Below are 57671 nucleotides of genomic sequence, written 5' to 3'. Positions count from 1 at the left end.
CATTCAGCGCAACACAACACCTCGCTGCGGCGCACTGTCGCAGGGACAGAAAAAAATACGGAAAATAAAAAAGCGCCGCTACCGCGGCGCGTCATGCTGGATTCTGGACGCCAGTGAATGGCAGCCCATGCCATTTATCCCTGAGGAATCTGACGGGCCTGAGCGTCGCCGTCACCGACCGGGCTATCCGTTGGGGCAGCGGATTCGACGGCCGCAGCCTTCGATGCAGTGGCTTTCTGCGCAGGACTACAGGACGTCATCGGACTAGCGGAACACTCTGTCTTGGCGCCCGGATTGCCGGGAAGCGCCGCGGCAGCAATGCCTTCCAGTATCGGGCAATCGGGGCGGTCATCGCCGTGGCAATGCATAGCGAGATGCGAAAGTGTGTCTCGCATGGCCACCAGTTCGCCAATGCGCTGATTGAGTTCGTCGACATGAGATTGGGCAAGCGCTTTCACCTGCGCGCTGGAACGGCCGCGATCCTGCCAAAGTGCCAGCAACTGGCGGATCTGGTCGATCCCGAAACCCAATCGTCTCGACTGGCGAATGAACCGAAGCAGATGAAGATCCTGCTCGCCGTATCGCCGGTAACCTGCCTCGGAGCGAGGGCTCGGAGGCATCAGGCCGATACTCTCGTAGTACCGGATCATCTTGGCCGTCACGCCGCTGGCCTGTGCCGCTTGTCCGATGTTCATGACTGCCTCACTGGGGGGAACGAGGGTTGAACGACGGGGTGGAGGAACCGTTCATCGCCTTGTCGTCACCTGACAGCACAAGCCGGGCGCTGATAGGCGCGTGATCGGAAATCCGTGACCAGGGACGCCCGCGCAAGACCTGCGCCCCTTCGATATGAAAGCCGCGTGCATAAATGCGGTCAAGTCGCAAAAGCGGCAATCCACTCGGGAAACTACGTGCAGGACGCCCCACACTGTTCTGAAACACCTCGGTCAGCGCCAGCTTTTCCGCCAGCAACCGATCCGCCTGATTGCTCCAATCGTTGAAGTCGCCCGCGATAATCAACGGCGCATCGGCGGGAATGGCATCGGCAACGCGCTCCGCGAGCATCTCGAACTGGCGTCGGCGGCCGCGACCTGCCAGCGACAAATGCACACACAGGCAATGCAGCGGCTGCTTCAGCCCCGGCACGGCAATCTCGCAATGAAGCATGCCGCGCTTCTCAAAACTATAGGTCGTGATGTCGTGGTTGTCCGATCGGACGATCGGATAACGACTCAGAATCGCGTTGCCATGATGCCCGTGCTCGTAGACGACATTGCGTCCATAAGCGTGATCGAGCCACATACCTTGCGCCAGAAACTCGTGTTGCGGCTGTACCGGCCAATTACTGTGGCGCACGGCATGCCGCTGGTGCATACCCTGCACCTCCTGAAGAAAAACAAGATCCGGTGCAAGCCCCTCCAACCCTGCGCGCAATTCGTGAACACGCAAACGGTTGAATACGGAAAACCCCTTGTGGATGTTGTAACTCGCGATATGCAGACTATTCATATTCGGCAGCATTAACCCCGCGCCAAAAGACAGACGATATCAGCTAGATGATGTCGCTTTCGACGATTTTCAAGCCAGATGGAAATCCGGGCGAAACGCCGGCAGAACCTTCTCCGCGCCTCACCCATGATCGTTTCATTATGCGCCGTTCACCTTGTGCCGGGGCAAACCACCCTCAGGCGCCAGCGCGACGGGCCTCGCCAATACCCCTGACAGCGCTCGCATTGACCTCTTGCACCACTGGGCGCCACCGGCGCAGCAGCAGCGCATTGCTCACCACACTGAAACTGCTGAGCGCCATCGCCGCACCGGCGATCACCGGATTCAACAGACCGAAGGCCGCCAGCGGAATGCCGATCACGTTGTACGCGAAGGCCCAGAACAGGTTCTGACGGATCTTCGACCACGTACGACGGGAGACATCGATAGCATCGGCAACTCGCAGCGGATCGCCGCGCATCAGCGTGATGCCCGCCGTCTGCATCGCGACATCGGTACCAGACCCCATCGCGATTCCAACATCGGCTGCGGCGAGTGCCGGGGCGTCGTTGATGCCGTCGCCAACCATGGCTACGACCACACCGTTGCGCTTGAGTTGCGCAATCACCTCCGCTTTGCGCTCCGGCAGCACGTCTGCATGAACCTCATCGAGTCCCAACGCCTCGGCCACGGCCTTGGCACTCCCCGCGTTGTCTCCCGTGATCATCACGCAGCGCACCCCCAGGGCGTGCAATCGGTCGATGGCCGGGCGCGCCGTAGCTTTGATCGTATCGCCAAACGCGAGCAGCCCGAGCAACCGCGCCGCACCGGCGTTAGTGCTCTCGCCGCCGGTCTCCACCAGCCACGAGACGGTACGCCCCTCTGCCGCCAGACGCTTGGCCTCCCCGGCCAGCGCTGCCTGCGAGATGCCCAGTTCGTCGAGCAACCGGGCATTGCCCAATTGCAGCCGATGGACACCGCGCAGTTCGCCCACCCCACTCACGTCGCCCGCGTCCTCGACACGCGCGCGCATCCCTCTGCCAGGCAACGCGGCAATCTCGGAAGCCACTGGTATTGCCGAGGTCAGCCCGGCCTCCTCTGCCGCCGTCATCACCGCCTTCGCCAGCGGATGCGAACTCCCCGACTGCACCGCAGCGGCCCAGCGCAACAACGTCTCGGCGCTCGTGCCCGGCGCAGGCAGATGGGCCACCAGTCGCGGTTTGCCTTCGGTCAGCGTCCCTGTCTTGTCGAAAGCAACGACACCGATACGGTGTGCCAGTTCGAGCGCTTCGGCATCCTTGATGAGAATGCCATGCCGCGCTGCCGCGCCCGTGCCCACCATGATCGCGGCAGGCGTTGCCAGCCCCAGCGCGCACGGGCAAGCGATGACCAGCACCGCCACCGCATTGAGTAGCGCTGCCTCGAGGCCGATACCCAGCATCCAGCCAACGACGACCGTGGCAATCGCAATAAGCACGACCACCGGTACAAAGACCGCAGCCACCCGGTCGACGGCACGTTGAATCGGTGCCTTGCCGGCCTGCGCATCTTCGACCATGCGAATGATCCGGGCCAGTGCCGTATCGGCGCCGACAGCCGTCGTCTCCACCCGCAGCGTCCCGGCCCCATTGATCGAGCCACCGACAACTTTGTCACCGGCCGCTTTGTCGATGGGCAACGGCTCGCCGGTCAGCAACGATTCGTCGAGTTGGCTGGCGCCGTCACGAATCTCGCCGTCCACCGGCACACGCTCACCGGCACGCACCACGACCCAGTCACCCACTTTCACTTGCCCCAACGGCACCGTGACCTCATTCGCCGCACCGTGCGGGTCTCGCAGCACCTGCGCCGTCTCCGGACGCAACGCCGCAAGCGCGCGAATCGCTTCCACGGTACGGCGCTTTGCCCGCGCTTCGAGCCACTTGCCGAGCAGCACCAGCGTAATGACAACAGCCGCTGCTTCGAAATACAGATGCGGCATGCCGCCCGCAGGCGCGCGCCACCATTCGTACAAGCTCAGACCGTAGGCCGCAGACGTGCCCAAGGCCACCAGCAAATCCATATTGCCGCTACCCGCGCGCACCGCCTTGTAACCTGCCCGATAGAACCGCGCACCGAGCCAGAACTGCACCGGGGTGGCGAGCAGCCACTGCAGCCACGCCGGTGGCATCAGATGAATGCCGAACGGCTCGAGCAACATCGGCAACAGCAACGGCAGCGATAGCACCGCCGCCACGGCCACCGGCCACCACGCTGGGCCTTCCTTCGACGTCGCAGCCTGCGCCGGGTCCGTCACCTGCGATGCTTCGTATCCTGCCTTCTCGACGGCCGCAGTGAGCGCAGCTACGTCGACAACCCCGCGAACGCCGCGCACAGCAGCGCGTTCCGTCGCCAGATTGACGTTGGCTTCGACTACGCCCGGCACGTTCCGAAGCGCTTTTTCCACACGCCCCGCGCACGACGCACAGGTCATGCCGCCAATCGCAAACTCGAAGGATTGCTCTGCAATTTGATACCCCGCGTCGCTCACGGCCGTCTCGACCGCACCGAGCAACGCCGCCGGGGTTACGTCGGGCGCGGCCTCCACGGCCGCCGTCTCGGTCGCAAGATTCACGTTGGCACGGGCCACGCCCGGCGCACGCCGCAACGCCTTCTCGACCCGGGTCACACACGAAGCACAGGTCATGCCCTCAATACCGACCAACCAGTTCTGATTCATCTCAGGATCTCCAGGAAGACTGTCATCATGTGTCACACCATAATCCTTGCCATGACAGGAAGGTCAAGTGGCTCGCGTCAACATGTCGCAGCCTTCACCATGACAGCCTCGCTAACCCTCACGATAGCGCGCCCGGAGCCGCCCAGGTTTGGGCAGCGTCTGAGCGATCGCCCGAATCCCCTGAAAAAAGCGCTTGAGCTTCCCGCTGTAGGAAGGTCTATCATCGATTTGTCTGATCAGTGCCACCCAAACCTCTTTCAAGGAGTCGAACATGCAAGTGCAAGTCGAAGGTATGAGCTGCGGTCATTGCGTCAAAACCGTCACGCGGGCAATCACCGAGCGCGACGCTGCGGCCAAGGTCAACGTAGATCTGAGCGCGGGTCGCGTGGACGTCGAAAGCCGCCTCTCGCCGGCTGAAGTCAGCGCCGCCATCACCGACGCAGGTTACACGGTGAAAGGCACCGCGGCCTGAGCGTCGTCCGGCAGGTCAGATGCCGCAAACCTCACTCGACGTTGCGGCATCTGGCGCCCCTACTGCCAGCGAATCGTCCGGTCCTGCCCCGTTCCACAATCCCACGCGCGCCGCGTAGTCTTCCCTGCAAACCCGCGACACCTTGTGCTACGCTCTTTCTCGCCGAATACGCTCGGACGCCACGCGATAAGTCACCGCGCGGCACTGCGCGTGCGGCATACACGTCTTCAGGGCGGGGTGAAAATCCCCACCGGCGGTATGTGACACCGCGCAGCGGAAGCTGCGTTCGTCATGAGCCCGCGAGCGCTTGCCACCGTCGCTTTCGTGACACCGGCAGGGTCAGCAGATCTGGTGCGAAGCCAGAGCCGACGGTCATAGTCCGGATGAGAGAAGATGCGTCGATACCCGCGTGCCATGGGATGCGATTCCATGGCGACGTCCGTTCGCATGCCCCGAAAACGTTTTTCGCCCGATTGACTTACGCGAGGAGCGTTTCATGTCCGTTACCACCAGTACGACCCAAGCTGCACCGCAAGACACCGTATCGGCCCCTACGCCAGGCACAGCCGACGATCTGCATGCCTACCCGGCATTCACCCACCTGCCGCCCGTCGAAGTCCGTCTGGCCGCCTCGCTCCAGGCGATGCGCGAAGGCCGCCCAGTCATTCTGATGGACGATCTCGACCGCGAGAACGAGGCCGACCTGATCGTCGCCGCCGAGAAAATCACCCCGGCCACCATGGCCATGCTGATTCGCGAGTGCAGCGGCATCGTCTGTCTGTGTCTGCCTGACGAGACCCTGCGCCGTCTTGATCTGCCGCCAATGGTCGAGCAAAACCAGAGCCGTTACGGCACGGCGTTCACTGTGACCATCGAGGCTCGCCAAGGCGTGAGCACAGGCGTGTCCGCCGCCGACCGCGTGACCACGATTCGTGCCGCGATTGCCAATGACGCCCAGCCCTCCGACCTGTCTCGCCCAGGCCACGTCTTCCCGCTGCGTGCGCAGCCGGGCGGTGTGCTCACACGCCGGGGCCATACGGAAGGCTCAGTCGATCTGGCGATTCTCGCCGGTCTGAAACCCGCCGCCGTGCTGTGCGAGTTGATGAATCCGGACGGGACGATGACGCGTGGTGCAGACATCGAACGCTTCGCCGAGCAACACGGTCTGCCGATCCTGACCATCGACGAGTTGGCCAACTATCGCCTCAGCCACGCGCAAGCGGCCTGAGCCTGTCTGAGCCAGCGTGGAGGGCGCTCCGGCGCCCTCGCCTCGACGCTTCCCTCTAACGCGGAATGCCCCAACGCCCCCCGCGACTTCTATAATCGGGCATATCGCTAGCATTATAAAAGTAACGAGGAAGACACCATGAATACCCGAGCGGATGCTGCCACCGTACTGGCGCAGTGGGAAGCCGACGAAGCCGCCGTGCGTGAACGGATCGCCCGCAATGGCCCCTTGCGTTACGGCGTGGCAACGCCGTCCGACGTGATCGGTCTGACCGGTCAGGAAATGTTTCAGGCGATGTTCGACGGCAAGCTGCCGATGCCGCCGATCAGCGAGACGCTCGGCTTCATCGCCATTGAGGTCGCGAGCGGCCGCGCCGTCTTTCAAGGCCGCCCGGCGTTGCCGTATTACAACCCGCTCGGCTCCGTCCACGGCGGCTGGTACGCCACCCTGCTGGATTCCGCCGTCGCTTGCGCAGTGCATTCGACGCTACCCGCCGGACGCAGCTACACCACGCTCGAACTCAAAACCAACATGGTTCGCGCGCTCACGCACGACGTCCCCTGCGTGCGTGCCGAAGGCAACATCGTTCAGGTCGGACGCCAGGTCGGTATCGCCGAAGGCCGCATCGTCGGCCCGGACGGCACGCTCTACGCACACGCCACGACCACCTGTCTGATCTTCGATTTTCCGCCCCGCAAGGCCTAGGCAAGCGCAGCGCGGTCAAATAAAAAAAGCCCGCCGGGGGTAATCCCGGCGGGCTTTTCATTGCACTTGCCCCGCGCTTGCCCCACACCCGACACGCTATCGCGGCGAGCGTGGGCCCCAATCAATGCGACGACGGACCGCCACCTTGCTGCTCACTGTCGGGCTGATGTTCGAGCGTCTCTTTGAGGGCGATCTGGAGCTTGGCGTGCATGCGCACGAACCAACTGCGCATCACGATGGCCAGCACCACCGTGCCCGCGACGATCAACGCGATCATTTCCGTCGACGGCAAAATGCTTGCCGACAAAGCCGCTACCAGCAGGATCACCCCAACCATGGCGGCAATCGGCAGGATCTCGGCCACCACGCGGCGCACCTGAAGCGTATACCGGCCGGTCAGGCTCGGCGGCACCGACAACTCGACGAGCAACAGCGAGAGCGACTTGAGCTTGCGGTACACCGCAATCAGGAACGGCAGCGACAGCACCAGCGCCGCCCCCCACACCACGGCACTTTGCAGGCTCGGGTCGCGCACCCAGGGCGACATCAGGTCGGCCAGCCGACGGTAGAAGAACGCGCCACCGAGGAAGATCGTGACGACCAGCGCCAGATTGATGGCAACGCTCACCACGATACGCCGCACGATCGTGACGAGCGCAGCACTGTCACCGGTCAGTTGAATGCTCTGCAGCCACTGCGTGTACTGCCCCAACACGTAGGACAGACGTCCCGGCATCGCCCGGCCAAGCCATCCCGTCACCGGATCGGCGCTCTTGATCAGATACGGCGTGAGCAGCGTCGTGATGACCGACACGGCCACGGCAATCGGATAAAGGAAGTCGCTCGTCACCTTGAGCGAAAGTCCGAGCGACGCGATGATGAACGAGAACTCTCCGATTTGCGACAGGCCCATGCCCACACGCATCGACGTACGCCCATCCTGCCCGGAGAGGTACGCTCCCAGACCGCACGACACGATCTTGCCGATCACCACCGCCAGGGTGATGACCAGAATCGGCCAAATGTATGTGACGAGGACATGCGGGTCGAGCAACAGGCCGATGGTGACGAAGAACACGGCGCTGAACATGTCGCGCAGCGGTGCAACCAGCCGCTCGATCGTATGCAGCTCACGCGCCTCGGCCATGATGGCGCCGATCAGGAACGCACCGAGCGCCACGCTGTAACCCATCTGGATGACCAGCAGGCAGAAGCCGAAGCACAGACCCAGCACGACGATCAACAGCATTTCGTCGCTCTTGAACTTCGCCACGTACGCGAGAATGCGCGGCACGAGCAGAATGCCCACGACGAGCGACACCACCATGAACAGCAGCAGCTTGCCCAGCGTAAAGGTGGCTTCACCGGCATCGACCGAGCCGCTGATGGCAATGCCCGAGAGCAGCGCGATCATGCCGATGGCGAGCACGTCTTCCACGATGAGCACGCCGAAGATGAGCTGGGCGAAACGCTCGCGCTTCATGCCGAGTTCGTCGAGCGCCTTCACGATGATGGTGGTCGACGAGACGGCGAGCATCGCGCCGAGGAAGATCGAGTCCATCGCCTTCCAGCCGAAGAATCGTCCGATCTCGTAGCCCAGCCAGAGCATCAGTACGATCTCGGTGATCGCGGCCACGAATGCCGTCACGCCAACCCGCGCGAGCTTGCGCAAGCTGAACTCCAGCCCCAGCGAGAACATCAGGAACACAACACCGAGTTCGGCCAGGATGCCGATGGTCTTCTCATCATGTATCAATGCGAACGGCGGCGTATACGGGCCGATGATCACACCCGCCACGATATAGCCGAGCACGACCGGCTGCCGGAACCGGTTGAAGATGACTGTCACGATGCCCGCCAGCAGCATGATGACGGCCAGATCCTGAATGAAGTCGATGGCGTGATGCATCCGATACGTTCTCCCCGCGGCGTTTTACGCCGATATTGCTGTTCTTGACTCCACGCCGGTCGCACGCCGCGCCCCTGCCGGGCCGCAGCGATTAACACAAGACGTGATGCTTGATGAAGGTGGGAAGCCGGCCGCTTGCAGCCGGCTTGATAGACGTTGCGTTCGTTCGCCCGGTCGCCCATGGCGAACCCGCCGCCGGGGGCGCTGGCCTGCGCATCCCCGAAAGGGCTCCGGCACGACGGCCGAATTGGCAATACCAGACGAAATACCGGCCGAAAACTGGCGCCAAATCAATATACGCGATGGGCGAACACGCGCGCAACCCAAGATTGACGGGGCTTTTCATAAAAAATTCCCGTTTTTTGCCACTTGCGACGAAATTTTTCTTCTTGCTTTTTGTCTCGTCGACATGTGAAATATCACAACAATATCAATCGAGTTTCACGGAGATTGCCGGCTATGCGTTTTTATCCGTCCTTCAGAGGGAACCGTGACGGCATCGATACGACCGTCGATGCGGCCATCGCCACGCAGCCCATCACCGGCTGACGCCTCCCCAACAGATGCCCAACGACACGCCCTTCGAACCCGGCCACGCCACAACGGCAACGACCAGCCTCGCCGATTCGCCGGCGATCGCTGACGGGCGCAGCCTGACGCAGCGCGCTTACGAAGCCATCAAGCACGACATCATCACGTTGCGTCTGCGCCCCGGCGAAACGCTCAACGAAGCACAGTTGATGCAGTCGACGGGACTGGGGCGCACCCCTGTGCATCAGGCGATGCACCGGCTCGCGCTTGAGGGGCTACTGGTCATCCTGCCGCGCAAGGGCGCGATGGTCGCGCCCGTCTCGCTCAACGACGCACTCGAGATCATCGACGTTCGCATGATCAACGAAACGTACTGCGTGGAATTGGCTGCGCGCGCCGCCACGCCCGACGACCTGGCGACCATCGAAGCGGTGCTGGCTCGCTCGCGCGAGGCGATTGCCATGCGCGATGTCGCGGCGACGATGTGTATCGACCGCGACTTCCATCTGGCGATCTCGCGCGCTTCGCGTAATCAGACGCTCGCTGAGCTGTTACGCGGACTGCACGAGCGCTCGCTGCGCTTCTGGTTTCTCGCACTGTCGACGCCGAGCCATCTGGAAGGCGTGTACGAGGAACATCTCGAACTGTTCGAAGCACTCGCCGCGCACGACGCCGAACGCGCCCGCCGCGCGATCACCCGTCATATCGAAGAATTCCGTACCCACATCCTGAAAGCGATCTGACCATGAGCACCGACGCCATCGATCTGCAACGCCCCCTGTCCGAACTCGCCGCCGCGCTCGACGCCGGGCGCACCACCAGCCGTGCATTGACCGAGCAAGCGCTCGCCCGTATCGCCGATCCCGCCGGTCAGGGCAACGTCGTCTTCACGCAATTCGACGCCCAGGCCGCGCGTCACGCCGCCGACGGCCTCGACGCCCTGCGCCGTGCAGGCGCGCGCCTGTCGCCGTTGATGGGCATTCCCGTGTCGGTGAAGGATTTGTTCGACGTGGCCGGGCAAATCACGCGCGCGGGCTCCAAAGTCCTGTCCGGCGCCGCCCCGGCCAAGCACGACGCCCTCGCCGTGGCACGGCTGCGCCAAGCGGGTGCAGTGATCGTCGGCCGCACCAACATGACCGAATTCGCTTTCTCGGGTCTGGGCCTGAATCCGCACTACGGCACGCCGCGCTCGCCGTGGCAGCGCGAGGCGGGTCATATTGCGGGAGGTTCGTCGTCGGGGGCGGCCGCATCGGTGGCCGACGGCATGGCTGCTGTCGGACTCGGCACCGATACGGGCGGCTCGATTCGCATTCCGTCGGCGTTCTGCGGTCTGACGGGATTCAAGCCGACGGCCGCGCGCACGCCACGCGACGGCGCGCTGCCTCTCTCGACGTCGCTGGACTCGGTCGGCCCCATCGGCCGCTCGGTCGACTGCTGCGCCTGGGTTGACGCCATCCTCAGCGGCAACACCATCGACGAGACCCCGGCCGCACCGCGTGACGTGCGCGGCATGCGCTTCGGCATCTTGACGAACTTCGTGCTGGATGGCGCAGAGCCCGCTGCCATCGCGATCTACCAGCGGGCACTCGCCGCGCTCGCCAAGGCAGGCGCCACGCTCGTGGAATTCAGGTTCTCGCCGTTCGACGGCCTGCCCGCAATGAACCGCTTCGGCTTTTCTCCCATCGAGGCTTATGCATGGCACCGCACGCTACTCGCCGAACGCGCGCAGGATTACGATCCGCGCGTGCTGGTGCGTATTCGCAAAGGTGAGCCGGCCAGCGCCGCCGATTACATCGACCTGCTGAACGCGCGCGCCGCGCTCATCGCAGCCGCAACCCCCGTTTGGCAAAGCTTCGACGCCGTGCTGTGCCCGACGGTGCCGCTCACGCCGCCGGCCATCGCGCCGCTCGAAGCGAGCGACGACACGTTCACGGCGACCAACGCCTTGGTTCTGCGTAACCCCACGGCCATCAACATGATCGACGGCTGCGCGTTTTCGCTGCCGTGTCAGGGCGCAGGCGAAGCCCCCATCGGCCTGATGGTCAGTGCAGCGGCGGGCGACGACGCGCGCCTGTTCCCGGTCGGACGCGCCATCGAGCACGCCCTGCGCTCGGCACATCTTGGCGGTTGATGCCACGCGTACCACGCGTTTAGGCACCGGCCACACGCGCGCGGGCGGCTGCACCGCCTGCGCGCTCGCGCAGCATGGTGGTTTGTGCTTCGCCGCACCGCACGAAAGCGTCTGATTTTCGAGCAAAAAGTTCCGTAATTTTTCGACTCACGCACGAATCGGGCAGGGGTTACAATGCCAGCCCAAGTGCCTGCCGCCCAGCGTCATGCGGGTTTTGCGGGATTCGTGATCGCCCACCGCCCGAAGTGAAATGAACGCTCAAATCGACCCGGCCCTGCGCCGCGAACGCCGGCTGTACCTCCTGCTCACCGTGGTCAGCCTCGCCCTGCTGGGCGGCGCGCTGTATTTCCAGTACGTACGTCACGAAGACCCATGCCCGCTGTGCATTCTGGCGCGTTACGCACTCGTGCTGATCGCGATCTTCGGTCTGGTCGGCGCAGCCTCGCGCAGTTGGGCTGGCATTCAGTTCGCACGCGTGCTTGCTGCTTTGTCGGCCATCGGCGGCATGGCCGCTTCAGGCTACCTGATCTACGTGCAAGCCAATCCGCTGGTGAGCTGCGGATATGACGTGGTCGAAGCCTTCGTCGATGCCTTACCGACATCGCGCATGCTGCCGCAGTTATTCCAGGTGCAGGGAATGTGTCAGACGGTGTACCCGCCGATCCTCGGCCTCACGCTGCCGATGTGGTCGCTTGCCGCGTTTGTCGTGATTTTCCTGTCGCTGGCGCTGCGTCGTCCGCGCCGCGTGATTTCGTTGCGCTAAGTCGTTGCGCTAAGACTTCGCCGAGCATGACTCGTGTCACCGGCCGTCTGCCTCCGGGCGACGGTCGCGTCCCTCCCGCCTGCGTTCCCTCAGGGCCGCGCCAGTGCAGGCGCTTCCGCCCCGCCACCGTTCGCAACGTCCAGCTCCGTCGCCACATCCGCCACTCGCCTGCGCAACCACGTCACCTCCGGCGCGGCATGCGTGCGCTCGTGCCATAGCTGATAGAAGCGCATCGGCGGAAAGGCAAAAGGGGACGGCAACACACGAATCGGCAAATACCGTGCGTAGTGCTGCGCGAACTGCCGCCCCGTCGTAAACACCAGATCGGTGCGCATCAGTACATACGGCACGAGTCCGAAGTACGGCATCGTCATCTGGATATTGCGACGCAGCCCCTGCTCCGCCAGACATCCGTCGATAAAGCTCTGACGCTCGGCCACGTAAGGCGTGGGCGCCAGATGCGGCAATTCCAGATAATGCTTAAGCGAAATGCCCTTGCTCGCGAGGGGATGCTGCGCGCCGAGCATGCAGACCACTTCATCGTCGAACAGACGCGACATGTGCAGTTGCGGCGGCGGCTCCAGCCAGTTACCGATGACCACGTCGAGCGAGCCGTTCTCCAGTGCGCCGGCATAGTCGAAGCCCGCATTGATCGGCTGCACGTGCAGCCGTGCCGAGGGCGCGTCGCGACGCAGCACTTCAGCGATGTTGGGCAGGAAGACGGCGTCGAGATAGTCGGGCGCGCCAAGGCGAAACGCCCGCGTGGTGGTCTGTGGCGCGAATTCCGTGGTGGGATGCGTAATGCGTTCGATGGCGGCCAGCGCATCGGTCGCGTAGCCCAGCAGCTCCCGGCCGCGCTCGGTGGCCACCATACCGCTCTTGCCACGCACCAGAATGGCGTCGCCGGTGATCTCGCGCAGGCGGCGCAGCGAATTGCTGATGGCCGGCTGCGACTGGCCGAGCTTGAGCGCCGCACGTGAAACGCTTTGTTCGGTCAGCAGCGTATGAAGTACCCGCAGCAAGTAGGCGTCGATCTGTTCGCGGGGTCTTTGCATGGGTTGGGACGCTCTGGAGGCATGTTGAACGCCAGATGACGGCGGATTGAGCCGTAGTTTATGACAATGCCGGGTCATCGGGGCGCCCGAATAGGCATCATCATGGCCCCGAAATATTTACCTCCCCGGCCGGTGCTATCTTCGGCTCATCCCCACGCCGGCCAAGACCCGGCGCGCCTGCAATCCCACTGCACTACACTGAGAACCATGGAGACACAAGCCATCCGCTTCTATTACCGCGGCAAGGTGCACGAGGTCACTGGCGAGGCCACGACCCGCACCGTGCTTCAGTACACGCGCGAAGACCTGCATTGCACCGGTACCAAGGAAGGGTGCGCCGAAGGCGATTGCGGCGCCTGTACGGTCGTGATCGGCGAGTTGGCCGACGATGGCAACGTGGCCCTGCGGGCAGTCAACGCCTGCATCCAGTTCCTTCCCACGCTCGACGGTAAAGCCCTTTTCACCGTCGAAGACCTGCGTGCGCAGGATGGCACCCTGCATCCGGTGCAACAGGCGCTCGTGGACTGTCACGCCTCGCAATGCGGCTTCTGCACGCCGGGTTTCGTGATGTCGCTGTGGGCCATGTATCTGAATCGTCCGGCAAATACCGGCTGCCCGAGCCGCCGTGAGATCGACGACGTACTGTCCGGCAACCTGTGCCGCTGCACGGGCTATCGGCCTATCGTCGACGCTGCCCAGAAAATGTTCGACCTGCCGCGCCAGGCATTCGACCGCGCGTCGCTGGCGAAGCAGCTTCAGGCGTTGCAGCGCGGCGACACCCTGACGTACGAGCACGACGGTCACGTTTTCCATGCCCCGCGCACGCTGGCCGAAATGGGCCGCCTGCGCGCCGCCTACCCAGACGCGCGCATCCTTGCCGGCAGCACCGACGTCGGCCTGTGGGTCACCAAGCAGTTCCGCGAACTGAAGCACCTGATCTATCTCGGACAGGTGGCGGAACTACGCGAGATTTCCGAAGGTCCGAACGGCATCGATATCGGTGCGGGCGCCCTGCTGGGCGATGCTTTCGATGCGCTCGTCAAACACTATCCGGAACTGGCGGAGATGCGTCAGCGCTTTGCCTCGTTCCCGATCCGCAACGCCGGAACGCTTGGCGGCAACGTTGCGAACGGCTCGCCCATCGGCGACTCGATGCCGGGGCTGATCGTGCTCGGCGCCCGCATCGTGCTGCATCGCGAAGGCGTTGTCCGCGACATGCCACTGGAGGACTTCTACCTGGCGTATCAGAAGACAGCGCTCCAGGCAGGCGAATTCGTTCAAGGCATCCGCGTGCCGCTGCCGGGGGCAGCACAGCGTTTTCGCACATATAAACTGGCCAAGCGCTTCGATCAGGACATCTCGGCAGTGTGCGCCGCGTTCGCGGTCGAACTCGACGGCGATACCGTGCGTTCGGCCCGCGTGGCCTTCGGCGGTATGGCCGCCACGCCGAAGCGCGGTAGCGCCGTCGAAGCGGCGCTAGTCGGACAGCCCTGGACCGAAGCCACCGTGCGTGCAGCGATGGCAGCGTTGCCCGCCGACTATCAACCGCTCTCGGACATGCGCGCGACCAGCGCCTACCGGCTCGCGGGCGCGCAGAATCTGCTGTGTCGTTTTTTCCTGGAAACGCGCACCGATGCGCCGCTGGCGGCACACGAAGTCAACGCGTTCGCCAACGTCTAACCGGAGTTGCCCATGAACAAGCAAGTTGAAGACTTCATGACGCAGACCGGTGCCGCGAGCACGGCCGGTGCTCAGGTTGGCCGCTCGCGTCCGCACGAGTCGGCCGAACTCCACGTGGCCGGCGAAGCCACCTACACCGACGACATCCCCGAACTGCAAGGCACGCTGCACTGCGCCCTCGGGGCTTCGCCCAAGGCGCACGCCCGCATCCTCTCACTCGATCTCGACGCCGTGCGTCGCGCACCGGGCGTGGTCGCCGTGCTGACTGCGGCCGACATTCCCGGTGTCAACGATTGCGGTCCGGTCGTTCACGACGACCCGATTCTCGCCGATGGCGTTGTCCAGTACATCGGTCAACCGATGTTCGCCGTGGTGGCCGAGTCGCATGACGCAGCGCGGCGCGCGGCGCGTCTGGCCAAGGGCGAGTACGAGGACCTGCCCGCGATCCTCACGCCGCAAGCGGCCAAGGCCGCAGGGGCCGGCGTGCTGCCGCCGTATCACCTGCACCGCGGCGACGCCGATGCCGCACTGCAAGCCTCACCGCACCGGTTGACCGGCACGTTCGAATGCAACGGGCAGGAGCAGTTCTATCTCGAGGGGCAGATCTCATACGCGATTCCGAAGGAAAACGACGGCATCCACGTCTATTGCTCGACGCAGCACCCAACCGAAATGCAGGCATTGGTCTCGCACGCACTCGGCTGGCACAGCCATCAGGTGCTGGTCGAATGCCGTCGCATGGGCGGTGGCTTCGGTGGCAAAGAATCGCAATCGGGCTTGTTCGCCTGCGTTGCGGCGCTGTGCGCGACACGTCTGAAGCGTCCGGTGAAGCTGCGTCTCGATCGCGACGACGACTTCATGATGACCGGCAAGCGTCACGGTTTTTACTTCGAGTACGACATCGGCTTCGACGACGATGGCCGAATTCAGGGCGCGAAGGTCGACATGACGCTGCGCGCAGGTTTCTCGGCCGACCTGTCGGGGCCGGTCGCCACGCGTGCCATCTGCCACTTCGATAACGCCTACTTCGTGCCCGACGTCGACCTGCGTGCGCTGTGCGGCAAGACGAACACACAGTCGAACACGGCGTTTCGCGGCTTTGGCGGCCCGCAGGGCGCCCTCATCATGGAAGTCGTGCAAGACGCCATTGCCCGTCATCTGGGCAAGGACGCCCTCGATGTACGCCGCGCGAACTTCTACGGCAAAACCGAGCGCAACGTCACGCCGTACGGGCAAGTGGTCAAGGACAACGTTATCCACGAACTCGTTGCAGAGCTGGAACAGTCGAGCGACTACCGTGCCCGGCGCGAGGCCGTAAAGGCGTTCAACCGCATGAGTCCGGTGTTGCGCCGCGGCCTGGCGCTCACGCCGCTCAAGTTCGGCATTTCGTTCAACGTGCAGGCCTTCAATCAGGCGGGTGCGCTGGTACACATCTATCGCGACGGTTCGATGCTCGTGAATCACGGCGGCACGGAGATGGGTCAGGGTCTGAACACGAAGGTCGCGCAGGTGGTGGCGCACGAGTTGGGCGTCGATCTCTCGCATGTGCGCGTGACGGCGACCGACACCAGCAAGGTGGCGAACACATCGGCCACGGCGGCATCGACCGGTGCCGACCTGAACGGCAAAGCGGCGCAGAACGCCGCCTGGCAGATTCGCCAGCGTTTGGCCGCGTTCGCCGCGCAGAAGTACGGTGGCTCGGCCGACGATGTGCGCTTCGCCAACGACATCGTCAGTGCGAACGGCCATGACATCGCCTTCCCCGATCTGGTGGAAGCGGCCTACTGGGCGCGCGTGCAACTATGGTCTGACGGCTTCTACGCCACGCCGGGCCTGTCGTGGGATGCCGCGACGATGAAAGGCAATCCGTTCTACTACTTCGCTTATGGCGCTGCCGTCTCGGAAGTGGTGCTCGACACGCTCACCGGCGAATGGCGCCTGCTGCGCGCCGACGTGCTTCACGACGCCGGCAAGTCGATCAACCCCGCACTGGACATCGGGCAGGTCGAAGGCGCCTTCATCCAGGGGATGGGCTGGCTGACGACGGAAGAGTTGTGGTGGAACAAGGACGGCAAGCTCATGACGCACGCCCCTTCCACGTACAAGATCCCTGCCATCAGCGATTGTCCGGCGGATTTCCGCGTGGCGCTGTTCGAGAATGCGAACGTCTCGGACTCGATCCATCGCTCGAAGGCCGTGGGCGAGCCGCCGTTGCTGCTGCCGTTCTCGGTGTTCAATGCCTTGCGCGACGCGGTGGCGAGCGTGAACGACTATCGCGACGAGCCGGTGCTCAATGCACCGGCAACCTCCGAAGCGCTGCTCATGGCGATCACCGAACTGCGCACACGGAGCGCCACCTGATGCATCGCTGGGTCGACGCCGCCCACAAGCTGCTGGTCCGCGGCGAGGCCGCGGTATTGGTGACGATCGCACGCGTGGAAGGCTCTGCGCCGCGCGAAGCTGGCACGCATTTGCTCGTGACGCGTGAGCATGTGTGGGAGACCATCGGCGGCGGGCATCTCGAATGGCGGGCGATGGACGTCGCCCGCCAGTTGCTGCGCCAGTATGGGCAGCAAGGCGCACGGCACGTCGAGCGTTTCGCGCTGGGCCCGAGTCTCGGCCAGTGCTGCGGCGGCGTGGTGACCCTCGCCTTCGAAGTGCTCACGCTGACCGATCTCGCGTGGGTGAGCGCACTGCACAAGCGGCTCGCGGCAGGCGAAGCGAGTCTGCGCAGCGTGGCATTCGGGGCGCCGGGAGCCGACGCGGCAGCCAGTCAGCACCAGGGCGGCCCCGTCCTGCTGACCGAACTCGGCCCGAACGAAGCGCTGGCGCACCCGCACACCCTGACCCGCGATGCCGACGACGCCGCCTGCTCGTTCTGGCAAGGCAGCGATGGCTGGCTCTGGCTCAGTGAACGCCTGGCACCCAGCGACTTCCATATCGTGTTGTTCGGCGCCGGACACGTCGGGCAAGCCCTCATACAAGTGCTGGCCACGCTGCCGTGCCGTGTGACGTGGGCTGACGAGCGCACCGAGACCTTCCCGGAAACCGTGCCGCCGAACACGATGGTGGAATCGACGGACACGCCCGAGGCCATCGTCGCCGAAGCACCGCCGAGTACGTATTTCCTTGTCATGACGCATAACCACGCGCTGGATCAGCGGCTATGCGAAGCCATCTTCAAACGCGACGACTTCGCATACTTCGGCCTGATCGGGTCGATGACGAAACGCCGTCAGTTCGAGCACCGCTTACGTGATCGCGGGGTGCCGCCCGAACGTTTCGAACAGATGATCTGCCCCATCGGGGTCGCAGGTATCACCGGCAAGGCACCTGCCACGATCGCCATTGCGGTCGCGGCGCAACTGCTGCGCGTGCGCGAGCAGCAGGTGCGCCAAAGCGCACCGGTATCGCCGCAGGCCACCGGTCTGCCCGTCTGAAAACGGCGCGGCGGGCGGGCGCATGCGCTCGCGCGTGACCGGCATTCGCTCACAACGGTAGAATCCCGCCCATTCCCCCACGACAAGACCTATCCATGCCACTCACGCCCGAACTCGCCAAGACCCTTTGCGCCATGCCCAAGGCGGAGTTGCATCTGCACATCGAAGGCACGCTGGAGCCCGAACTGATCTTCCGGCTCGCGCAGCGAAATCGCGTCACGCTGCCGTATCCGAGCGTGGAAGCGCTGCGCGACGCCTACGCCTTCACCGATCTACAGTCGTTCCTGGATATTTATTACGCGGGGGCGAGCGTATTGCTCACGGAAGACGACTTCTACGACATGACGCGCGCCTATCTCGAGCGCGCGGCGGCCGACAACATCCGTCACACCGAGATCTTCTTCGATCCGCAGACGCACACGGTGCGCGGCGTATCGATGGAGACCGTCGTCAACGGCATCGAGCGAGCGCTGGCCGAAGCCGAGGCGCAACATGGCATCACCAGTCGCCTGATTCTGTGCTTCCTGCGTCACTTGCCCGAAGAAGACGCCCTGCTGACACTGGAAACCGCCCTGCCGTATTTCAACAGCCACGGACACCGCCTCGTGGGCGTGGGGCTCGACTCCTCCGAACAAGGGCACCCGCCCGCCAAATTCGCACGCGTGTTCGAGCGATGCCGGGCGCTGGGGCTGCGCATCGTGGCGCACGCCGGCGAAGAAGGTCCGCCCGAGTACATTCACGAAGCGTTGGACATGCTGCACGTCGAGCGTGTGGATCACGGCGTGCGGGCGATTGAAGACGAAGCGCTGCTGGAACGTCTGGCCCGCGAGAAGATCGCGTTGACGGTGTGCCCGCTATCGAACGTGCGTCTCAAGGTGTTCGACGACATGGGGCAGCACACCCTGCACCAGTTGCTCAAACGCGGCCTCGCCGTGACGATCAATTCGGACGACCCGGCCTATTTCGGCGGCTATCTGAACGAGAACTTCCTGGCAACGTTCGACGCGCTGGATATGACGCTCGACGACGCTTACACCCTGGCGCGGAACAGTTTCGAAGCCTCATTCATCGACGACAGTGAGAAACGCCGTCTGGTCGGCGAACTGGAGCGTTTTCGCGCTGCGCAAGCGGCGTAGCCCCCCCCCGTAATTCCTGCAAATACCGGCAAGCCCCGCCTTCGCCCGGCAACACGCAAAACGCCCGAGATCTTTCGGGCGTTTTTTCAGCGAACGGCCGCCGACGAGAACGGGGCGAACATCCCCCCATCGCGCCACATTACCTCGCGATGATGTGGAACATTCCGCATGGGGAATATTTTCACCGGGACCCGATGCTATTTTTTGTGCGTGCCCGAATAGGCGTCATGTGGTGCCCCCACACCTGCGGCGGCGAGCGCACAAAACACCTTAGAACATCGGAGACAACACCCCATGGACTCATCGCTCAGCCCCCCGGCGGGTACTGCCGCACCCGACGCGGCTCACGACAGCACGCGCGTGGCGGGCGCGCAACCTGTCTCGACGCTCGACCGGTATTTCGGCATCACGGCGCTCGGATCGACGTTCCGTACGGAAGTCATTGCGGGTATCACGACATTCCTCGCGGCGATGTACATCATCGTCGTCAACCCGGCCATCTTGTCGAAGACCGGCATGGCGTTCCCGGCGGCACTCACCGCCACGGTGCTCATCAGCTTCTTCGGCAGTTGTGCGATGGGGCTCTACGCCCGCAATCCGGTGCTGGTCGCGCCGGGCATGGGGCTCAACGCGCTGTTCGCGTTCACGATGGTGCATGGCGTCGGCATGCCGTGGCAAACGGCATTGGGCTGCGTGTTCTGGTCGGGCATTCTCTTCGCGTTGCTCGCCGCACTCAACGTCCGGCGCTTCGTCGTCGAGGCTATTCCGGCGAACCTGCGTTATGCCATCTCATGCGGCATCGGCCTGTTCATCACGGTGATCGGCCTGGTCAATGCCAAACTGGTGATCGGCGATCCGGTCACCGTCGTGCGTCTGGCGCACTTGTCGCCGCCGACCGTCACGTTCCTCATCGGTCTGGCGCTCACGACCGTGCTTGTCGCACGCCGCGTGAACGGTGCGTTGATGATCGGCATCGTGCTCACCACGCTCATGGCCATCCCCATCGGCCGCTTGTGGGGCGACGGCACGGCGTATTTCCCCAAGGAGATCGCCACCGCTACGCTGGTGAACTTCCACGGCTTCTTCGCCGCGCCCGACTTCTCGGGTATCGGCCAGCTCGACCTGCTGGGCGCGCTGAAGGTGGCTTACCTGCCGTTCATCTTCGTGATGCTCTTCACGGCGTTCTTTGATACGCTCTCGACCTTCATGAGCATTGCCGAAGCCGGTAACATGAAGGATCGCGACGGCAATCCGCGCAACATGCGTCAGGCCATGATCGTCGATTCGTTCTCGGTGCTGATTTCCGGCCCGCTCGGCACGAGCCCGGCGAACGCCTATATCGAATCGGCCGCCGGCATCGCACAAGGCGGACGCACCGGACTGACCGCACTGGTCTGCGCACTGTTGTTCCTGCCGTTCCTGTTTCTGTCGCCGATGCTCTCGCTGGTACCTGCCATCGCGACGGCCCCGGCGCTGATTCTGGTCGGTGTGTTTATGATGGAATCCGTAGCGCGTATCGAATGGCACCGCCTGGACGAAGCCATCCCGAGCTTCATTGCAGTGGTGATGATTCCGATTTCGTACTCGATCACCGACGGTATCGCCTACAGCTTCCTCGCGTTCGTCGTGCTCAAGCTGTTCACCGGGCGTGTGAAAGAGATCAAGCCCGCGATGTGGATCGTCGCCGCGCTGGCAGTGCTGCTGCTCACGCAAATGTAACGATAGAAGGCCCCTGCACATGTCCATCACAAACCAAGCCCTGCGTGCCGTACGCGCGCAACTGGTCTACTTCACGCACGATCCCGCGCGGGCCTATCTCGACGGCGCGCCCGGCACCGTGCACCATACCGACGGCATCGTCGCCTTCGAGAACGGCCGCATCGCCGCCGTGGGCGACTACGCCAAGGTAGCCCCCACGCTGCCCGCCGGCACGCCTATCGAAGACTTACGCGACAAGCTCGTCACGCCCGGCTTCATCGACACGCACATCCACTATCCGCAGACGGACATGATCGCGTCGCCCGCTCCGGGGCTGCTGCCATGGCTCGAGAAGTACACCTTCCCGACCGAGCGGCGTTTCGAGAATCCGGAGTACGCGGCCGATGTCGCCCAGTTCTTCCTCGACGAACTGCTGCGCAGCGGCACCACGAGCGCGCTGGTGTACTGCACGGTGCATCCGGGCTCGGTCGACGCCTTCTTCAAGGCGAGCGACGCGCGCGACCTGCGCATGATCGCGGGCAAGGTGATGATGGATCGCAACTGCCCGGCATTCCTGCGCGACACGGCCGAGAGCGGTGCGCGCGACAGCGAGGCGCTGATTCAGCGCTGGCACAACAAGGGGCGCCAGCTCTACGCGCTCACGCCGCGTTTCGCGCCGACATCGACCGAAGCGCAACTGGGCGTATGCGGCGAACTCGCCGGGCAATATCAGGACGTGTTCATTCAAAGCCACGTGGCCGAGAACACCGACGAAGTCGAATGGGTGCGCTCGCTGTTCCCAGGCCATCGCAGCTATCTCGATGTGTACGACCACTACAAGCTGCTGCGCAAGCGTGCCGTGTATGGCCACTGCATCTGGCTCGACGAGCATGACCGCCGCCGCATGTTCGAAACGGGCAGCGTCGCCGCGCACTGCCCGACGTCGAATCAATTCCTGGGCAGCGGCCTGTTCGACTTTGCCGCCGCCGAAGCGAGCCGCATGCCGGTCACGCTCGCGACCGACGTCGGTGGCGGCTCGACCTTCTCGATGTTGCAAACGATGAACGAAGCGCACAAGGTCGCGCGTCTGTCGGGCTATCACCTCTCGGCCGAACGCATGTTCTATCTGGCCACCGAAGGCGCTGCACACGCCCTCGATCTGCACGGCACCATCGGCACGCTGGCCGTGGGGGCCGAGGCCGATTTCGTGGTGCTCGACCCGAAGGCCACGCCGCTGCTCGCACGCCGCACGGCACTGGCCGAATCGCTCGAAGAACTCTTGTTCGCGTTCGCCATGCTTGGCGACGATCGCGCCATCGCCACCACTTACGCCGCAGGCAAGCCGGTGCATCGCCGCGCGGCACACTAAGTGATCAGCGCATTGACCTGCTGTCTCAGCGCGGCAACGTGAGGCATTGCTTTCGCGGGGAAATGGGCGCCGTCGCTCCGGCACGGCGCACGTTCCCTCGCGGTCACCGGCCGTGCGCAAGGGGCATGCGGCCGGAGATCTCCTTGGGCGGCCTGCCGGCTGCCCTTTTTTGCCAGACCGCCCCCACGAGCCCACTTCATTTCCAAACGGCGAATATGCTATGATCCGTTTCCTCATTGGGGAGTAGCCGCCCTGTCATAGACATCAGTCTTCGGCAGGGGCGTACGTCAACAGACTTGGCCGGTTCCGGCTATGGCGTGCGCAGCCTTCAGGCCTGGCGAGACCGATGACGATGCTTCCGCCAACCGGGCCGGGATGCATTGTCATTGGTTCGCATCGACACGGCCCGGCGGAGAAATCACAAGGTGTCCCCATTCCTCATCTCGACCGGCGTCGTCGGTCTTGCCGAAATCGGCGACAAAACCCAACTGCTGGCCCTCGTACTCGCTGCGCGCTTCAAGAAGCCCGTGCCGATCATTCTTGGCATTCTCGTCGCCACGCTGGTCAATCATGGCTTTGCCGGGGCACTCGGTGAATGGCTGTCCACTGCCATCAGCCCGGCAATCATGAAGTGGGCCATCGTCACGTCGTTCCTCGGCATGGCGATCTGGATTCTGATCCCCGACAAGGTCGACGACGAAGACACCACCACGAAGCGCAAACTTGGCGTGTTCGCCACCACGGTGCTCACGTTCTTCATTGCCGAGATGGGCGACAAGACGCAGATCGCCACGGTCATGCTCGCCGCGCGCTATCAGGACTTGTTCGGTGTGGTGGCAGGCACAACGCTCGGCATGATGCTCGCCAACGTGCCGGCCGTGCTCGTGGGCCACAAGTTCGCCGGCCGTCTGCCGACGAAGGCCGTGCATGCGGCCGCCGCCATCATCTTCGCCATCCTCGGCATCGTCACGCTGATGCAGTAAACGAAAAACGCCGGAGCGAAGCGCGCGTCCCGTTGACGCACCGCTTCGCTCCGGCGTGGCGCGATGGCTGGCCGCGACTTGCCGTCCGCCCTACTGTCCGACCTTCTGTTGCACGTTGACCGTGCGTCCGCTCGGGAACGGCAACTGCTTGAGCGCGGCGTCGATCAGGAACGGCATGGCCGAGGCGAGCGACGTGCCGCCGTCACTGGTATTGGCCTGCACGCGGTATACCTCCTTGCCGCTCGCGCGGTCCGTGAAGCGCAACTGCAAGCCGGCGAGCGCATACGGATAATCGCGCTCGATGTAGGCCGGCGGCGCGCCGTACGGATAACCGTACCAGCCCCACGGCCGTCCCCACGGCCCCCACGGGCCCGGTGCGAACATCGGGTCATACGCCGGTTCCGCCACCCGCATCATCTGCTGGCTGATGCCGTAACTCATGCCGATCAGGTAGTGCGCGCTCGACGGACTCTGCTCGCTGAAACCGTCTCCGGCCAGACGCGTGCGCAGCCATCGCTCGTAAGTCGCGTGTTCCTGATTGTTCTGCTGCTCGGCAGTGCGCGTGAGCGCATAGGTTCGCGGGCCTTCAAAGCCCGGCGAATCGCCGAACGCGGTCACCTGACTCGTAACCGTGCTGGCACAACCTGCCAGCAAGACGCTGGCGACGGCTAACGTCGCCATTGCCCATCGTTTCCACATGATTGACTGCTCCCGAGAAAGGCTCGGCGCGCCGATGCGCACCGCTCGCGCCGATTTAAGCATAGGAGGGTGCTTCGCGCACCTCCAACAGATTTGACGGACGCGTTGAGGCAAAATTCAGCAAATTTCTCGCAAGAACGCGAAGGTGCCGCCACTCCGTTACAATTTAGAGATTCTTGGCCGTCCGCAAAACACCGTCCATGCTCAGAACCGACCTCGCAGGTGTCATCCAACGCTCCGACTATACGCCCCCGGCGTATCTGATCGACACCGTCCAACTCGACTTCGACCTCGCCCCCGATGTCACCACGGTCACCAGCCGGTTGCGTGTACGCCGCAACCCGGCCGGCCCCGGCGGCGACCTCGAACTGGTGGGTCAGGGTCTGCAACTGGTGAGCCTCGAACTCGACGGCAAACCCTGGGCCGGCTACCGCACGGGCGAGGAATCGCTCACCGTCGAAGCCCCGCCCGACGCCTTCGAACTCACGCTCGTCACCCGCTGTCGTCCGCAGGAGAACACGTCGCTCATGGGGCTATACGTCTCGGGTGGCAACTTCTTCACGCAGTGCGAAGCCGAGGGGTTTCGCAAGATCACCTACTTCCTCGACCGTCCGGACGTGATGGCCACATACACCGTTACGCTGCGCGCCGACCGCGAAGCGTATCCGGTGCTGCTGGCCAACGGCAACCTGATCGACAAGGGCAACCTGCCCGATGGCCGTCACTTCGCCATCTGGGACGACCCGTTCAAGAAGCCCAGCTATCTGTTCGCGCTGGTCGCCGGCCGTCTGGTGTGCCGTGAGGAACGCCTCGTTGCCGGCGACGGCCGCGAGAAACTCCTTCAGGTCTGGGTACAGCCCCAGGATCTGGACAAGACCGAACACGCCATGCACTCGCTCGTCAACTCGATCCGCTGGGACGAGGAGCGCTTCGGACGCGTGCTCGATCTCGACCGTTTCATGATCGTGGCCGTGAGCGACTTCAACATGGGTGCCATGGAGAACAAGGGCCTGAACATCTTCAACACGAAGTATGTGCTGGCCGACGCCGCCACTGCCACCGACGACGACTTCGGCAACATCGAAGCCGTAGTGGGCCACGAGTACTTCCACAACTGGACGGGCAATCGCGTGACCTGCCGCGACTGGTTCCAGTTGAGTCTGAAGGAAGGCCTGACCGTGTTCCGCGATCAGGAATTCTCTGCCGACATGATGGGCTCCGAGTCGGGCCGTGCGGTCAAACGCATCGACGACGTGCGCGTGCTGCGTCAGGCGCAGTTCCCCGAAGACGCCGGCCCGATGGCGCACCCGGTGCGCCCCGAGAGCTACGTCGAAATCAACAACTTCTACACGGTCACCGTCTACGAGAAAGGCGCCGAAGTCGTGCGCATGTATCAGACGCTGCTTGGGCGCGAGGGCTTCCGCCGCGGCATGGACCTGTACTTCGAGCGCCACGACGGTCAGGCAGTGACGTGCGACGACTTCCGTGCCGCCATGGCCGATGCCAATCGTCGCGACCTGACGCAGTTCGGCCGCTGGTACAGCCAGGCCGGCACGCCGCGCGTGACGGTCGACGCCGCCTACGACGAAGCCGCACGCACCTACACCCTGACGCTCACGCAGCGCTGCCCGAAGGTCGGCGTCGAGTTGCAGGACAACCAACTCGTCAAACAACCGTTCCATATCCCGTTCGCCGTCGGCCTGCTCGATCGCGACGGCCGCGATCTGGCGCTGCATCTGGCGGGGGAAGCCAGCGATGCGCCCGGCGCCACCACGCGGGTACTCGACTTCACGCAAGAACGTCAGCGCTTCACGTTCGTGGACGTGCCGCACAACCCGATGCCGTCACTGTTGCGCGGTTTCTCGGCACCGGTGATCGTCGAGCACGAGTACACCATCGACGAACTCGCCTTCCTGATGGCGCACGACAGCGACCCGTTCAACCGCTGGGAAGCCGGTCAGCGTCTGGCCACGCGTCAGTTGCTCGCGCTCGTCGAGTCCATTCAGATGGGCCAGTTGCCGAGCGTGGACAGCTACGTGCTCGAAGCCTTCCGGCAAGTGCTGCGTGACGAAACGCTCGACCCGGCATTCCGCGCGCAAGCGCTCACGTTGCCGGCCGAATCGTATCTCGGCGAGCAGATGGCGGAAATCGATCCGGCGGCCATCCACGCCGCGCGTCAGTATCTGCGCCAGCGTCTGGCAGCCTCGTTGCATACCGAGTGGCTTGCGGCGTATCACAATCATCGCGTGCCGGGTGCGTACCGCCCGGACGCCGCCTCCGCAGGCGAGCGCGCGCTGAAAAACCTTGCGCTGTCGTATCTCATGGAACTGTCGGACGCCGGCGCGGCGCAAACCGCCCGCACGCAGTACGACGCGGCCGACAACATGACGGATCGTTTCGCCGCGCTCACCGCGCTCGTGCAACGCGGCGGCGCCGCCCGCGAGGGCGACACGGCGCACGGGCAGAACCACGCGGCCGAAGCGCTTGAGGACTTCTATCAACGCTTCGAGCACGAGCCGCTGGCCATCGACAAGTGGTTCGCGCTGCAAGCCATGCAACGCGGCGACGGCAGCCATTGCGTGATCGACGCCGTGCGTGCGCTCATGCGTCATCCCGCCTTCACGCTGAAGAACCCGAACCGCGCGCGCTCGCTGATTTTCAGCTTCTGTGGCGGCAACCCCGCGCAGTTTCACGCAACCGATGGCTCCGGCTACCGGTTCTGGGCCGAACAGGTGCTCGCGCTCGACGCGCTCAACCCGCAGGTCGCCGCGCGTCTGGCTCGCGTGCTCGATCGCTGGCGCAAGTACACGCCGTCCTTGCGCGAGCACATGCACAGCGCTTTGCAGAGCGTGGCAGAACATAAGGCGCTGTCGAAGGACGTTCGCGAGATCGTCGAAAAAGCACTCGCCTGAGCGATCTTTCGCCGACCCGCGAAAACAAAACGCCGCCGATGCACAAAAGCATCGGCGGCGTTTTTTCGTCGGCGCCTATGTACGCCGACGCATCCGCATGCGGATGTCAGGCAGCCCGCGCCTGCACTCGCACGTGAGTGCCCGCGAGACGCTCACGCACGGCATTGGCGGCAGCGACCATGTTGGTCAACGCGCCGTCGACCTGCGCCCAGTCGCGCGTCTTCAACCCGCAGTCCGGGTTGACCCACAAACGCTCGGCCGGAATGCGCGCGAGCGCGGCCTCGATCAGATGTTCCATCTCTGCCTGCGACGGCACGCGCGGCGAATGAATGTCGTACACCCCCGGGCCGATCTCGTTCGGATACTCGAAGGCTTCGAAGGCGCCCAGCAATTCCATGTCGGAGCGCGTGGTCTCGATCGAGATCACGTCGGCGTCGAGTGCGGCAATCGACGGCAGAATGTCGTGGAACTCCGAATAGCACATATGCGTGTGGATCTGCGTATCGTCTGCCACCCCCGATGAGCACACACGGAACGCGTGCACCGCCCAATCGAGATACGACGGCCAATCGCCCTCGCGCAACGGCAGCCCCTCACGCAGCGCAGGTTCGTCGATCTGAATCACCCGCACGCCCGCCTTCTCCAGCGCCGCCACTTCCTCGCGCAACGCCAGCGCAATCTGCAACGCCGTGCGTTCGCGCGGCTGATCGTCACGCACGAACGACCATTGCAGCATCGTCACCGGGCCGGTCAGCATGCCCTTGACCGGCTTGTCGGTCAGTTGCTGCGCGTAGGCGCTCCATGTGACGGTCATCGGCTCGGGCAGATACACGTCGCCATAGATCACGGGCGGCTTCACGCAACGCGAGCCGTAGCTCTGCACCCAGCCATGTTCGGTAATCATGAAGCCCCAGAGCAGATCGCCGAAGTACTCGACCATATCATTGCGCTCGGCCTCGCCATGCACCAGCACGTCGAGCCCATAGGCTTCCTGCTTTTCGATAGCCAGACGTATCTGTGCACGCATCGTCTCCAGATAGTCCAGATGCGACATGGTGCGGCGCTTGAAGTCGGCGCGTGCCGTGCGAATGGCCGCCGTCTGGGGGAACGATCCGATGGTCGTGGTCGGCAGCGCAGGCAGCTTGAGCCACGCACGCTGGGCGCTGGCACGCGCCGGATACTCGGACGCACGGCGTGCGTCGGCTTCGGTGAGCGCCGCCAGACGCTTCTGCACTACGCGGTTATGAATGCGCGGCGACGCACGGCGCGCGGCTTGTGCAGCGCCATCGGCAGCGAAGGCGGCCTGCACGTCGGCCGTGGCGAACGCGGCGGCGTCGAGCGAACGGCGAAGCAGCGCCACCTCGCCCAGCTTTTGCACGGCAAACGCGAGCCAGGTGCGCACTTCCTTGTCCGGCCGCGCCTCACTTGCGAGATCGACCGGGCAATGCATCAGCGAGCAGCTCGACGCCACCCACAGCCGGTCGCCAAGCGTCTGCGCCAGCGGCATGAGCAACGCGCGGGCGCGCGTCAGGTCGCAGCGCCAGACGTTGCGCCCATCGACTACGCCGGCAGATAGCACCTTGTCCTGCGGCCATTGCGCCGCGAACGCGTCGAGTTGCTGCGGCGCACGCACACCGTCGACATGCACCCCGGCCACGGGCAACGCCGCCAACAGGGCCGCGTGCTCGCTGACGTCGCCAAAGTACGTGGCCAGCAGCACCGACGGTGCAACGGGCGCGAGACGCCGGTAGACAGGCGTGAAGGCGTCGCGCCACCGCTCGGGCAGGTCGAGCGCGAGAATCGGTTCGTCGATCTGCACCCACGTCACGCCCTGCGCCCTCAGCCGTGCCAGCACGCGCTCATATTGGGCGAGCAGTTCGGGCAGCAACGAGAGACGGTCGGCGAGACCGCCCTTCTCCTTGCCGAGATATAACAGCGAGAGCGGCCCGAGCAACACAGGCTTGACCTTCACGCCCTCTGCCAGCGCTTCCGCAACGTCTTCGAACAACCATTGCGTGCCCGTGCCGAAGCGCGTCTGCGGCGAGTATTCCGGCACGAGATAGTGGTAGTTCGTGTCGAACCACTTCGTCATTTCCATCGCGCCTTGCTGCGCATTGCCACGCGCGGCGGCAAAGTAGTCCGCGAGCGTGAGTGCAGCGGGCGCCGCGCCGAAGCGTTCCGGCAGCGCCCCCACAAGTGCCAGCGTGGAAAGCACTTGATCGTACCAATGGAAGTCACCGACGGTGATCCAGTCGAGCCCTGCCTCGCGCTGCGCGAGGCGGTTGGCCGCGCGAATGCGCTGGCCAGTGTCCTGTAATGCCGGCTCGCTCATTTCGCCGCGCCAGAAGGCCTCGACGGCGAATTTGAGTTCACGTTGCGCGCCAATGCGCGGCAATCCGAGTACGTGGGCCTGAGCCATGAGCGTTGTCCTTTCGGGAGCTTGCGTAACTGCAAAGTCGGTGTCTGCGGACAATGTCCGCCCAGGCTGGCAGTATCCCGGCCACACGTGTATTATTCAAACGAAAGTTTTTGCTAATTATTATTAATTTTATTCATGCAACGCACGCCTATCGAACTCCGCCATCTGCAAACGTTGCTCGCGCTGCGCGACACCGGCAGCGTTTCGCGCGCGGCGTTGTGGCTGCATTTGACGCAGTCCGCTCTGTCGCATCAGATCAAGGCGCTGGAAGATTTCTATGGCCTGCCGTTGTTCGTGCGCAAGTCGTCGCCGCTGGTCTTCACTCCTGCGGGCAAGCGTTTGCTCGCGTTAGCCGAGGAAGTCGTGCCGGCGGTCGACGAAGCCGGCCGCGACCTCACACGGCTCGCGCAAGGCACGCAGGGCACGCTGCGCATCGCGGTGGAATGTCACACGTGCTTCGACTGGCTGATGCCGGCGATGGACGCCTTTCGCATCCGTTGGCCGGAAGTCGAACTCGATATCGTGTCGGGCTTTCACGCCGACCCCATCGGGCTATTGCATCAGGACCGTGCCGATCTGGCGATCATTTCCGAACATGAGGAAGGCGAAGCGGTCGACTTCCATCCGCTGTTCCGCTTCCAGATGATGGCGCTCATGGCCAACGATCATCCGCTCGCCGGCAAGCCTTATCTCGACGCCGAGGACTTCCGTGACGAAACGCTCATCACCTATCCCGTGCCCGACGACATGCTCGATATCGTGCGTCAGGTGCTGCGCCCCGCCGGGATCGAACCGACGCGCCGCACCACCGAGTTGACGGTGGCGATTCTGCAACTGGTCGCCAGCCGCCGCGGGCTGGCTGCCCTGCCGCTGTGGGCCGTCACGGGGTATCTCGAGCGACGCTATGTGAGCGCGCGCCCGATCACGCCGCAGGGTCTCACCGCCGAACTCTGGGCGGCGACATTGCCGGCGATCACGGCGCGTCCCTATATCGGCGAATTCGTCTCGCTCATGCGCGAGACGAGCCTGCTCACGCTACCGGAAATCGAATTGCTCTGAGACCCGGCTGACCCGGGGCATCGTGCGGTCAACGGCCATGCCCGGTATCAGGCCGGGCGGCGCACGATCAGGCGGCACACTCGCTTACCGGAACTGGCGCTGGTCACGTCCTCCTCGTGCAGGACAACGCCATCGTGAAGGGCAGCGCGCACCACATCGGGCGAGAAAGCGCTGTAGAGGCGCCCGTCCTTATGGCGAAGATCGTCACCCTCGGTGACACGCCACGAGACGTAAAGCACGCCCCCCGGACGCACGAGCGTCCAGAGCCGGTCGGCCGCCTGCGGCACTTCGTCTGCGGGCAGATGCATCAGCACGGTCTCGCAAACCACGTTATCGAACTGCGCCGTCACGCCTTCCAGTGCCGGGAGGCGGCCGACGTGAAACGTCACCCACGGGAACGATTGACGCGCCAGTTCGACAAGTGCGGGCGAACTGTCGTAGCCGATCACATCGAAACCTTGCTGCGCGAGCCAGGCGGCATCGCGTCCGTTGCCGCAGCCCACATCGATCGTGCGCCCGCCAGTGACGAAATGGCGCATCAGCAGTGCGTACATGTCGTCCGGCGGCGGCTGGTTGCGCCAGTCCTCGTTGTAGCGAACGGCGTTGGCCTCGTAGGCCGCTTCGGTTTGCAGATCCGTCATGATCAGAGTCTCCGGAAGAACGCGGGGAATGACCGCGCCGGCGCGCGGCCCTATGCCTTACTGCGAGATCTTCTCCAGCGCGATGTCACGCGTGCGCGGGCCCATCAGGCCAATGGCGAGCATGACGACCAGCATGGCGCACGAGATGAATGCGAACACGCCGGTCACCCCGAAATTGCGCAGCACCGACGCGATCAGGAACGCCGTGAAGATCGCCGAGAAACGACTCCACGAATAGACGAAACCGACGGCGCGTGCCCGAATGCCGGTGGGGAACAGCTCTGTCTGATACGCGTGATAGCTGTACGACATGATGTTGTTCGCGAGGGTAAGGCCAATGCCCATGGCGACGAGCAGGAACGACGACGTGACCTGCGAGAACACCAGCCCGCACACGATACCGACACCGGCTGTCCACACGATAGCGTGCTTGCGCTCGACCTTGTCGGCCATCCACAGACCGATGAGCGGGCCGACGGGCGCCGCGAGCGCGATCACACTGGAGTAGGCGAGGCTCGTGGTCACGGTAACGCCCTGCTTGATGAGCAGCGTCGGCACCCAGTTGGCGAAGCCATAGAAGCCGACCGTCTGGAAGACGTTGAACAGAATCATCATGATCGCGCGCTTGCGATATGGCGGCACCCACATCTCGCGAAACGCACGCTTCGGCACCAACGGCTCCGGCTCACCCGGCGGCGGCAGCGGTTTGCCGTATTCGCGCGCAACCTTCGCCTCCAGTTCGCGCAGCACACGATCCGCCTCGTCGAGACGCCCCTTCTGGGCGAGCCAGCGCGGACTCTCAGGGAGTGCGCGGCGAATCCACCAGACGAACACTGCGCCATGCGCGCCAATGAGCACCACCCAGCGCCAGCCCTCCAGACCGAGGAATTCGCGCGGCACAAGCCAGTAGGCAAGCAATGCGACGACCGGCACGGCGGTGAAACCGACCGCCTGCTCACACGCAAACGCCCGGCCGCGAATCTGTTTGGGCACGAGTTCGGCGATATAGGTGCCGATCGTCACCAGCTCCACGCCGATGCCGAGCCCCACCACGAAGCGCCAGAAGTTCACGCCCGTGGCCGTCTCCTGAAACGCCATGATGACGTTCGCCACCGTGTACCAGAGCAACGAGCCGGTGAACACGGCACGGCGGCCGAACCGGTCAGCAAGAAAGCCGCAAGCGATGGTGCCGACGAACAGCCCGGCGAACAACGCCGCAATGAAGCTCGCCACACCGGTCGTGCCGAACAGGCCCGGCGTCGTTGGCGTCAGAATGCCGCTCTTCACCAGCCCCGGTGCGATATATCCCGTGTAGAGCAGATCGTAGAGTTCGAAGAAGAAGCCGAGACTAAGGAGTACGACCAGTTTCCAGACAGTGCGGGTTGGCGGCAATCGGTCGAGACGGGCGGAAATGTCGCCGGCGCTCAGGCGGGTTGCCGCAGCGCGGGCCTGGGTGGCCTGACTTGGGGAAGGCATGGAAGGCATTGAAACGTCGGGGGATGGCATGGAAATCGTCTCCGGGCCGGTTCGGTCATGGCCGAACTGGTCATTTGCCGACGTCTCTCAAACCACCTGCCAGCATTTGCCATGCATTTGCCAGCGGTGGCGGGATACGCCGGGTACACCATGAATCGACAGGCTCGGGGCCGAAATTGTGCCACGAATGGCGCCGCACCTGCCACCTTTGCCACGCACTACGAGAAATTGCGATATTCATCAATGACGGCACGGCGCCACTGCGAAACGTGTGCACCACAGCATGACGCGCCGCACAGCTTGCGCCTGCCGGCATCTCCATTTCCCGCGAACATTGCCCGCCAACCCCGGCGAGTCCGCGAATTACCGCCCCCCGGCCGCGACAGACGCGCGTAACTCGTCAAAGCCGGCGATGCGCCCCGCCAGTGCGCTCGCGGCCACTGTGTACGGACTCGCGAGCCACACGCTGCCCGGCCCGGAACGTCCGGGGAAATTGCGGTTAATCGCACTGATCGTGACCTGTTCGGCTGACGTCGACTGGCCCGGCCCGCAGTTCGCGCACGCGCCGCAGCCCGGCATGACGAGTGTCGCGCCCGCCGCTTCGAACGTCTCGAGATAACCCTTCTCTTCACAATAGGCACGCACATCCATCGTGCCGAACTGCAAGAACAGCGAGCGGCCCTGCGCGACGCGCAGGCCGTGCGCAACGCCCCAGGCAAGCACGTCGTGATAGGCGTCGAAGTCATCGCGTTTGCCCGCGGTGCATGAGCCGCCATAGGCGATATCGATGGCGACGGGACACGCCAGGTCTGCAAGCGCCACGCCGTTGCCAGGGTCGCCGGGGCGCGCCAGCATCGGTGTGAGCGAGCCCGCATCGATGCGGATCACGTCGCGATAATGCGCCCCCTCGTCGCTCGTCATCCAGGGTTCGACGACGAAGTCGACACCGCGGCGCGTCTTCAGGAACGCCACGGTTTTCTCGTCCGGCGCCACGATGCCGGTGAAGCCACCGAGTTCGGCGACCATGTTGGTGAGCGTTGCGCGTTCGTCGACCGACATCGCCCGCACCGCGCTGCCCGCATATTCGAAGACGAGGCCGATGGCGTCGCCCCGGCGAATCGTGTCGAGCCGCAGCAGGTGGAGCACGACGTCCTTGGCCGTCACGCCGGGGGCGAGCGCCCCCTCGATCTCGATGCGCAATGTCTGCGGCACCTTGCAGCGGACATAGCCGGTCACCCAACTGTTTGCGATGTCGGTCGCGCCTGCGCCGAACGCCAGGCAACCGAGTGCGCCCGCGTGCGGCGTGTGCGAGTCGGTGCCTATCACGATTTGCCCTGGCAACGCGTAACGTTCGGCCATCAGCGCGTGGCAGATGCCGTCCGCACCCTCGTCGTCCGTCGCCAGTTCGCCGTGGGCGAGCACAGGATAACGCGACACGAAATCGCGATGTCCGGTCGTCAGATGAGCCACACCGGGCAGCAACCCCTGCGAGACGTGCGGGTGGCTCTGCGCGGCGAGCACCAGATGATCCTGAAACGCGATGATGCGCGCCGGGTCGTACAGCGCCGCCGGTTCGCCAAACGCGCAATGCATCAGATGCGCGCACATGCCCGTGAAGTAATCGTGCGAGAAGCGCCAGTCGACGCGCACGAACACGCCATCGCCGTGCTCGACGCCGGGCGTCGCCGGATGCAGGCGCCGCGCCATGATCTTCTCGACCAGCGTGCGCGGCGGCGTGCCGGTGGCATTCGACACGCCGGCTTGCGCCACGGGCGCAGGCCAATCGGCGAACTTGCTGAACGCGAGCAGACCGCCGCTGCGGATGATTTGCTGCGTGAGGGCGTCGCGTCCCTTGAGGAATTCCGTGATCGGGATGGCTTCCCCGGCTTGAATGCGCCCGAGCACGCCGAAGTCGGTGGTCGTCAGAATGCCGATGTTGTCGCAGTTCTGCTGATAGATGCGCTCGAAGCTCTCGGCGACGATCAGGCGGATGCCGGCAGAGAGTTCCGCGAGCGGGCTCGACTCGCGCGACGACCCTTTGCCGTAGCGCTTGCCTGCCACCGTGATCTGAAAACCGCCACGCCGCACGTCGTGCTCGCCGATAGGCGTTTCGTTTCCCGCTTTGAAACCGACGTAGGGATAGCGCCCGAGCCGCTCGTCGTAGGTGAGCATGACGGTGACGGGCGTGATTTCGTCAGTCGAAACGTTATCGCGCAACGCGCCGGCCTCGGCGCGGGTGACGGGCTCGCCTGCCAACTGACGGCGCACGATGGCCGGGTCTTCGGACAGGAACAACATGCGGCCGTCGAAACGAATGGTGTCTTCCATGCGAGGGAACCTCCTCGCGAAAAGCATAGCCGTGGACACCCCGCCCCGTCGTGCCGTCTGAGCAAGGTCGCCGTGACAGATTGCGATGTCTGCGGCGACCTGATCCACGCCTGCCTGTCGTACGCCCCGATCTAACGCACCCAACGTACTTTGGGAAAATTCCGAAATATCAGTGTTACAAATCGCGCGGATGCGTATGCCACCGGGAGACGGCCATACGCTCCGCAACAGGGCACGTTGGGACAACTAAATTGCAAGGACGTCACTGGTGAGGGCAATTGCATACCGATGACGTACGTGCGACATGCGGACCACCCACCGACCACGGGGGTCACAGGTTCGTATTGCGTGCGTGGTTGCTTCCATCTTGGCGCGTACGCGGCCCGCTAGCAGCGATTGCGCGTCATTTTCAGAGGAGAAGTGCCATGGCGTTCAACAATGTAGGACCGCTGACCTTCCTAAACCCCAACCAGTCTGCCTACTGGTGGTATGTCCGCAGCGGCGGTGAAGACTTCGGCACGCAATTTGCAAGCGCCGATGTCAAAACGCCGAATTCCGGGGGTGTTCATCGCGCCGACAATCAGCGCAAGGAGAAGGACAACAACGGCCATACGACGTACTACGTCACTATCACGAATCTTGGGCCGGGCGGTGCCTGGCATAACTTGCAAGGTGGGGGGGTGGTATGAAAATGATCGTCATCGTCAACAAGCAAGGTGAGCTTGTCGCCGCGCAGCAAAGTGACGGCGGCATACGCGGGCAAGTGGCCGGGATCGCTGCCGGCCCCGATCAGCAGGCACACATCGTCGACGTACCGGATGACGTGATCAAACTGGCCGATCCCGAGGCGTTCGCTGCACGCATCAGATCGCTCGTGCCACGCGTTTGAAGCGGTGCCGCTAACGGCAACGCCTTGCCGCTCCTCGAGTATCGGGCAGCTTTTTTTTCGGGGAGCGGCAGGTCGCAGGTAGGCGAACCGGGCATTTCATCGCCGGGTCATTCCTTCTGCGCGAGGAAATTCACGACGGCCGACGCCGTGGCGCTCAATTGCTCACGTGACGGGAACACGAGCCAGAGCTGACGATGCGCCCATTCGTCCGTCAGCGGGCGCACAACCACGTCGAGCTTGCCCACATATAACTGGCCGACTTGCTCGGGCGCGATGGCAATGCCGAGGCCCGCGTGCGCCATGCGGCACAGAGCGTCGAGACTGGACACGCGAATCTTGATCCGCAGCGACGCCCCCACCGCACTCGCCTGCTGGCGCAGCAACTGCGTAAGCGCGCTGTTCCCCTGAAGGCCCACCAGCGTCTCGCCGGCACATGCCGAGAACGGAATCTCGCCCGTGCGCGCCGCCAGCGGATGACCGACGGGCAGAATTACGGCGAGCCGGTCGCGCCGGTACGGCACCATTGTGAAGGCCTCGATCCCCTCGACGGCGTTACAGATCCCCACATCCACCGCTCGCTCGCTCACGCGCTGCAGCACTTCGTTGCTGTGCTGTTCGTCGAGTTCAACGTCCACGGCGGAAAACACGCGGCCAAAGGCGGCGAGATCCTCCGGCAGGAACTGGACAATGGCCGACAGGTTCGCCGCGATGCGCACGCTGCCGCGCGCGCCTTCGTGGAACTGAGACAGCTCTGCGCCCAACGATTCGATGGTGCCGAGAATGCGCTCGGCATAGCGACGCACCGTCTCGCCGACCGGCGTAACGGTAATACCGCGCTGATGACGCTGAATGAGGGGGAGTCCGACGATCGCCTCGATGTCGGCAATGCGCCGGCTGATGGCCGAGGGCGCGATGAATTCACGCTCGGCGGCACGCGCCATGCTCCGCTCCTGGCACACGGCCACGAAAAGGCGCAAAGACGTGAGATCTAGCTTGCGGAGAAGGTTTTCCATACCCGTACGGCAATACACCGGAAATGCCGGAAACGCCCGGCTGGCGCGGCCCCACGCGGGGCACGTCTTTTGCTGGACAAACAGCGAATCGACGCCTATTATACGCATCGCGTACACAGCCCTGCCGACCCGACCATGAGTGCACAGCAGACATTCCTGCGCGACGCGATGCGCCGCCTGAACATGACCCGCGACAGCTTCGCCGAGCGCATCGGCGTTCGCCGGCGCGCCCTTGACACCTGGCTGTTGCCTGAGGATTCGAGCGAATATCGCACGATGCCGAGCATCGTGGAGAAATTCGTCGGCGAAATCCTCGGCCGCGAAGCACCGTCCGCAGAATCTACGCAAAGCGCACACAAACCCTTGCGTGAACGCATGGGCCTCGACGGCAAGCCGCATCTGATCTCGGTCGACCAGTTCTCACGCGACTCGCTCGAAGAGCTGTTCCACGTCGCCGATATCATGCAACCGATTGCGCGCCGCCAGAAGATCTCGCGCGTGCTCGAAGGTGCCGTGCTCGGCAATCTGTTCTTCGAAGCCAGCACCCGAACCCGTGTGAGCTTCGGCGCCGCCTTCTGCCGTCTCGGCGGCTCGGTGTGCGACACCACTGGCTTCACGTTCTCGTCGATGGCCAAGGGCGAATCGATCTACGACACGAGCCGTGTCATGAGCGGTTACGTCGACGCGCTCGTCGTGCGTCACCCGGAAAAGGGCTCTGTCGCGGAATTCGCGCGCGCCACGAACATTCCCGTCATCAACGGCGGCGACGGTCCGGGTGAGCACCCGAGCCAGGCAATTCTCGACCTGTACACCATCGGCCGCGAGTTCTCCCGGCTGGGCAAACTGGTCGACGGCGCCCACGTCGCGATGGTCGGCGATCTGCGCTACGGCCGCACGGTGCACTCGCTCATCAAGTTGCTGGCGCTGTATCGCGGCCTGAAGTTCACGCTGATCTCGCCGCCGTCGCTGGAAATGCCGACGTACATTCTCGACCAGATCTCGCAGAACGGTCATGTGATCGTGCAGAGCAACTCGCTCGCCGATCTGGCCGGTGCGGATGTGGTCTACGCCACGCGCATCCAAAAAGAGCGCTTTGCCGACGAAGCCATCGAAGGTTATACGCCGGACTTCCAGATCAACGAAGCGCTCATCAACCAGTATTGCGACGCGCGCACGATCATCATGCATCCGCTGCCGCGAGACAGCCGGCCGGGCGCCAACGATCTGTCGACGGATCTGAACCACGACCCGCGACTGGCCATCTTCCGCCAGACGGACAATGGCATTCCGGTGCGCATGGCGATCTTCTCGATTCTGCTGGGCGTGGACAAGCAGGTGCAGCACAGTATGCGCGACGCCACCTGGCGCGCACCGTCGCACATCGGTCCGGATGACGCGCTGTTCGACGGCCTCGACTGACCGGCTGTGTCTCGGAAAACACCGAGACCTACCTCAGCCACCCCTGAAATTGCGCTGCCCCCAAGGATTTTTCGCGGGGGCAGCGTGCCTTTACGAGTAAAATTGCGACCAAATCGAATCGGTACGCTTTTTTTGCTTTCCCGGAGGCCCACATGCGGCGCAAGACCCTTACCCAATATCTCATCGAACAGCAGCGGGAGTTCAACAACATTCCTGCCGAGCTGCGACTGCTGATCGAAGTTGTTGCGCGCGCGTGCAAGACGATCAGCCATGCTGTGTCCAAGGGGGCGCTGGGTGGCGTGCTGGGCAGCGCGGGCAGTGAAAACGTGCAAGGGGAAGTCCAGAAGAAGCTAGACGTGATCTCCAACGAGATCATGCTCGAAGCGAACGAATGGGGCGGCCATCTGGCGGCCATGGCGTCGGAAGAAATGGAAGACGTCTTCCACATTCCGAACCGCTATCCGCAGGGCGAATATCTGTTGATGTTCGATCCGCTCGACGGCTCGTCGAACATTGACGTGAATGTGTCGATCGGCACGATCTTCTCGGTACTGCGTTGCCCGGAAGGCGTAACGGACCCCACGGAGAAGGACTTCCTGCAACCGGGCACGCAACAGGTCGCGGCCGGTTATGCGGTGTATGGTCCGCAAACGGTGCTGGTGCTCACGACGGGGCATGGCGTGAACTGCTTCACGCTCGATCGCGAAATGGGTTCGTGGGTGCTCACGCAGGAAGGCATGCGCATCCCGGAGGACACGAAGGAGTTCGCGATCAACATGTCGAATGAGCGGCATTGGTATCCGCCGGTGCAGCGTTACGTCAGCGAACTGCTGCAAGGCAAGGAAGGCGTGCGCGGCAAGGACTTCAACATGCGCTGGATCGCCTCGATGGTGGCGGACGTGCATCGCATTCTCACGCGCGGCGGCGTGTTCATGTACCCGGCCGACAAGCGCGATCCGGACAAGCCGGGCAAGCTGCGCATCATGTATGAAGCCAACCCGATGAGCCTTCTGGTGGAACAGGCGGGCGGCGCGGCAACGAACGGCATGCAGCGCATTCTGGATGTCCAGCCGCAGAAGCTGCACGAGCGGGTGGCCGTGTTCCTCGGCTCGAAGAACGAAGTCGACCGTGTGACGGCCTATCACAAAGAAGACAGCGCGAAGTAAGGTCACAAGAACGTCGTCGCGCCAGTGAATACGTCGCGACGACGAAAGCGCAGGATTTCTGCAATTTCAAGGATTTACGCGTAACTCACGCAGAGACAGCAAAAAATCTTTGAAAAAAGTCGTGACAAACGTAGAAAATCTGCTATTATCTCACTTCTTCGCAGCGCCGGAGTAGCTCAGTCGGTAGAGCAGCTCATTCGTAATGAGAAGGTCGGGGGTTCGATTCCTCTCTCCGGCACCAGCGACTTAAATCGTTGGGTATGACGAAGTCCTAAAAACCCGCATAAGCATTAGCTTTGCGGGTTTTTTGTTTTCTCGCGAGGTGCCAATGCAATGCCCCCCCTAATCTCGACCAATCTGGGGCATTTTGGGGGGGGCATAACTGAGCCTCCCGCGACCGATAACCCCAACAGCATGGCGTCGCAATCATGGCACTTACAGACGCCGAAGCTCGCACAGCAAAACCAGCACATAAAACGTATCGACTTGCCGATGGCATTGATCCGGGTGAAGCAAGGAAAGCGGAGAAACGCACTGCCTGCCGGAACTCCGGGAATTGCTTCGAAGTCGTGGCGCGTGAATGCATGCAAGATTCGCGTCGAACTGGACAGACGGCTACGCGCAAAAAATCCCACGCCACTTGTCGCCTTATGCTTTCCCGCGGATTGGTGGCCAGCCGATCGCCGAGCTGGAAGGGTTGGAGGTGTTGGATGCTTTGCGCCGCGTAGAGAGGCAAGCTGGAAACCGCGCATTGACTTCGCGTCAACATCGGTCAGGTGATGCGCTACCCCGTCGCTACAGCACGAGCTAAGCGGGCCGTTACCGTAGACCTACGCGGCGCTTTGTCACCAATCAAGACAAAGCACTTCGCCGCCATCACGGATCGGACTGAGCTTGGCCACCTGCTCCGAGCCATATACGCCCCCCTCGTCCTGACGACCGCGCGCCGGGCAGATCGCACTATTTTTCGCGCTGACCGCTCGCCACAACGCGCATTTGCAACAATCCCACTGCGGAGTCGAATTACGGAGATCAGGAGAAAGCAGCGCCGACGCACGCCAAATCCCAATAGACGACTCAGACTCAGATCAGCACTTTGAGCCCCGTGGATAGCAACACCAATGCAAGGGCCACCTGCAGCCATCGGCCCGACACCCTTCCCGCCAACTGACTGCCAATAATAACCGCCGGAATCGAGCCAACCAGCAGACTGGCGAGCATCTGCCAATCCACAGCACCGGCAAACAAATATCCCATTCCGGCGACGACCGCCAGTGGAATGGCATGAACGAGGTCCGTGGCGACCAAACGATGCGGCGTCATGCGGAGCGGATATAGATTCATCATCATGACGGTGCCCAAAGCACCAGCTCCGACGGAAGTAAGCGCAACGCACACACCCAGCGTCGCGCCGACCAGCACCGTCAGACCGGGCTGCATCGCCTTGAACCGATCAGGATTGCTCAGTCGTCGACCACGCGCGGCCGCGGATAGGCGAGGTGCGAAAATCAGGCCAAAGGCAGTCAGCATCACCACCCCAACAACAATGTTGGTGAGCCATTCCGCCTTGGCAACCACACCACCTGCGCTCACCAGCAAGACCACGCCAAGGGAAACGGGCAAACTGCCTGCCCACAATCGCCTCACCACCTGCCAATCAACCTGACCCGCACGGTAATGAATCCGGGCACCAAACAACTTTGTGATGGCCGCGAACCAAAGGTCTGTCGCAATTGCCGTGGTCGGAGCGATGCCAAAGACGAAGAGCAGGATGGGAGTCATGAGCGCCCCGCCACCAACCCCGGTCAGCCCCACAACGAAGCCTGTAACTGCCCCCGCCAGGACGAAAGTCGAGTCGATCACAGGCACCTCAAATCCGAGAGCGGGACGGAAGCCGCAACCGGCGAGATGAAACGGGGGGGCAACTCAAACATCGTCGGAGGATACGCATCTGCATTTGGCTCCATGAGCTCATGACTCAGACGAGCAGCTTCGTCAATCGAGAGCGCAGAAGACCCCGACGGCACTCCTGCCCCAGCCAACCTGACAATTTGAATCAGACGTCCCGCCATGATCTGGGTTGCTCGTCGCATTATGTTCAATCGATGGATTATACTCACCAAGAAGTACTGAATAAGAAAAAAACACCGTGAAATTCCATCAATTTGAATATTGAGACAATGCGCATGACGACTTCTGTCATCTTTGGCCTTGATGCAGACCGGGTCTGGGACACCGAAACAGCCTTCCAGCATCTGCAATCACTGGGCGAGGTCAGTACCAAGCGCACAGCGGAACGACGCCTGCGTGACTTGCGTGTTCTCGCCGGGGAGCTTGGGGAGGATTCGTTGGAAGACGAACTGGGGCGGCCGGCAAACAACCTCGTGCTTGCCTGGGCGTTGGACAAATCCCGAAGCAAGCGCAAGCTCCCCCTCTTCGCGCAACTGCACGAAATGCCTAACGGCGTCACCAGCCTGCAAGCCAATGACGCACGTGGCGCCGTTTACTGGCTTCCTATCGATGCGCCCCTCGGCACCGCGATATTGCTTGCTGCCTTACAACGCATTCAGCAACACGTGGGCAAAGAGATTGCAGTTTTCCCTCACGGCGAACTTGTCCGCTGGCTTCGCGAAGCGACCTCTACGCAATTGGTCACGCTCACGCCCAACGCATACCCGCCGATTGTGGCACCACTCCAGAGCGCAGTAGCGCCAAGGCGCTTCGCCGCAACACCGCACCTTAAGCGCCTGGAGGCTGAGAGCATTCATATTATTCGCGAGGCTGTCGCAGAAGCAGACAACCCCGCGATGCTTTACTCCATCGGCAAAGACAGCTCGGTTATGCTGCATCTTGCTCGCAAGGCCTTCTTTCCGGCGCCGCCGCCATTTCCGCTCCTGCATGTCGACACGAGATGGAAATTCCAGGAAATGTACTTGTTCCGTGATCGTCTGGCCGAAGTCAGTCGTCAGGATCTGCTGGTATATGTCAACCCCGAGGCCATTGCCAAAGACATTAATCCATTTGATCACGGGTCTGCACTTCACACGAATGTCACAAAGACAGAAGGGCTTAAACAAGCGTTGGACAAATACAAGTTCGATGTTGTTTTCGGCGGCGCACGACGCGACGAGGAAAAGTCTCGAGCCAAAGAGCGCATTTTTTCGTTTCGTACACAAACGCATCGTTGGGACCCAAAGCACCAACGCCCCGAGCTATGGAATTTGTACAACACCCAAAAGAGCCGAGGCGAAAGCATCCGTGCCTTCCCGCTGTCAAATTGGACTGAGCTCGATATCTGGCAATACATCCTCCAGGAAGATATCCCAATCGTGCCGCTGTATTTCGCGAAAGTACGCCCCGTGGTGGTGCGCGACGCCGCCATCCTTCTCGTCGACGACAATCGCTTCCGCCTGCTGCCCGGCGAAGAGATTTCAGAGAAAATGGTCCGCTTCCGCACACTCGGCTGCTATCCACTCACCGGGGCGATCGAATCGGATGCCACGTCGGTACCTGAAATCATTCTGGAACTAATTAATACACGCACTTCCGAGCGGCAAGGTCGGGCGATCGACAGTGACGGTAACGCCAGCATGGAAAAGAAAAAGCAAGAGGGGTACTTCTGATGAGCCGCATGCCAAACAAAACTCAGGACAAGTTGCGCCGGCCAAGGCAAGCCGAACAAGCCGGCACCATCGAAGCCTTTCTTGAAAAACAGCGCGACCAGGATCTGCTTCGGTTTATAACCTGCGGCAGTGTAGACGACGGGAAGAGTACGCTGATCGGCCGACTGCTATGGGAGGCACAGCAACTCTTCGACGACCAGATCGTCACATTGCGCTCAGAATCCAAGAAATATGGAACACAAGGTGACGAGGTCGATTTTGCCTTACTGGTCGACGGCTTGGCGGCCGAACGGGAACAGGGAATCACAATCGATGTGGCCTACCGCTTCTTTGCCACCAGCAAGCGAAAATTTATCGTGGCCGACACCCCTGGGCACGAGCAATATACTCGCAATATGGTCACCGGCGCATCCAATGCCGATGTAGCAATATTATTGGTGGATGCAAGAAGCGGCCTGCTCACACAGACACGACGTCACGCGTTCCTCGCATCTTTATTGGGGATCCGCCACGTGGCCTTGGCCATCAATAAAATGGACCTGGTCGGATTCAAGGCGGAAACCTTCCATGAGATCCGAGAAGCCTTCGATGCCTTCGCCAACCCGCTTGGCTTTGCGTCGATTTCTGCAATCCCCCTGAGCGCGCTGAGGGGCGACAACATCACCGAGCGGTCCTCGCAAACACCTTGGTACAATGGCCCCACCTTGCTGGGATATCTGGAAAGCATCACGGTATTACCGCGGCATTCGGATCGTTTCGCATTTCCGGTGCAGTGGGTCAACCGGCCAGATTCAAATTTCAGAGGCTTTTGCGGCACGATCGCCGGAGGGAGCGTGCGGGTCGGTGAAGAAATTCGCGTGACCGCATCCGGGCATAAGGCAATCGTCTCCGAAATCTTATCCATGGATGGCTCGCTTGACGCGGCGACAAGCGGCGACGCGGTGACACTTCGACTCGATCGGGAAATCGACGCTTCGCGTGGCGACGTGATCTCATCGAGCCAGTCGCCCTTGGAGACCACAGACCAATTCGAAGCCACGCTGGTCTGGATGCATGAGGATGCAGGCCTCACCGGTCGCAGTTACGATATTAAATTGTCTACCCAATCGGCATCGGCATCGATTACGACAATCAAGCATCGCATCGACATCAATACCGCATCCCGCCAAGCCAGCAAGACGCTTGCGCTCAACGATATCTCGACGTGCAATATCGCAACGAGCAAACCACTGGTCTTTGACACCTACGACAACTGCCCCACTCTCGGCAGCTTCATTCTCATCGACCGCTTTAGTCACACCACCGTCGCAGCAGGGATGATTCGTCATAGCCTGCGCCGAGCGGAAAACGTCCATAGGCAACCGCTTTCGATTACGCGCGTTGATCGAGAGAGACTCAATGGACACGAAGGCAGGGTCATCTGGTTTACCGGCCTGTCCGGTTCCGGCAAATCAACGCTCGCTAACGCGCTGGAAATTGCACTCCATCAACGAGGGATGCGGACATACCTCCTGGACGGCGACAACATTCGGCAAGGGCTGAACAAGGACCTGGGCTTCACGCAAGGTGACCGCGTAGAGAACATTCGACGTATTGCCGAAGTCGCAAAGTTAATGATGGACGCCGGCATGATCGTGATGACCGCGTTCATCTCGCCGTTTAAACGCGAACGTGAAATGGCTCGCGACCTAATTGGCGCGGAGAATTTTCTTGAGGTATACGTAAACACTCCGCTCTCAGTATGCGAAGCGAGAGATCCGAAGGGTTTGTACAAGAAGGCTCGTGCGGGTCAAATCCCCAACATGACCGGGATCAATAGCCCCTATGAACCTCCGGAGCACCCGCAGCTCATCGTGGAAGGTCAGGATCACCCCACCGAATACGCGGTCGAAACGATTATAAAAACGCTCCTCGAACCCGCCTAATTGCAGGCCGTCTTCGTGTCTCAGGCATTCCCCCCGAGTCGACTCACTCAGTGCAAATGCCGGCACAATCAAGACCGCCAGCAGTTGTCATCGGTGAGCGCAGTGCCGTTCGGGTTCGCCTCGAAAAGCTGGAACACTCAAGTCACGTGATCGCCGACCAAGTCCATCCCAGCAACCCTCTTCGGCGCCCCCGAACGCCGAAGAGCCCCCCCCCCCGGCCAAGGCATTCGCCTTTAGCCGTGTTATTTCTGGCAAGCGCCAGAAACGGGGAAATGTCCGCGCGAGTTGGATGTCATCAAGAGTGCAAGCGTCTTTTCCGCAATCTCAACGACCTCCGATTCGCGCAGATCGGGGTAAAGAGGCAATCGCACCAATCTTGCCGACAGACTATCGGTAACTTGCATGCCCGAACCCAAGCGCCCGAACCGCCTTCCGGCGTCAGACGAGTGAAGCGGAACATAGTGAAAGACGGCGCTAATCCCGCTCGCTTTTAGACCTGCAAGTACCCGCTCCTGCTCATCAGGATCGCGTGTTATGAGGTGGAACAAGTGAGCGTTATGGGTAATGCCCTCGGCAACAGAGGGGAGTCTGATCGATTCATCAAGCCCCAAACCCTCACGAAACATCTCATGGTATCGATTCCAGATCGCCATACGACGATTGTTTATCTCATCAACGCTCTGGAGTTGAGCATACAAAAAGGCGGCCACGAGTTCGCTGGGCAGGTATGACGAGCCAATATCGACCCAAGTGTACTTATCAACTTCGCCGCGAAAGAACCGGGAGCGGTTCGTGCCTTTTTCACGGATGATTTCCGCGCGCTCCATGAATCTTGGATTATTGATGACAAGCGCACCACCTTCGCCAGAGACGATATTCTTGGTCTCGTGAAAACTGAATGCGGCCAAATCGCCAATCGTTCCGAGTTTCCGTCCATGGTAATCGCTGCCCAAGGCTTGCGCCGAATCCTCGATAACCATCAAACCATGGCGCTTCGCAATGTCCATGATCACGCCCATCTCACAAGCGACACCCGCGTAATGCACGGGAACGATAGCCTTGGTCCTCGGCGTAATCGCAGACTCGATCAAATTTTCATCGATATTAAGCGTATCCTCGCGAATATCAACGAAAACCGGAATCCCACCACGCAAAACGAAGGCATTCGCGGTCGAAACGAAGGTGTACGAGGGCATGATGACCTCGTCACCGGGCTGGATATCCGCAAGCAACGCGGCCATTTCCAATGCCGCAGTGCAGGAATGGGTTAGCAGAACTCCGGCAGCCCCCCCCCAGGTAATTGAGGAGAAATTCAGAGCATCTCTTCGTGTACTCCCCATCTCCGGCAAGACGCCCCCGCTCAAGCACATCCTGCAAATACTTCAGTTCCGAACCTGCCAGGCAAGGAAAATTGAAACGAATCATTCTGACGCCCCGATATCCTTGGACCACTGAATATTATCGACAATCCGGTAAGCATTCGCCATCGCGAGCAAGCCTATCGTCGTCCCAGGTAAAGACGGGAACACCGACGTATCTACTATATGAACGCGCTTCCAAGCGTGAATCCTACCCAACGTATCAGTCTCCAAGCTGTCAACCGCCTCCGATCTCATAGGAAGCGTACCCCCGACATGATAGGCACCGCTATTCAGTTTTGCGAACGGAAATAGCGGCAAGCAACCAATTCGCCCAAACACCTTTAGCAGTCTAATGGCAGATGCCCACATCACCTTCGCCTGAGGGAATGATTTCCGCTGAACCGAATAAAGCGGGTTGGCAATCTCCGGATCTGCAGCGGCCGCAACGCTCAACTCGTAAGTCCCCGCATGGTCGGAATGATAGTTTACCAACAGCAGAAAAGTGTGTTCCGCGATAAAGCGCTTGACGCGGCTGACGAAGCCTTTCGTCTCCGCCGACACACCGAGCTTCTGCATCAGCAGTTCATTCTCAGTTGAGATTTGCACGTGCGCCCAGTGCTCAAGCCCCTTGCCTTTTAGTTCGAGGAAAAGACCTGGCTGAGTATTACAGTGTGGCCAGTTTATCGGCAATCGTCGCAAGCTAAACACCGGCAGTACAAAGCCGCCGCGGCTCTTGAGTTGCACTTTCCTATTGAACTCGCCCAACGAGTTGAGGACAATCCTGGCGCTGTTCACAGCCCCCGCCGCGACAAACACGCGATCGAACGCTTGCCTACGCAGTTCCCCGTTCCCATCGAAATAGCACACCGAAACATGCTCCCCCTCCTCGGCAAGCCCGTCGACCAGACACCCCGGGACGTAATCGATCTCCCCCCTATCACGCAGAGCCAGGATGTCGTGTGCAGCCTTGTAAATGGAACCGTAGACGCAACCAGACATACATTGACCACAATACCTGCAGCCCGCCCCTGCGCTGCCAGTTCCGGCGTCCACCAGTAGCCTAGCCTGCCCAAAGATAGTCTCCCCCTCCTTGAGCACCTTGGCCTTATGTAGCGCCGTCAGCAGTTTCTCTGAAGCCCGGCTAAGTTGAAGCGGTACGGCACTGCGCGATGACAGCGGGAAATTCAAACTCAGAGCGTCATCCGCAGCGGAATATGGCAGGTCCGCAAGGACTATTTCGCAGTACTTTTGCAACTCATCCGCGTCTACCGGCCAGTCAGACAGGTCGCAGGACTGAGGAGGAAGCGCTGCAGCCCCCCATCCGCTACTGAGTCCTCCGAGCGCGTAACTGAACGGAGGTACGTTCCCTGTCGCCTTGACAGGGGCTTCAACTCGCGACGCCCCATAAAAATAGTCTGAACCGAATACGAGCTTTTTAGGGATCGAAGAGCCATCCCTCAGGGTATGGTTCTGATTCAGCCACTTCCTATCCGATGGAGTCCACGCCACGGGGGACGTAGCCGCCAATGCCTCGACCTTCTTTTCGCTGTCCTGATCCAGCCCTTCGCCCCAATCGAACACAGTCGGCCGAATACCCAGATTCCTCAATGCCTTTATCGCACCGACCGCCGCAAGGCCGCTGCCGATGATCGCGACACTCATGGTGTCAAGATCGCGGTTAGCCTTCTTTTGCATGCCCACGCTCTTGAAAATAGCCGTTTACAGCCATAACAATCCGCTGCATATCCGACTGACTGAGGTGTGGGAAACATGGGATGAATATCCCATTTCTATAAATACGTTGCGCTGTTTGCAAGTCGGCGCGGTTCGGATAGTCTTTCAACGCGCAAACCAATTCCAAGCTTGAAGTCGCGCTGTCAATACCTCGCTTTGCAAAGTAAGCTTGGGCTTCAAGCGCATTGGAAACTGGAAGAATCAACTGCCAGTAAACATTACGCGACTCCTGAGTAGTCTTTGGGAAATCATCAATTTCGCAATACGTTTTCAGGAACTCGACGTTTGCCACTCTCGCGGCGTCTTGAGCGATAACGCCCTTGATCTGCTCAATGCCGATCTGCGCTTGTACCGATGTATACCGACAAAACCATAGAAGCGGAAGCGTCGCAAGCCGTCCTTTGTCGCGATGCCCGGTCTGCTTGAGAGCAGCCTCCGGATCTCGCTGGCGAACGAGTTGCAGTGCCGGAAATGTCAGCAAGGAGAACACCGGCTCGCTTGTGGCGACATTACGCACGAGATTGACCCAGGCCTTCTTGATCAACGCCGTCCTGCGTGCAGGCATCAATCCAGCCTGCGCGTTCCTCAGTCTGTCGTGAATTACTTGGTCATCCGTGATCGCAAGCCCGCCTCCCAGTGTATCCAGGGTCTTGATCGACGAAGCGCTGTAAATCCCAACATCACCAAAAGTCCCAACGCGCCTGTTGTCGTATCGACCGTTCAAGCATTGCGAAAAATCCTCGATAACGAAAACACCATTCGCCTTGAGCAGAGCCACCATAGCGGATACGTCGGGCACCAAGCCGAACAGCGGCGTGATGATGGCTACCTTGACGTTTGGATTGAGCTTCTCGCGCAGTTGATCCAGTCGGAAATTGATCGTGTCAGCATCCAAATCCACATATACGGGCGTGAGACCGAGATCCACGACAACATCGACAATTCCCTTGATCGTGATCGGAGGAAGAATAACTTCAGCTCCCTTCGGCAAATCCAGGGCCTTCAGAACAAAATAAATTGCAGTTCTTGCAAACGGAAACGCAATGCAGTGCTTACGCTCACAATAACTGGCAAAGATGTTCTCAAACTCTATGACTTTCTCCTTCTTGTGAAGTGGAGCAAGCATAGAAGCAAGCAGATAACGAACGCTATCCGTCACCTTGTGATAAATAACACCTCTGGGAATTTTCTTTAGGAATGATTTCATTTCATCTTTTTTCATCAAAAGATTCTGGTTTTTTTTCATTCAAGACCAACAGAAAAACATCCGTGAGTCCAAAGATACTCTTTTTTCGGACAATCGAACCATATCTCATCAGCAATCCGATTTCGGCCTGCGGGGAAATTTTCGTTGCCGAATGAGCATTTGGTCGACCAAGAAGATATTTTCCTATTTTATTCATCCACCCCTGCCGGCTTATCCCAACAACCATTTTTATCTTTCTATTTAGATTGATTAATTCAATCAATAGATTCTCGAGACTCACCTCATCAAAACTATAAAATACCTGATTCGCCACAAGCACATCAAACTCAACACCCCGCCAATCGGAGACGTCGCTTAAATCTGGAATGATGTCGTAGCCCACCACCCCATCCTTCAGCAAGCGCTTCAACTCTCCGTTCCCGCAACCGAAATCCAATATTACCAGACCTGGCTTCCTTAACTCGCCGATGCGGACGATCTGGTTTAACAAGTAACGAAAATAGAATCCGGCGACTCCGGAGTAACTTGTCACCCCTTTCATCTCACACCTCTTTTTACAATTAATAATTTTCCGGGCTTCATAAGATCCGATTCATCGACAATCTGAAATTACTGTCGACCATCTTCTTCAGTTCGCCCCCTGACGATTTTGCGTAGAAACGCACTCACGCGCTCCGTACTTGCTGCATCAATTGCGTAACTTATCGGCCCGCAAAGCACAATCGATACGCTTAAAGCCAAGTACGCCATCATCGCGATCACATAGGAATTTTCGTGGCTATATCCCCAATACCCCAATAGATACGCAAACACCCCTTCGCGCAGGCCGACCCCTTGAACGGTAACGGGTATGAGACGGATCAGTTCCACCAACGTGGCTACCGCGGCCAACTGAACCCACGAAACGGAAAAGCCGAATCCGTGGGCAATCACTTGGATGGTAGCTATCCATGAGAATATGCCAAGAAAGGTAATCCCCAGCATTGGCAACGCGCCTGTTGTGGTCAGCAGACCAAAGACAACCGAAATCCACCGCTCGAAGGCAATGAATCGCCGCCCGCCTTTAAAACTATGCAAAATAGTGATCGTACAATGCAACAAAGGCTTGGCAACAATGGGCAGTCCGAGAGCAACGATTGCGATCATGGCTCCATAAACGTACGGATTCTCCACCCACGCTGTACGAAATCCAGATTGGACCAGCAAGTAGATATAGGCGATCGAAAAAACCAATATGTATCCGTAGAATCCAATAATCCGTTCGCGCAATAACAGTTTCACCAAATCCGCACTCGAAAGAGAAGGCCGCCTCAATTTCACCAGACGATAAGCGTCTCCTCCGAGGTTAGCGGGCGTGAACGTGTTCAAAAAATTGGCCCTGAAATAGATGGCGAGTTGCGACTGGAATGAAAGGCGCACCTGGGCAACTGACAATCTATGCCAACGGAACCCAAGAATAACGACGGTAAAAATATTGATGCAAATCGCGATCACGAAGCTCGCCAACGACCCTTCTTTGAGAGTCCGAAGCATCGAGTGAAAATCCAAAAGCGACACAGCAAAAACGACAAGTGCGACGCTAACTAAAAATTTCAGCGCCTGCTTCATATCGACTCGTTACACTCAATTCTTTTGTGATGCTCTCGCCAAACATCTATATCTCGCTGAAGAAACTTCTCCAATCGCAAGATGCTATCCTGATAGCCCGTCACCAAATCCCGAAAAGCCCGGCCTTCATTTCCCTTCGGCACAGTGGCCGAATTGAATACTCTATGCAGCGCCTCGGGTACAACCGTGTCGTCCAATTCGAGCCAACGGTACAGCAACTGCACCTCCTGTAGATTACCTACGATCTCTTCGAAAATGACGACGCGAATCTGCTTGGCGTCAAACACCTTCAGATAGCTCTCGATATAATCAATATAATTTCCGCGCCGGCGGTAGGCGAACGGCGTCACTGAGGTGGAGAACTTTGCGCCCCTCAACCGCTCGGGCTCGGCAGCTAGAGCAGCACTGAAAGAAAGATCTTCTATTTTGTGTTCGACACTAAATCGATAATTCGAATAAGCCCTCGACACGGGATCACGCAAAATCATCAAAATTCTGGCGTCAGAATAAAACTGTTTTATCTTCCTTGCGACGTCATCTCTCTCGATATACGAGGTACTTTTTTCGCCCAGATAAATTGTTCTTGCATCACGATCCTTGAAGTATTCGCGCTCGTAATACTCCCGCCCCTTCAATACCAACTCGTCATTCAGGAAGAATTTTGGTTCTGGGCGAACCGGATGCGCCATACTCACACCCGGATGTTCGTCCAACAACTGATACAAGTAGGTGGATCCCGAACGCTGTGCGCCGACGATAAACAGATTTTTCATTGACGCACGGTCTCCCTGACCTCATAGCTACGCTGCGCGCCTAATTCACGCAGAATCCGGCCAAGATACTCTCCCATAACACTCAACAGGAGAATTAAAATTCCATTAAAGAAAGAAAGCAGAACTGCTAACGAGGCCCACCCCGGAGCTCTTGTCCCGTTAGCTATTGCCTGGATCAGAAAATAAAAACCAAGCGCGAAACCAACGGCGGAAATAACAAACCCCAATGCAGCGCAACAACGCAACGGGAGCACCGAATGATTAAATAGGATCGACGCAACCAATCGCAAAATTCGTCTCACCGTATAGTTGCTTTTACCTTCGGCTCTTGGTTGATGGCGAACCAATACATTACACCGACGTCCAGAGTACTTGAGAACGAGCCCAGGAATGTACGGTGCATATGAATTGTCTCGACAAACACGGTCGACCACGTCCCTTCTAATGATTCTGAAATTTGTCAAAATCAAATCATCGCTTACGTCGAACACCTTTCGATTAAGCCACCCGACGAACTGACTACCTATTCGGCGCACAATCGAATGCCGTTTGGCCTCAAACTTCCCAATTACGAGGTCATATTCGTCGCGCGCGGCATCGATGAGTTTCCCGATTTCACCCGGCGGATTCTGCAGGTCATCGTCCATCGTAATGACGTAATCCCCCTTTGATTCTCGAAAACCACACAGATTCGCGCTATGTTGCCCGTAATTCTTCAGCAAGTTTATTGAAACAATTTCGCTATATTTACGAGCGAGGTCACATATTACAGGCCAACTATTGTCCTTACTACCGTCGTTCACAAGAATGATCTCGAACGACCTTCCCGCAGTCAAAAAATACTCACGGACTTGCCTTACGGTTTCGGCGACAATGCCGGAACTGTTATAAACCGGTATGACAACGCTATATAACTCACTCATATTTCATCATCATTCATTATTGTAAAAACTGATGAATCCAACCTCCCGACCCACCGCAGCAACGCACTACAAATCAATTAAAAAATAGCGCCATTGCCAACAGAATTTTCCACAAACGGATATTCAGATAAATCACCAAATCGAATTCAATTCGCAAAGTTTCAGCGTCCCGCACAAACCCGGTCGTCGCGCGACACGACGATGTTCGCGCGCAATGATTGTGGATAGGGTGCGTTTGAATCTTTACGGCGAAGGCAAATGGAAGGCGCCGGCGACATGCTTGACGCCGGGCGTATCTGGAAAGGACGTGAAATCGGCTCGGGCGTGAGCGGCACTGAATGACACATCAAGACGTAGGCAGTATCGACGGTGTGTACGGCACGAAATAGCACAGTACAACGATTACCGTGCGTCACACCCAACCGGCAATTCAGCCGCGCAAAGGAGCTGTGCCGTGACCTGACGAGACGCCCGGCGCGAGTTGGCGCTACGGGACCATCACCATCGTTGCTCGAAGCGGCCGACGGGGAAAGAAGGAGCGTAGCGACTGCTGTCGGCACTCGCTGGGCAGGAGTCTCACGTATCGGCTCACCGGCAACCGAGCGGCGATCCGCACCAGGGAACTGACCCACCTGACGACTCCCGCACGGCCCCTGCCCGTCCGTATCGCTCGAATCACAGATCACAAGCCCCCCCCTATCGTCAAACTCGATTTATGCAGCAATGTGCGGCCATTGTATCAAGCCTCATTTCGTTACGACACAACGAGGCCAACAAATGGCCGCAGCCGCTTAGGCGCGCCGCAGCTGGCGGCTTCCTCATCCCCCCCCCCGGACGCCCCACAAGCGCTACGCTGATTCAGGCTCCCACGCCAACTCTACTCAGACGCACGTCCAGCACACGCCGCCTCAAAAAAAACAACGCGCACAGGAACAGCACAAAATAAGGCGAGGCCAACATGAAAATCGTGAAATAAGGCCTAAAAACAAACTCAACCGTATGCGTACCTCCCTCGGGAATCCGGACCCCCTGGAAAATCAAATTCGCCGAAATCAATTCTGCTGGCTTTCCATCTAAGTAAGCGCGCCACCCTGCGTAACTTACATTATTAAACACCAGCAACGCCGGGGAGCTCGTCACCACGGTGATTTTTGCCGAATTAGGAAAAATACTGATTCTATCTATTCTCCCGGACACGGCATCGGCATATGCAGCGCCCTGGTAATTCTCGGGACCCACAATCGGATGAAGCGGGGAATCCGATATCTGTCGAGCGAGCGCTTCCGCGTATGCGTTATCGCTCGAAAAATCGCGCCGACTTAATATTTTATCGACCCGCTCACCTTGCGCCAAAAATGCAATCCTAGCCAAAAACGCGTCATTCTTTACGTACCAGTAAATCGGATTACTCAGGTGATTATAACCATGCGCAAACGGCACTTTATTCAGCAACCAGTCCTCATCATCAAAGACATAGTCGTGCGCGGTTGAAAGTTTACGGAAATTTTCAGTAATTTCAACATTCACCTTTCGCCTCCCCATTTTCTCGAAATATCCAGATAAATCCGGAATTTTCGAGTACTTATAGTTCGGCATCGATTTAGGAATCTCGTGAAACGAAAATGCACTCACGCAAACCAAGCTCATCAGCAATACGTTTCTTAACAAACGATCGGACACTACGTTTAGCAGCCAGAAAAGCAAAGCAATTTCAGCCACAACGTGGTACTGCTCAATCGGCGTGTCGAGCGCAATGAAAATGAAAGCAACTGGAACCAACACCAGGCAAATCCGCGAGGTCGCTTGGCGGAGAGTAATACTTGATGACAGCGCATTCAACTTCAAAACTGCAAGCATGCAGAGTGCTATCGAACAGTAGTACCCACCCGCAAACCACCAGCGATTTGCTTTAAGTACAGGAATGTGCTCGATAATTTTATTAATGCCGTATCGATTACCGGTTGAATAAAGCAATGCAACGAAAAGCAAAATCAACCAGAAACTCTGACTTGAGAACACCTTCTTTTTCCAAGGCGTCGCCAACACGACAATCCACAAGACCCAGCCGGCACCATAGGGCCAGGCGGCCCGCATATCGGCCGACCAAATCGGATCATTCGCTGCAATGCGGGGATCGATCGCAGCCGCCACTGCATGAAAAATTGAGTTATATGAAAAATTCTCTGCGGGCAACAGACTGCGCAACCTCGGATCAGGCGAAACAAAATCGCCGTAGAATTTTCCATAATAACTACTAAGATTGATAATGCCAGGCAATATCAATCCAGCATACAGAACTCCAATTACTAAAAAGAACAATCCGAGGGTCAATGCCACCCTCCGCAAAACCATCCGCTGCTCGATGCTCGCCGCCCTCATGCGCGATAGATACATGCCCCCCGAAAACAAAAACGCGATAATCAAGTTGACAACGTTCAGCCACAGATATCCCGAAGCGATATACAAAACAAAAAACGCCGCCTGACAAACAACAACGTATGGGCGACGCGAGTTTCCGCGAATAATATTCAAACAAACGAGCAACAACCAGGGTAACGAACTGAATGAAAAAACGAAGACCATTTGCCCGGTAATGGGCAACTGAACGGTGAGATCGAACGCGGCAGCGCCGAATAACGCCACCATTCGCCCTGCGCCTTGCGCTCGAAACAGAGAATATGCCCCCAGGACACCGACAAGCATTGCGGCCTGGATCATGAACTCGTAGGATTGCAGGGGATTAATCACCCACGCAAGCACTATAAATATCAACTGAAACGGCGTATATAAACCCACATTATTGAAGCTTGGGAAAAAATTCCCAGATTGAATAAAATGAGTCCATAGCGGAACACTTCCACTCCTGAGCGCATCACTAAAATACGTGAAATTCACGAAGCTCCAGTCGTGCGTATCCCATCCCGTATAACTTTTTCCAAATAAATTCTCATAGAAAAATGAGAAATGCAAAAGCAAGAAAAATATTGCGATCGCAATATTTTTATAGCCCGAAGAATTGCAACTTTTCCAGTTGCAAGAGCTCTGGTATTTAGAAATTTTCATCTCCATATTTAAGCGAATCTTGTAAATCTAGCGTGAAGATCGTTTTTTATCTGCGATTAGCAGCGATACTTATGAACTGCGCCTTGGCGAGAGTCGTCATGCGTCCCGGCACCCCGACGGGGTTCGCCACTCGGTTGCCGGTGAGCCGATAGGTGAGATTCTCGCCCAGCGAGCGCCGAAAGTAGCCGCTACGCCTCCTCCATTCCCGTTGGCCGCTTGAAGCAATGGTGACTGCGGTCTCATTGCGCCCAATCGCGCTGAGCAAGCGTGGGCAGGACACGAGCGTCTCGCGCCCAAAGCCAAGTCGGACGGCGAAACGCCACCTGACAAGCCGGAGACGCCCAACGAGGACTCGCGCGGCCAGAAACGCAGCAACGCCACGCAAGAATCGACGACCGATGACCGGGCGCGTCTGTTTCGCAAGCGCAAGGGGACCGGCGCCGTACTTTGCAATACGGGCGATGTGCTGAGCGATAACCGGCAAGAGCCGGTGGCCAATGCGCAGGTCACATTGGCGGCGCACGGGACCGCTGAGCGCGATGCGGCGATCGAGACGCTTGCCGATGCCGCCCCCGCAGTATCGACGCCCATCGTGGTCGGCGCCGGCGAGAACCATGGCAAGACAGGCTTCGTGGCGGCCGGTCGCGCCTACCGTATAACGCCGCATGTGGCGCGGAACCACGCGCGTCGGGGCGGCTCGGCCATTGATGGCCGGACGACACGTTGGCCCGGCTAGGAGATAAGCCAACGGAAACGCAAACGCATCGAATAAGTGTTTGGATAGCGCAGAACGGACGGTCGCATTCGGCAGGCGATGCATCGCGGCCACAAGCGGGTCGAACAGCGGTTTCCGCTTGCGCAGGCGGCGTACAACTTGACGCGCATGCGAACGCTGGCCTGCGCTACTGCGTAGCGGCAGAATCCAGGTCGACGGTGACATTACCTTTTGTCTCCGAATGAAAAGAATGGAGCGTCCATCGCTCGCGAAACCTCGACGAACGTCAGTCACGTTCGAAAGACGGCGCTATGACGACGCCTAATATGTCACTGGCCTGGTAGGCGACGTATAGTGTCCTTCAACCACGCTTCACACGCCCGCGCATCGCCATTGCGAGTCCTCCGCAGCGTGTTAGCGGCCGGGCTGGCGAGCTAAGCTCGCAATTGTACTTTCAATTCGCGAGGCGTCGCCCCGCCGCGCCTCGCCGCCGACCGCGAGGTGCTGCGTCATCAAGTATCCGCGCTCGGATCGCGTGGAAATGTGTTCGACCCCAAAGGTTAGACGGGTGTCCGACTTTTTGGGTGCAGTTCACGCGACACCGCGCCCGCGGGTACCCCCGCCGTTCAGCGCTTCTCTTGGGCGCCATCAATCGCGCCGCCGATCGCATTATCGTTCGCCCCGTCTTCGCCCTCCGCCGTCTGCGCCATCCACGCGTGATAGCCCTTCACGCCCATCTGCCGCATCAGCGCCTCGTTACGTTCAAAGATCGTCTCGGCCTCCGGAAACGCCTCCACCGCGCGATCGATGCTCGACTCACGCAGCAAATGCAGAATCGGGTAGGGAGAGCGGTTCGTGTAGTTCTCCACGTCGTCTGGCGCCGTGCCTTCAAATTGATATTCCGGGTGAAAGCTCGCAATCTGCAACTCACCCTCGAGATGCAACTGCTTGAGCATGCGCTCTGCGAAAAACAGGGCGTCGCTGTACTCGTGAAAATCGAGCAACGCATGCGGCAAGATCAACAATGTGGTGTCGACGGCTTGCGGGTCGGCCTCGGCCAGCCGCTGCAACTCGTGCTCCAGATCAAGCAGCGCGCCTTCCCTATCGCGGGCCGCGCTCACGGCATAGCGAATCTGATCCTTGACGTGCACCGCCTTCGCGAACGGGCAGAGATTCAGCCCGATCACCGCGCGCGTGAGCCAATGGCGCGTCGCCGCAATCACGGCCTCATGCTCCTGACGCGTCAACGATTGAGGCGTGGCATCGGTCACTGGGAAGGTTTTCTCCGGCATACGAAATGGGGCGGTAACTCATGAATACTGCATTGTAATTCCCCCTCGGCCCGCACCGGCATGCCCGCCATCGATAGCCTCGATGTGCGAATGCCAAAACCGGCTCGAAGTATCTGGGT

At 60.6% G+C, this 57671-nt stretch carries 43 protein-coding genes, 1 tRNA gene, 2 pseudogenes and 2 riboswitches; of the genes and pseudogenes, 25 read left to right on the top strand and 21 right to left on the bottom strand.

The annotated features are described in order from the left end of the window. Positions 1-308 precede the first annotated feature (308 nt). The 3 genes and pseudogenes from cueR to PCO31110_RS19485 all read right to left on the bottom strand — a co-directional run. Positions 309-695: pseudogene (gene cueR, locus PCO31110_RS19495) on the bottom strand (Cu(I)-responsive transcriptional regulator); the annotation flags it as partial. 7 nt (positions 696-702) lie between these two features. Then, entirely contained in the window at positions 703-1509 is an 807-nt protein-coding gene (locus tag PCO31110_RS19490; protein ID WP_081636286.1) for an endonuclease/exonuclease/phosphatase family protein, read from the bottom strand. Between the two features lie 175 nt (positions 1510-1684). Beyond that, positions 1685-4207 (bottom strand): heavy metal translocating P-type ATPase, encoded by a 2523-nt coding sequence (locus tag PCO31110_RS19485; RefSeq protein ID WP_150691188.1) that lies wholly within the window; start codon positions 4205-4207, stop codon positions 1685-1687. Between the two features lie 271 nt (positions 4208-4478). Here PCO31110_RS19485 and PCO31110_RS19480 point away from each other — a divergent pair, with 271 nt between their 5' ends. The 3 genes from PCO31110_RS19480 to PCO31110_RS19470 all read left to right on the top strand — a co-directional run bounded on the left by PCO31110_RS19480 (position 4479) and on the right by PCO31110_RS19470 (position 6612). Then, positions 4479-4679 (top strand): heavy-metal-associated domain-containing protein, encoded by a 201-nt coding sequence (locus PCO31110_RS19480; protein ID WP_010805893.1) that lies wholly within the window; start codon positions 4479-4481, stop codon positions 4677-4679. A gap of 219 nt (positions 4680-4898) precedes the next feature. Further along, positions 4899-5078, top strand: a riboswitch (FMN riboswitch). 97 nt (positions 5079-5175) lie between these two features. Further along, complete coding sequence (ribB, locus tag PCO31110_RS19475; protein WP_150691187.1) at positions 5176-5907, top strand: 3,4-dihydroxy-2-butanone-4-phosphate synthase; 732 nt, start codon at positions 5176-5178, stop codon at positions 5905-5907. A gap of 138 nt (positions 5908-6045) precedes the next feature. Next, complete coding sequence (locus PCO31110_RS19470) at positions 6046-6612, top strand: PaaI family thioesterase (protein ID WP_150691186.1); 567 nt, start codon at positions 6046-6048, stop codon at positions 6610-6612. 121 nt (positions 6613-6733) lie between these two features. Here PCO31110_RS19470 and PCO31110_RS19465 read toward each other — a convergent pair whose 3' ends face one another. After that, positions 6734-8521 carry a cation:proton antiporter gene (locus tag PCO31110_RS19465; RefSeq protein ID WP_010805890.1) on the bottom strand — a complete coding sequence of 596 codons (1788 nt, stop codon included), beginning with the start codon at positions 8519-8521 and terminating at the stop codon, positions 6734-6736. A gap of 113 nt (positions 8522-8634) precedes the next feature. Here PCO31110_RS19465 and PCO31110_RS19460 point away from each other — a divergent pair, with 113 nt between their 5' ends. From PCO31110_RS19460 to PCO31110_RS19445, 4 genes are all read left to right on the top strand, one after another. Beyond that, positions 8635-9015, top strand: a complete 381-nt coding sequence (locus tag PCO31110_RS19460) for a hypothetical protein (RefSeq protein WP_150691185.1) — start codon at positions 8635-8637, stop codon at positions 9013-9015. Between the two features lie 69 nt (positions 9016-9084). Continuing rightward, positions 9085-9795, top strand: coding sequence for a GntR family transcriptional regulator (locus tag PCO31110_RS19455; protein ID WP_010805889.1), 711 nt, complete (start codon positions 9085-9087; stop codon positions 9793-9795). A 2-nt stretch (positions 9796-9797) separates the two neighbouring features. After that, entirely contained in the window at positions 9798-11183 is a 1386-nt protein-coding gene (locus tag PCO31110_RS19450; RefSeq protein ID WP_150691184.1) for an amidase, read from the top strand. A gap of 250 nt (positions 11184-11433) precedes the next feature. Continuing rightward, the gene (locus tag PCO31110_RS19445) at positions 11434-11946 is read left to right on the top strand and encodes a disulfide bond formation protein B (RefSeq protein WP_010805887.1); all 513 of its coding nucleotides are present in this window, start codon (positions 11434-11436) and stop codon (positions 11944-11946) included. 89 nt (positions 11947-12035) lie between these two features. Here PCO31110_RS19445 and PCO31110_RS19440 read toward each other — a convergent pair whose 3' ends face one another. Then, positions 12036-13001, bottom strand: coding sequence for a LysR substrate-binding domain-containing protein (locus PCO31110_RS19440; protein ID WP_010805886.1), 966 nt, complete (start codon positions 12999-13001; stop codon positions 12036-12038). A gap of 207 nt (positions 13002-13208) precedes the next feature. Here PCO31110_RS19440 and xdhA point away from each other — a divergent pair, with 207 nt between their 5' ends. The 7 genes from xdhA to PCO31110_RS19405 all read left to right on the top strand — a co-directional run bounded on the left by xdhA (position 13209) and on the right by PCO31110_RS19405 (position 23307). Next, positions 13209-14681, top strand: coding sequence for a xanthine dehydrogenase small subunit (xdhA, locus tag PCO31110_RS19435; RefSeq protein WP_150691183.1), 1473 nt, complete (start codon positions 13209-13211; stop codon positions 14679-14681). A gap of 12 nt (positions 14682-14693) precedes the next feature. Next, on the top strand, positions 14694-17042 hold the full coding sequence (gene xdhB / locus PCO31110_RS19430; RefSeq protein ID WP_150691182.1) for a xanthine dehydrogenase molybdopterin binding subunit: 2349 nt from the start codon (positions 14694-14696) through the stop codon (positions 17040-17042). Next, positions 17042-18121 (top strand): xanthine dehydrogenase accessory protein XdhC, encoded by a 1080-nt coding sequence (gene xdhC / locus PCO31110_RS19425; protein WP_150691181.1) that lies wholly within the window; start codon positions 17042-17044, stop codon positions 18119-18121. Before xdhB ends, xdhC begins: the two co-directional genes overlap by 1 nt. A 95-nt stretch (positions 18122-18216) precedes the next feature. Then, positions 18217-19257: an adenosine deaminase gene (locus PCO31110_RS19420; protein ID WP_010805882.1), complete on the top strand. Its 1041-nt coding sequence runs from the start codon at positions 18217-18219 to the stop codon at positions 19255-19257. Positions 19258-19551: 294 nt separating this feature from the next. Then, positions 19552-20976: an NCS2 family permease gene (locus PCO31110_RS19415; RefSeq protein WP_010805881.1), complete on the top strand. Its 1425-nt coding sequence runs from the start codon at positions 19552-19554 to the stop codon at positions 20974-20976. Positions 20977-20995: 19 nt separating this feature from the next. Beyond that, positions 20996-22324, top strand: a complete 1329-nt coding sequence (gene guaD, locus PCO31110_RS19410) for a guanine deaminase (RefSeq protein WP_010805880.1) — start codon at positions 20996-20998, stop codon at positions 22322-22324. A gap of 226 nt (positions 22325-22550) precedes the next feature. Continuing rightward, a riboswitch (yybP-ykoY riboswitch) is annotated at positions 22551-22735 on the top strand. Positions 22736-22749: 14 nt separating this feature from the next. Continuing rightward, complete coding sequence (locus PCO31110_RS19405; RefSeq protein ID WP_010805879.1) at positions 22750-23307, top strand: TMEM165/GDT1 family protein; 558 nt, start codon at positions 22750-22752, stop codon at positions 23305-23307. A 90-nt stretch (positions 23308-23397) separates the two neighbouring features. Here PCO31110_RS19405 and PCO31110_RS19400 read toward each other — a convergent pair whose 3' ends face one another. Then, positions 23398-23988, bottom strand: a complete 591-nt coding sequence (locus PCO31110_RS19400; RefSeq protein ID WP_174979653.1) for a DUF4136 domain-containing protein — start codon at positions 23986-23988, stop codon at positions 23398-23400. 218 nt (positions 23989-24206) lie between these two features. Here PCO31110_RS19400 and pepN point away from each other — a divergent pair, with 218 nt between their 5' ends. Continuing rightward, positions 24207-26918 carry an aminopeptidase N gene (pepN, locus tag PCO31110_RS19395; protein ID WP_150691179.1) on the top strand — a complete coding sequence of 904 codons (2712 nt, stop codon included), beginning with the start codon at positions 24207-24209 and terminating at the stop codon, positions 26916-26918. Positions 26919-27024: 106 nt separating this feature from the next. Here pepN and metE read toward each other — a convergent pair whose 3' ends face one another. After that, on the bottom strand, positions 27025-29337 hold the full coding sequence (gene metE / locus PCO31110_RS19390; protein ID WP_150691178.1) for a 5-methyltetrahydropteroyltriglutamate--homocysteine S-methyltransferase: 2313 nt from the start codon (positions 29335-29337) through the stop codon (positions 27025-27027). Between the two features lie 135 nt (positions 29338-29472). On the opposite strand from metE, the gene PCO31110_RS19385 reads away from it, so the two are divergent. Continuing rightward, a complete protein-coding gene (locus PCO31110_RS19385; protein WP_010805875.1) occupies positions 29473-30396 on the top strand; it encodes a LysR family transcriptional regulator in 924 nt (307 codons plus the stop codon). Positions 30397-30443: 47 nt separating this feature from the next. Here PCO31110_RS19385 and PCO31110_RS19380 read toward each other — a convergent pair whose 3' ends face one another. The 3 genes from PCO31110_RS19380 to PCO31110_RS19370 form a co-directional block, all read right to left on the bottom strand. Further along, positions 30444-31037, bottom strand: a complete 594-nt coding sequence (locus PCO31110_RS19380; RefSeq protein ID WP_010805874.1) for a class I SAM-dependent methyltransferase — start codon at positions 31035-31037, stop codon at positions 30444-30446. Between the two features lie 57 nt (positions 31038-31094). Beyond that, positions 31095-32513: an MFS transporter gene (locus PCO31110_RS19375; RefSeq protein WP_246189900.1), complete on the bottom strand. Its 1419-nt coding sequence runs from the start codon at positions 32511-32513 to the stop codon at positions 31095-31097. 363 nt (positions 32514-32876) lie between these two features. After that, complete coding sequence (locus PCO31110_RS19370; protein WP_150691177.1) at positions 32877-34841, bottom strand: aconitase family protein; 1965 nt, start codon at positions 34839-34841, stop codon at positions 32877-32879. Between the two features lie 425 nt (positions 34842-35266). On the opposite strand from PCO31110_RS19370, the gene PCO31110_RS19365 reads away from it, so the two are divergent. Together PCO31110_RS19365 and PCO31110_RS19360 are read left to right on the top strand one after the other, a co-directional pair. After that, positions 35267-35530, top strand: a complete 264-nt coding sequence (locus PCO31110_RS19365; RefSeq protein ID WP_010805871.1) for a hypothetical protein — start codon at positions 35267-35269, stop codon at positions 35528-35530. Between the two features lie 2 nt (positions 35531-35532). After that, complete coding sequence (locus PCO31110_RS19360; RefSeq protein WP_150586298.1) at positions 35533-35730, top strand: hypothetical protein; 198 nt, start codon at positions 35533-35535, stop codon at positions 35728-35730. Positions 35731-35837: 107 nt separating this feature from the next. Here the strand turns inward: PCO31110_RS19360 and PCO31110_RS19355 are convergent, their stop codons facing one another. Then, complete coding sequence (locus PCO31110_RS19355) at positions 35838-36743, bottom strand: LysR substrate-binding domain-containing protein (RefSeq protein ID WP_036662930.1); 906 nt, start codon at positions 36741-36743, stop codon at positions 35838-35840. Positions 36744-36878: 135 nt separating this feature from the next. Here PCO31110_RS19355 and PCO31110_RS19350 point away from each other — a divergent pair, with 135 nt between their 5' ends. The 4 genes from PCO31110_RS19350 (at position 36879) to PCO31110_RS26285 (ending at position 40139) form a co-directional block, all read left to right on the top strand. Then, complete coding sequence (locus PCO31110_RS19350; protein ID WP_036662967.1) at positions 36879-38162, top strand: aspartate carbamoyltransferase; 1284 nt, start codon at positions 36879-36881, stop codon at positions 38160-38162. Positions 38163-38314: 152 nt separating this feature from the next. After that, complete coding sequence (locus PCO31110_RS19345) at positions 38315-39328, top strand: class 1 fructose-bisphosphatase (protein ID WP_010805867.1); 1014 nt, start codon at positions 38315-38317, stop codon at positions 39326-39328. Positions 39329-39493: 165 nt separating this feature from the next. Beyond that, positions 39494-39569, top strand: a tRNA-Thr gene (locus PCO31110_RS19340). 339 nt (positions 39570-39908) lie between these two features. Further along, on the top strand, positions 39909-40139 hold the full coding sequence (locus tag PCO31110_RS26285) for a phage integrase central domain-containing protein (protein ID WP_370855840.1): 231 nt from the start codon (positions 39909-39911) through the stop codon (positions 40137-40139). Positions 40140-40411: 272 nt separating this feature from the next. Here PCO31110_RS26285 and PCO31110_RS19335 read toward each other — a convergent pair whose 3' ends face one another. Next, positions 40412-41191 (bottom strand): sulfite exporter TauE/SafE family protein, encoded by a 780-nt coding sequence (locus PCO31110_RS19335; RefSeq protein WP_036662965.1) that lies wholly within the window; start codon positions 41189-41191, stop codon positions 40412-40414. 821 nt (positions 41192-42012) lie between these two features. Here PCO31110_RS19335 and cysD point away from each other — a divergent pair. Further along, positions 42013-42951, top strand: coding sequence for a sulfate adenylyltransferase subunit CysD (cysD, locus tag PCO31110_RS19330; RefSeq protein ID WP_210400013.1), 939 nt, complete (start codon positions 42013-42015; stop codon positions 42949-42951). Positions 42952-42959: 8 nt separating this feature from the next. Continuing rightward, positions 42960-44876 (top strand): sulfate adenylyltransferase subunit CysN, encoded by a 1917-nt coding sequence (gene cysN, locus PCO31110_RS19325; RefSeq protein WP_150691235.1) that lies wholly within the window; start codon positions 42960-42962, stop codon positions 44874-44876. 242 nt (positions 44877-45118) lie between these two features. Here cysN and rffA read toward each other — a convergent pair whose 3' ends face one another. From rffA to PCO31110_RS19285, 8 genes are all read right to left on the bottom strand, one after another. Continuing rightward, the gene (gene rffA / locus PCO31110_RS19320; RefSeq protein ID WP_306439167.1) at positions 45119-46117 is read right to left on the bottom strand and encodes a dTDP-4-amino-4,6-dideoxygalactose transaminase; all 999 of its coding nucleotides are present in this window, start codon (positions 46115-46117) and stop codon (positions 45119-45121) included. 180 nt (positions 46118-46297) lie between these two features. Then, positions 46298-47932, bottom strand: a complete 1635-nt coding sequence (locus PCO31110_RS19315; RefSeq protein ID WP_150691176.1) for a GMC oxidoreductase — start codon at positions 47930-47932, stop codon at positions 46298-46300. Next, positions 47916-49193 carry a DegT/DnrJ/EryC1/StrS family aminotransferase gene (locus tag PCO31110_RS19310; RefSeq protein ID WP_168162921.1) on the bottom strand — a complete coding sequence of 426 codons (1278 nt, stop codon included), beginning with the start codon at positions 49191-49193 and terminating at the stop codon, positions 47916-47918. The genes PCO31110_RS19315 and PCO31110_RS19310 overlap by 17 nt, the downstream gene beginning before the upstream one ends. Beyond that, on the bottom strand, positions 49180-49719 hold the full coding sequence (locus PCO31110_RS19305) for a class I SAM-dependent methyltransferase (RefSeq protein ID WP_150691175.1): 540 nt from the start codon (positions 49717-49719) through the stop codon (positions 49180-49182). Before PCO31110_RS19305 ends, PCO31110_RS19310 begins: the two co-directional genes overlap by 14 nt. A 68-nt stretch (positions 49720-49787) precedes the next feature. Beyond that, positions 49788-50786: a lysylphosphatidylglycerol synthase transmembrane domain-containing protein gene (locus tag PCO31110_RS19300; protein ID WP_150691174.1), complete on the bottom strand. Its 999-nt coding sequence runs from the start codon at positions 50784-50786 to the stop codon at positions 49788-49790. Beyond that, positions 50783-51559, bottom strand: a complete 777-nt coding sequence (locus PCO31110_RS19295) for a sulfotransferase family protein (RefSeq protein WP_010805858.1) — start codon at positions 51557-51559, stop codon at positions 50783-50785. The genes PCO31110_RS19300 and PCO31110_RS19295 overlap by 4 nt, the downstream gene beginning before the upstream one ends. Further along, positions 51556-52482, bottom strand: a complete 927-nt coding sequence (locus tag PCO31110_RS19290) for a glycosyltransferase family 2 protein (RefSeq protein ID WP_010805857.1) — start codon at positions 52480-52482, stop codon at positions 51556-51558. The genes PCO31110_RS19295 and PCO31110_RS19290 overlap by 4 nt, the downstream gene beginning before the upstream one ends. An 858-nt stretch (positions 52483-53340) precedes the next feature. Next, positions 53341-55551, bottom strand: coding sequence for a YfhO family protein (locus tag PCO31110_RS19285; RefSeq protein ID WP_150691173.1), 2211 nt, complete (start codon positions 55549-55551; stop codon positions 53341-53343). A 256-nt stretch (positions 55552-55807) separates the two neighbouring features. On the opposite strand from PCO31110_RS19285, the pseudogene PCO31110_RS26085 reads away from it, so the two are divergent. Then, a pseudogene (locus PCO31110_RS26085) lies at positions 55808-56458 on the top strand (transposase); the annotation flags it as partial. Positions 56459-56886: 428 nt separating this feature from the next. Here PCO31110_RS26085 and PCO31110_RS19275 read toward each other — a convergent pair. After that, a complete protein-coding gene (locus PCO31110_RS19275; protein WP_150691171.1) occupies positions 56887-57552 on the bottom strand; it encodes a DUF1415 domain-containing protein in 666 nt (221 codons plus the stop codon). Positions 57553-57671 lie beyond the last annotated feature (119 nt).

Origin of the sequence: Pandoraea communis, from assembly GCF_902459745.1 — a bacterium.
Classification (GTDB): domain Bacteria; phylum Pseudomonadota; class Gammaproteobacteria; order Burkholderiales; family Burkholderiaceae; genus Pandoraea; species Pandoraea communis.
Note: the sequence above shows the minus strand (reverse complement) of the source record. Positions and strands in the feature narration are given on the sequence as shown.

Coding starts and splice junctions, on each gene's coding strand:
- PCO31110_RS19305 (WP_150691175.1), bottom strand. CDS start 49,719: ATGAAAGGGGTGACAAGTTACTCCGGAGTCGCCGGATTCTATTTTCGT.
- xdhB (WP_150691182.1), top strand. CDS start 14,694: ATGAACAAGCAAGTTGAAGACTTCATGACGCAGACCGGTGCCGCGAGC.
- PCO31110_RS19360 (WP_150586298.1), top strand. CDS start 35,533: ATGATCGTCATCGTCAACAAGCAAGGTGAGCTTGTCGCCGCGCAGCAA.
- PCO31110_RS19295 (WP_010805858.1), bottom strand. CDS start 51,559: ATGAAAAATCTGTTTATCGTCGGCGCACAGCGTTCGGGATCCACCTAC.
- PCO31110_RS19465 (WP_010805890.1), bottom strand. CDS start 8,521: ATGCATCACGCCATCGACTTCATTCAGGATCTGGCCGTCATCATGCTG.
- pepN (WP_150691179.1), top strand. CDS start 24,207: ATGCTCAGAACCGACCTCGCAGGTGTCATCCAACGCTCCGACTATACG.
- PCO31110_RS19365 (WP_010805871.1), top strand. CDS start 35,267: ATGGCGTTCAACAATGTAGGACCGCTGACCTTCCTAAACCCCAACCAG.
- PCO31110_RS26285 (WP_370855840.1), top strand. CDS start 39,909: ATGCATGCAAGATTCGCGTCGAACTGGACAGACGGCTACGCGCAAAAA.
- PCO31110_RS19445 (WP_010805887.1), top strand. CDS start 11,434: ATGAACGCTCAAATCGACCCGGCCCTGCGCCGCGAACGCCGGCTGTAC.
- PCO31110_RS19455 (WP_010805889.1), top strand. CDS start 9,085: ATGCCCAACGACACGCCCTTCGAACCCGGCCACGCCACAACGGCAACG.
- PCO31110_RS19440 (WP_010805886.1), bottom strand. CDS start 13,001: ATGCAAAGACCCCGCGAACAGATCGACGCCTACTTGCTGCGGGTACTT.
- PCO31110_RS19375 (WP_246189900.1), bottom strand. CDS start 32,513: ATGCCTTCCCCAAGTCAGGCCACCCAGGCCCGCGCTGCGGCAACCCGC.
- PCO31110_RS19385 (WP_010805875.1), top strand. CDS start 29,473: ATGCAACGCACGCCTATCGAACTCCGCCATCTGCAAACGTTGCTCGCG.
- PCO31110_RS19345 (WP_010805867.1), top strand. CDS start 38,315: ATGCGGCGCAAGACCCTTACCCAATATCTCATCGAACAGCAGCGGGAG.
- PCO31110_RS19400 (WP_174979653.1), bottom strand. CDS start 23,988: ATGGCGACGTTAGCCGTCGCCAGCGTCTTGCTGGCAGGTTGTGCCAGC.
- PCO31110_RS19470 (WP_150691186.1), top strand. CDS start 6,046: ATGAATACCCGAGCGGATGCTGCCACCGTACTGGCGCAGTGGGAAGCC.
- PCO31110_RS19355 (WP_036662930.1), bottom strand. CDS start 36,743: ATGGAAAACCTTCTCCGCAAGCTAGATCTCACGTCTTTGCGCCTTTTC.
- PCO31110_RS19300 (WP_150691174.1), bottom strand. CDS start 50,786: ATGAAGCAGGCGCTGAAATTTTTAGTTAGCGTCGCACTTGTCGTTTTT.
- guaD (WP_010805880.1), top strand. CDS start 20,996: ATGTCCATCACAAACCAAGCCCTGCGTGCCGTACGCGCGCAACTGGTC.
- PCO31110_RS19480 (WP_010805893.1), top strand. CDS start 4,479: ATGCAAGTGCAAGTCGAAGGTATGAGCTGCGGTCATTGCGTCAAAACC.
- rffA (WP_306439167.1), bottom strand. CDS start 46,117: ATGGCCGCGTTGCTTGCGGATATCCAGCCCGGTGACGAGGTCATCATG.
- PCO31110_RS19290 (WP_010805857.1), bottom strand. CDS start 52,482: ATGAGTGAGTTATATAGCGTTGTCATACCGGTTTATAACAGTTCCGGC.
- PCO31110_RS19310 (WP_168162921.1), bottom strand. CDS start 49,193: ATGAAAAAAGATGAAATGAAATCATTCCTAAAGAAAATTCCCAGAGGT.
- xdhC (WP_150691181.1), top strand. CDS start 17,042: ATGCATCGCTGGGTCGACGCCGCCCACAAGCTGCTGGTCCGCGGCGAG.
- PCO31110_RS19490 (WP_081636286.1), bottom strand. CDS start 1,509: ATGAATAGTCTGCATATCGCGAGTTACAACATCCACAAGGGGTTTTCC.
- PCO31110_RS19420 (WP_010805882.1), top strand. CDS start 18,217: ATGCCACTCACGCCCGAACTCGCCAAGACCCTTTGCGCCATGCCCAAG.
- PCO31110_RS19315 (WP_150691176.1), bottom strand. CDS start 47,932: ATGCAAAAGAAGGCTAACCGCGATCTTGACACCATGAGTGTCGCGATC.
- PCO31110_RS19350 (WP_036662967.1), top strand. CDS start 36,879: ATGAGTGCACAGCAGACATTCCTGCGCGACGCGATGCGCCGCCTGAAC.
- metE (WP_150691178.1), bottom strand. CDS start 29,337: ATGGCTCAGGCCCACGTACTCGGATTGCCGCGCATTGGCGCGCAACGT.
- PCO31110_RS19460 (WP_150691185.1), top strand. CDS start 8,635: ATGAAGGTGGGAAGCCGGCCGCTTGCAGCCGGCTTGATAGACGTTGCG.
- xdhA (WP_150691183.1), top strand. CDS start 13,209: ATGGAGACACAAGCCATCCGCTTCTATTACCGCGGCAAGGTGCACGAG.
- PCO31110_RS19415 (WP_010805881.1), top strand. CDS start 19,552: ATGGACTCATCGCTCAGCCCCCCGGCGGGTACTGCCGCACCCGACGCG.
- PCO31110_RS19485 (WP_150691188.1), bottom strand. CDS start 4,207: ATGAATCAGAACTGGTTGGTCGGTATTGAGGGCATGACCTGTGCTTCG.
- PCO31110_RS19370 (WP_150691177.1), bottom strand. CDS start 34,841: ATGGAAGACACCATTCGTTTCGACGGCCGCATGTTGTTCCTGTCCGAA.
- PCO31110_RS19285 (WP_150691173.1), bottom strand. CDS start 55,551: ATGGAGATGAAAATTTCTAAATACCAGAGCTCTTGCAACTGGAAAAGT.
- cysN (WP_150691235.1), top strand. CDS start 42,960: ATGCCAAACAAAACTCAGGACAAGTTGCGCCGGCCAAGGCAAGCCGAA.
- PCO31110_RS19380 (WP_010805874.1), bottom strand. CDS start 31,037: ATGACGGATCTGCAAACCGAAGCGGCCTACGAGGCCAACGCCGTTCGC.
- ribB (WP_150691187.1), top strand. CDS start 5,176: ATGTCCGTTACCACCAGTACGACCCAAGCTGCACCGCAAGACACCGTA.
- PCO31110_RS19275 (WP_150691171.1), bottom strand. CDS start 57,552: ATGCCGGAGAAAACCTTCCCAGTGACCGATGCCACGCCTCAATCGTTG.
- PCO31110_RS19450 (WP_150691184.1), top strand. CDS start 9,798: ATGAGCACCGACGCCATCGATCTGCAACGCCCCCTGTCCGAACTCGCC.